Genomic DNA, 57,671 nt, shown 5'->3' with positions numbered 1-57,671 from the left:
ACAACCCGAAGGCCGAGACCCCGGCCCGCCGCGGGCGACCGGTCTCCGGCCACGCGGTGGTGTCCTGCACCAGCTCCAGCGGCCCGCCCGCCCAGTCCACGTGCGGGGACGGGGTGGCGGCGTGCAGGGTCCGCGGGAGGACGCCGTGCCGCATCGCCAGCACCATCTTGATCACACCGGCCATCCCGGCCGCGGCCTGGGTGTGGCCCAGGTTGGACTTCACCGAGCCGATCAGCAGCGGGTGGTCACGCCGCCCCGCGAAGGTGCCGGCCAGCGCGCGGGCCTCGATCGGGTCGCCGAGGACGGTGCCGGTGCCGTGCGCCTCGACGGCGTCGACGTGTGCGGCGGGCAGCCCCGCGTCGGCCAGTGCGGCGGCGATGGCCCGCTGCTGCGACGGCCCGTTGGGGGCGGTGAGCCCGTTGGAGGCACCGTCGGAGTTCACCGCGGAGCCGCGGACCAGGCCCCACACGGTGTGCCCGTTGCGGCGGGCGTCGGAGAGCCGCTCCAGCACCAGCATCCCGGCCCCCTCGGACCAGCCGGTGCCGTCGGCGCCGTCGGCGAAGGCCTTGCAGCGCCCGTCCGGTGCCAGCCCGCCCTGCGCGCTGAACTCCACGAAGGCGTCCGGTGTGGACATGACCGAGACGCCGCCGGCGAGTGCGAGGCCGACCTCTCCGGAGCGCAGCGCCCGGGTCGCCCAGTGCAGCGCGACCAGCGACGACGAACAGGCGGTGTCGACGGTGACGGCCGGTCCCTCGGTGCCGAGCACGTAGGCCAGCCGGCCGGACAGCACCGACGCGGTGGTGCCGGTCGCGGCGTGGCCGAGCACCTCGGCGTCGCCGGCGCGGCGCAGCACCTCCCCGTAGTCCTGGCCGTTGGTGCCGACGAACACACCGGTGCCGGTGCCGCGCAGCGTGGACGGGTCGATGCCGGCCCGCTCCAGCGCGGTCCACGCGGTCTCCAGCACCAGGCGCTGCTGCGGGTCCATCGCCAGCGCCTCGCGCGGGGAGATCCCGAAGAACGCGGCGTCGAAGTCGGCGACCCCGGTCAGGAACCCGGCGCGGGTGGTCGCGGTGTGTCCGGCCAGTGCGTCCAGGTCCCAGCCGCGGTCGGTGGGGAACCCGGTGATGGCGTCGCCGCCGTTCTCCAGCAGCGTCCACAGGTCCTCCGGCGAGGCGACCCCGCCGGGGAAGCGGCAGCCGAGGCCGACGACGGCGATCGGGTCGTCGTCGGCCGCGGCGGTGACGGGCCCGGTCGGGACCGCGCCGTCGGATGCCGCCGGCCCGCCCAGCTCGGCAAGCAGGAACGCGGTGAGCTCGCGCGGGGTCGGGAAGTCGAACACCAGCGACGCGGGCAGGGTGAGCCCGGTCGCGGCGGCGAGCCGGTTGCGCAGCTCCAGGGTGGTCAGCGAGTCGAACCCGAGGTCGCGGAACGCGCGGTCGTCGTCCACGGCGGCGGCGTCGGCGTGCCCGAGCACCGCGGCGGCCTCACCGCGGACCAGGGCGGCGAGCGCCGCCCGGTCCCCCGGCCGGGGCCGCACGTCCGGTGCGGGGGCACCCGTGGACCGGGCCCGGGACTCGGCCAGGTCCGAGAGCAGCGGCAGCGGGCGCAGCGCGGTGAAGGCCGGCAGGAACCGGTCCCAGTCGATGTCGGCCAGCACGGTCGTGGTGTCGCCGCGGTCGAGCGCCCGGCCGAGCGCGGCGACCGCGCGTTCCGGTGCCAGCGGGACCAGGCCGCCGCGGCGCACCCGGTCGGCGACCACGCCGCTGTCGGCCATGCCGGCGCCGGCCCACGGTCCCCAGGCGAGTGCGGTCGCGGGGAGACCGGCGGCGCGACGGTGCTCGGCGAGTGCGTCGAGGTAGGCGTTGGCACCGGCGTAGGCGCCCTGTCCCGGGGCACCCACGACGCCGGCGGTCGAGGTGAACAGCACGAAGGCCCGCAGGTCGAGGCCGCGTTCGACAGTGAGCTCGTGCAGGTTGCGGGCCCCGGTGACCTTCGGCCCGAGGACCGCGTCGACCGAGCCGGTGGTCACGGTGTCGAGCACGGCGTCGTCGACGACGCCGGCGGCGTGCACCACGGCGCGCAGCGGGCGGTCGGCGGGCACGGCGTCGAGGACGGCGGCCAGCGCCTCGCGGTCGGTGACGTCGCAGGCGACGGCGTCGGCGCCGGTACCGGCCTCACGGAGCGCGGCGACCAGCTCGGCGGCACCGGGCGCGTCCACGCCGCGACGGCCGAGGAGCAGCACGTGCGTGGCCCCGCGGGCGGCGAGCCAGCGGGCCACGTGCCCTCCGACGCCACCGGTACCGCCGGTGACCAGCGCGGTCCCGCCGGACAGGTCGACGGACCCGCCCGCCGTGCCGACGGCGCCACGGTCGGTGCCGCGCACCAGACGGCGGGCGTACACCCCGGACGCGCGCACCGCGACCTGGTCCTCGTCACCACCGGTGGCGAGCACCGCGGGCAGCCGGCGCAGTGCCGCCGTGTCGGTGCCCGCCGGGAGGTCGACGAGGCCGCCCCACCGCTGCGGGACCTCCATCGCGGCGACCCGGCCGACGCCCCAGACGACCGCCCCGACCGGGGCGGCGACCGTCTCCGAGCGGCCGATCGCGACGGCGCCGCGGGTCAGGCACCACAGCGGCGCGTCGACGCCGGCGTCACCGAGCGCCCCGACCGCTGCCGCCACCCGGGCGGTCAGGTCGGCGGCGGTGGCGCCGGTGTCGGTGTCGGTGTCGCCGAGCAGCAGGAGGACGCCCCGGGGTGGTGTGTCCGCCTCCCCGGTGACCACCCCGGCGACCGCCCCGGCCAGTGCGGCGCGGTCGGCCAGGATGCCGGGGCCGCCCGGTACCGCCGTGGCGGGGGCGCCGAGCGCGTCGAGCACGGCGGCGGCCCAGGTGCCGCCGTCGTGCGGCAGCACCAGCCAGTCCCCGCCCGCCGGGGACGCGTCCGGGACGGGTCCGACCGGCTTCCAGGTGACGGTGTAGCGGCAGCGGTCGACGTCGGCGCGCTCGCGGATGTCGTGACGGCGGGCGGCCAGCGCCGGGACGAGGTCGGCCACCGCGGCGGGCTCGAGGTCGAGCGCGGCGGCGACGGCGTCGGTGTCGCCGCGCTCGACGGCGTCCCAGAACGCGGCGTCGGCCGGGTCGGCCGTGGCACCGGTGTCGGCGGTCGCGGGGGCGGCCTCCGGCCAGAACCGGGTGCGCCGGAACGGGTAGGTCGGCAGGGCGACCGTGCGCGCACCGGTGCCGTCGAACACTGCGGCGGGGTCCGTCGTGGTGCCGTGCACGGCGAGGGTGGCGAGCGCGACGGCGACGCTCGCGGTCTCCGTACGGTCCCGGCGCAGCAGCGGGACCAGGACGGAGTCGTCGCCGTCCGGGCCGGGGCAAGCACGGGCCGCGGCGCACAGCACACCGTCCGGGCCGAGCTCGACGAAGCTGCGGGCGCCGTCGGCGTGCGCCCGGGTCACCGCCGCGGCGAACCGGACCGGCTCGCGGACCTGACGCACCCAGTACTCGGCGGTGAGCGGCTCCGCGGCGGTCAGCGGGGCGCCGGTCAGGGTGGACACGACCGCGATCTCGGGTGCGACGGCCGGGATCCCGGCGGCGACGGCCTGGAACGCCTCGAGCATGCCGTCCATCCGCGGCGAGTGGAAGGCGTGGCTCACCCGCAGCGCGGTGGTGCGGCGACCCCGCGCGGCCAGTGCCTCGGCCACCGCGCGGACCTCGTCGGCCTCACCGGAGAGCACCAGCGACCGCGGCCCGTTGACGGCGGCGACGCCGACCCCGGCGGTCAGCAGCGCGGCGACCTCCTCCTCGGTGGCCTCGACGGCGACCATCGCGCCGCCGTCGGGCAGTGCCTCCATCAGGCCGGCGCGGGCGGCGACCAGGCGGCAGGCGTCGGGCAGGGTCAGCGCGCCGGCGCAGTGCGCGGCGGCGATCTCGCCGACCGAGTGTCCGACGAGCACGTCCGGGCGCAGCCCCCAGGACACCGCGAGCCGGTACAGGGCGACCTGCAGGGCGAACAGCGCGGGCTGCGCGGCGCCGGTGCGGTCGATCCGCTCGGCGGCGGCCGGTGTCTCGTCGAGCAGCAGCGGACGGACCGGGGCGGCCAGCAGCGTGTCCAGGTGTGCCAGCACCTCGTCGAGGGCCTCGGCGAACACCGTGAAGTGCCGGTACAGCCCGGCGCCGGCACCCGCCCGCAGGCTGCCCTGGCCGCTGAACAGGAACGCCGTCCGTCCGCGGCCACCGGGCCCTGGGCGGACCAGAGCGGGGTCGGGCCGGTCGTCGCGCAGGGCCCCGAGCGCACGGGTGAGCTCGCCGGTGTCGGCCGCGACGACCGCGGCCCGGTGCTCGAACGACGTGCGGGTCGTGGCGACCGAGTGGGCGAGGTCGGCCGGTCGGACCGACGGCTCGTCGCCGAGCAGCTCCAGGAGTGCGGCGGCCTGGGCGCGCAGCGCGCCGGGGTCGCGGGCCGAGAGCACCAGCGGGACCTCGCGCCCGTCGGTCTCGGGGCCGTCGGTCTCGGGTCCGTCGAGCGGGGTGGCGGCGAGCAGGCCCGGTCCCTGCTCCAGCACGGTGTGCGCGTTGGTGCCGGACAGCCCGAACGACAAGACCGCGGCTCGGCGCGGGCCGGTGGTCTCCGGCCACTCCTGGGGCCGCTGCGGCAGCGTGATCGTCCCGGACGACCAGTCGACGTGGGTGGTCGGAGTGGCCGCGTGCAGGGTCGGCGGCACGATGCCGTGTTGCATCGCCAGCACCATCTTGATCACGCCGGCGACGCCGGAGGCCATCTGGGTGTGGCCGATGTTGGACTTCACCGAGCCGAGCACCAGCGGGGCCCGCCCGGCGCGCTCGCCGTAGGTGCTCTGCAGGGCCCGCATCTCGATCGGGTCGCCGAGCGCCGTTCCGGTGCCGTGCCCCTCGACGACGTCGACGTCGGCGGGGATCAGACCCGCCTCGCCCAGCGCGGCGGTGATCACCCGCTGCTGCGCGGGACCGCTGGGGGCGGTGAGCCCGTTGGAGGCGCCGTCCTGGTTGATCGCGCTGCCGCGGACCACCGCGAGGATCGGGTGCCCGTGGCGTTCCGCCTCCGAACGGCGGGTCAGCAGGAGCATTCCGACCCCCTCGGCGAGCGTCATGCCGTCGGCGTCGTCGGAGTAGGCCTTGCAGCGGCCGTCGGCGGCGAGTGCGCGCTGTCTGCTGAACCCGACGAACGCGCCGGGGGTGGCCATCACGCTGACACCGCCGGCGAGGGCCATCGTGGACTCCCCGTCGCGCAGCGAGCGGCAGGCCAGGTGCAGCGCCACCAGCGAGGAGGAGCAGGCCGTGTCCAGGGTGACCGCCGGGCCCTCCAGGCCGAGCAGGTAGCTCACCCGCCCGGACAGGATCGACGACAGCGTGCCGGTGACGAGGTGGCCCTCGGCGCCGTCGGACGGGTCACCGCCGGATGCACCGGCGCGGACGTTGTCGTAGTCCTGGTAGCTGGCCCCGACGAAGGTGCCGACCCGGGTCCCGCGCAGGCTGGACGGGTCGATCCCGGCGCGTTCGACGGTCTCCCACACGGTCTCCAGGACCAGGCGCTGCTGCGGGTCCATCGCGAGTGCCTCGCGCGGGGAGATCCCGAAGAACGCGGCGTCGAAGTCGGCGACCCCGGAGAGGAAACCGCCCCGCACCGAATAGGTGCTGCCCACGGCGTCGGGGTCGTCGTCGAACAGGGCCGCGGCGTCCCAGCCGCGGTCGGCGGGGAAGGTGTCGATCGCGTCGCCGCCGTCCACCATGAGCTGCCAGAGGTCGTCGGGCGAGGTGACCCCGCCCGGATAGCGGCACCCCATCCCGACGACGACGATCGGGTCGTCGGCCAGGTCGGCACGCGCCGCGGGGGGCGGCACGACGGGCCCGGCGGCCCCGCCGCCGCCGAGCTCGCCGTCGAGGAAGCGGGCCAGCGCGACCGGATCCGGGTGGTCGAACACCATCGTGGTCGGCAGGGTGAGTCCGGTGGCGGCGACGAGCCGGTTGCGCAGGTCGACGGCGGTGAGCGAGTCGAACCCGACGTCGCGGAACGCCCGGCCCTCGGCGAGCTCGTCCGGTCCGCCGAGGCCGAGCACGGCGGCGGCGGTGGTCCGGACCAGGTCCAACAGGGCGCGGTCGCGGTCGGCGGGGGTGAGCTCGCGCAGCCTGCGGGCCAGCCCGGCGTCGCCGCCCGCGGCGGGGTCGGCGGCGGCCAGCGCGGCGACCTCGGGGACCTCGTCGAACAGCGTCGTCGGCCGCGCCGCGGTGAACACCGGGTGGTAGCGGCGCCAGTCGATGTCGGCCAGCGTCAGATCGGCCTCGCCGGTCTCGACGGCCCGCTGCATCGCGTCCAGCGACAGGCGGGCGTCCATGAACACCAGGCCGCTGCCGGTGATCTGCTCGGGGTCGATCCGGCCGAGTCCGAGGTCGTCGGACCAGATGCCCCAGGACAGCGCCGTCGCGGCCAGGCCGCGGGCCCGGCGGTGGCGGGCGAGCGCGGACAGGTAGGCGTTGGCCCCCACGTAGGCGGCGTGGTGGCCGCTGCCCCAGGCACCGGAGATCGAGGAGAACAAGACCAGCTCGGCGACGTCGTCGCCGAGCAGCCGGTCCAGGTTCGCCGCGCCGGTGACCTTGGCGTGCAGCACCCGCTCCACCTGTGCGGGATCGGTCTCGGCGATGCTGCCGAGCTCGATGACCGCGGCGGTGTGCAGCACGGTGCGCACGGTGCGCCCGGCCGCGGCCAGGTCGTCGAGGACGGCGGCCAGCGCGTCGACGTCGGTGATGTCGCAGGACCGGATCTCGACGTCGGCGCCCAGCCCGGTCAGGTCCGCGGCGAGCTCGGCGGCACCGGGTGCATCGGGTCCGCGCCTGCTGAGCAGCACCAGGTGCTCGGCGCCCTGGTGTGCCGCCCACCGGGCGACGTGCGGGCCGAGCGTGCCGGTGCCGCCGGTGATCACGGTGGTGCCGTCGAACGACCACGGGCGCGGCCGGTCGTCGCGGGCGGCGGCGCGCTCGATCCGTCGGGCCAGCGCCCCGGACGCGCGGATCGCGAGCTGGTCCTCGCCGGTGCCCCCGGCCAGGACCGAGACCAGCCGCTGGGCGGCGCGGCGGTCGAGCTCCGGAGGCAGGTCGACCGTGCCGCCCCAGCTGCGCGGGTGCTCCAGGGCCGCGGTCCAGCCGATCCCGGTCGCGATCGCCCGGACCGGGTGCGAGGGCGGGTCGGCCGGGCCGGTGCCGACCGCGCCCCGGGTGAGGGACCAGACCGGGGCCGTGAGCGGGCCGCCGTCCCGGTCGGGGTCGGTCAGCGCCTGGACGAGCGCGAGGGTCCAGGCCGCGCCGAGCGGCAGCGCCGGGTGGCCGGGGGTGGGGGCCTCGACATCGCCGAGCAGCGACACCACACCCCGGACGCCGGTGCCGTCGGTGGCGGTGCCGTCCTGGGCGCCGTCCTGGGTGCCGTCCTGGGTGCGGTCGTGGGCGGACAGGCCGGCCAGCCGGCCGGCGAGCACCTCCCGGTCGGCGCAGGCCGCGTCGAGGGCGATGCGGTGCGCCGTGGCGCCGTGCCCGCGCAGCGTGTCGGCGACGGCGTCGGCGTGCGCGGGGTCGGCGTGCTCCGACACCGGGTCCGGTTCGACCAGCACCCAGGTGCCGTGCAGCGCCGCGAGCGGGAGCCGCCCGAGCGGGGTCCAGGTGGTGCGGTAGCGCCAGGAGTCGGTGGTGGAACGGTCCCGGCGCCTGCGCCGCCACTCCCCCCGAGCGGGCAGGACCGGTGCGAGCACGGCCTCGTCGACGCCGAGGTCGGCGGTGAGGGCCGGCAGGTCGGCGGCCTCTACGGCGTCCCAGAACGTGTCGTCGGGTGCCCCGTCCCCGCCCGGGCGGGGCGGGAGCACCGGGTCGCTCCAGTACCGCGCGTTCTGGAACGGGTAGGTGGGCAGCCCGATGCGTCGGCCCGTGGCGGCACAGCGACCCCAGTCGACCGACACACCGCGCACGGCGAGCGCCGCGGCGGAGGTGTAGAGCCGGTCCAGGCCGCCGCCATCGCGGCGGAGCGTGCCGGTGACCACGGCGCGCGCGCCCGCGGCGGCGACGGTGTCCTCCAGTCCGGCGACGAGGACGGGATGCGCACCGACCTCCACCAGGGCCCGGTGGCCGGCGGTGAGCAGGGTACGGACGGCCTCCTCCAGCCGGACCGTGCCGCGCAGGTTGCGGTACCAGTAGCCGGAGTCGAGCTCGGCGCCGGTGATCCAGTCGCCGGTGACGGTGGACAGGAACGGCACCTGCGGTGCGACCGGTGTGATCCCGGCCAGCTCGTCGGCGAGCTCGGACCGGATGTCCTCGACGTGCGCCGAGTGCGAGGCGTAGTCCACGGCGATCCGGCGGACCCGGACGCCGTCGGACGCGAGGGCCTCGAGGAGCTCGTCGAGGGCGGCCGAGTCACCGGACACCGCGACCGCGCCGGGCCCGTTCACCGCGGCCAGCGAGAGCCGCTCACCCCACGGCTCGATCCGGGCCGCGACCTGCTCGGCGGGCAGCGCGATCGAAGCGATGCCGCCGCGGCCGGACAGCCGCCGCGCGATCGCGAGGCTGCGCCGGGCGACGACCGCGGCGCCGTCGGCCAGGCTCAGTGCCCCGGCCACGCACGCCGCGGCGATCTCGCCCTGGGAGTGTCCGACGACCGCGTCCGGCTCGACGCCGAGAGAGCGCCAGAGGGCCGCCAGCGAGACCATCACCGCCCAGGACGCGGGCTGCACGACGTCGACCCGGTCCAGGGTCGGGGCACCGTCGGCCTCGCGGAGCACGTCGAGCAGCGACCAGTCGACGTGCGGGGCCAGCGCGGCCGCGCACTCGGCGAGGCGCTCGGCGAAGACCGGGGACTGCTCGGCCAGCCGGGCCCCCATGCCGGCCCACTGGGCGCCCTGGCCGGGGAAGACGAACGCGACCGGACCCGCCAGGTCGGCGACCCCGGTCACGACGTCCGCGGCCGCCGGGTCCGCCAGCGCCGCAGCCATCGCGTCGGTGTCGCGACCGACCACCACGGCGCGGTGTTCGAAGGCCGTTCGTGTGGTGGCCAGCGAGAAAGCGACGTCCGCTGCGGGCGCGGGGACGGCCTCGAGGTGGGCACGCAGCCGCGCCGTCTGGTCGGCGAGCGCCTCCGCGGTCCGCGCCGAGAGGGGCCAGGCGACGACGGGGCTGTCGGTGGCCGGCGGCTCGGTCGCGGTGGGCTCGGTCGCCGTGGGCTCGGTGGCCGGCTCCTCGGGCGCCTCCTCCAGGACCAGGTGCGCGTTGGTGCCGCTGATGCCGAACGCCGAGACCGCGCAGCGGCGGGGGCGCTCGCCGCGCGGCCAGGGCCGCGCCGTGGTGAGCAGCTCCACGGCACCGGCGTCCCAGTCGATGTGCGACGAGGGCGTGCCGGCGTGCAGGGTCCGCGGCAGCAGGCCGGCCCGCAGCGCGAGCACCATCTTCAGCACGCTCGCGACGCCCGCCGCGGACTGGGTGTGCCCGATGTTGGACTTCACCGAGCCCAGCCACAGCGGCCGCTCCGCGTCGCGGTCGCGGCCGTAGGTGGCGAGCAGCGCCTGGGCCTCCACCGGGTCGCCGAGCGCGGTGCCGGTGCCGTGCGCGTCGACCGCGTCGATCTCGTGGGCGGCGAGACCGGACGCGGCCAGCGCGGCCCGGATGACCCGCTGCTGCGACGGCCCGTTCGGGGCGGTGAGCCCGTTGGAGGCACCGTCCTGGTTGACCGCGGAGCCACGGACGACCGCGAGCACCTCGTGGCCGTGGCGGCGGGCGTCGGAGAGCCGTTCGACCAGCACCACGCCGACGCCCTCGGACACGGTCATGCCGTCGGCGTCGTCGGAGAACGCCTTGCACCGGCCGTCGCGGGCCAGCGCGCGCTGCCTGCTGAACGCGATCAGCGGCTTCGGGTTCGGCATGACCGTGACACCGGCGGCGACCGCGAGGTCGGACTCGCCCGACCGCAGCGATGCCACGGCCAGGTGCAGCGCGACCAGCGACGACGAGCAGGCCGTGTCCACCGTGACCGCCGGGCCCTCCAGCCCGAGCACGTAGGACAGCCGCCCGGACAGCACGCTGGGCAGGGTGCCGGTGACCTGGTAGCCCTCCGAGCCCTCCTCGCTGCCGCCGTACTCGGCGTAGCTGGCACCGACGAAGGCGCCGGTGCGGGTGCCGCGCAACCCGGCCGGGTCGATCCCGGCCCGCTCGATCGACTCCCAGGTCGTCTGCAGCAGCAGCCGCTGCTGCGGGTCCATCCCGAGCGCCTCGCGCGGGCTGATCCCGAAGAAGCCGGGATCGAAGTCGCCCGCCTCCGGCAGGAATCCCCCGGCCAGCGAGTAGGTCGCGCCGGGGGCGTCCGGGTCGGCGTCGAGCAGGGCGGCCACGTCCCACCCGCGGTCGGCCGGGAACTCGGTGATGGCGTCGACACCGTCGTCGAGCAGGGCCCAGAACTCCTCGGGGGTGCCGGCGCCGCCGGGGAACCGGCAGCTCATCCCGACGATCGCGATCGGCTCGTCGGCCGGGCCAGCGGTGTGGACGGGGGTGTGCGGGGAGCCGTCGACCGCGGGGTCGGTGGCCCCGCCGAGCTCCCCGTCCAGGAACGCGGCGAGCACGGCCGGGGTGGGGTGGTCGAAGACCAGGGTGACGGGCAGCTCGAGACCGGTGGCGTCGCCCACCGCGCGGCGCAGCTCCACCGCGGTCAGCGAGTCGACGCCCAGGTCGCGGAACGGCAGGTCGAGGTCGATGGCCTCCGGGGAGTCGTGTCCGAGCACCGCCGCGGCGGCGGCGCGGACCAGGGTGACGATCCTGCGGCGGCGCTCGGCGGGTGCCAGGCCGCGCAGCTCGCCGGCACCGGCACCGGCCGGGGCGGCCGCGGTCACCGGTGCCGTCCGCTCGGCGAGGTCGGCGAGCAGCGGGCTGGGGCGCACCGAGGTGAACACGGGCAGGTAGCGGGCCCAGTCGACGTCGGCGACCGTGACGGTGGTGTCCCCGTCGGCCAGCGCCCGGACGAGCTCGTCGAGGGCCGCGTCCGGCGCGAGCAGGGCCAGTCCGCGACGGGTGAGGTCGTCGGCGGTGTACTCGGCGGCCATCCCGATCTCGCCCCACGGTCCCCACGCCACCGAGGTGGCGGTCAGGCCGCGGGCCCGGCGGGACTCGGCGAGGGCGTCGAGGTGTGCGTTGGCGGCCGCGTAGGCCGTCTGCCCGCCACTGCCCCACACTCCGGCGATCGAGCCGACCAGCAGGAACAGGTCGAGGTCGCGGTCGCCGAGCAGCTCGTCGAGCAGCTCGGCGCCGGTGGCCTTGGCGGCGAGGACGGCGGCGAGCTCGTCGTCGGAGGTCTCGGCCAGTGCCGTGCGCTGGCCGAGACCGGCGGCGTGCACGACCCCGGTGAGCGGCAGCTCGTCGTCGCCCGCGGAATCCAGGACGGCGGCGAGCGCGTCGCGGTCGGCCGCGTCGCAGGCGACGAAGCGGACCTCGGCCCCACGGGCCTCCAGGTCGGCGCGCAGCTCCTCGGCGCCGGGGGCGTCGGGGCCGCGGCGCCCGGTGAGCACCAGCCGCCCGGCACCGAGGTCGGCGAGCCGCCCGGCGATGGCGGCGCCCAGGCCACCGGTGCCACCGGTGACCAGGACGGTGCCGTGCACCCGGTACTGCTCGGGCAGCGGACGTCCGGGGCGCCGCGCCAGCCGACGGGCGAGCAGACCGGTGTCGCGGACGGCGAGCTGGTCCTCCCCCAGCCCGGACAGTGCCGACAGCACTCCCGCCGGCACCTCGGCCGGGTCGCCGCCTGCGGGCAGGTCGACGGTGCCGCCCCAGCGGTGCGGCAGTTCCAGGGCGACGGCGCAGCCGAACCCGGCGACGGCCGCCTGGTGCGGCGACCGGGCCAGGTCACCGCCGCCGGTGCCCACGGCCCCGCGGGTGATCGCCCACAGCGGGGCGTCGACCGCGCGGACGGCGGCGACGGTGAGTGCGAGCCCGCCCGAGAGCAGCGGGTGCGCCGACCCGTCGGCGGCGAGCAGCGACACCGCGCCGCTCCAGCGGCCCGACGGTGCGGCGCCGACCCGCTCGGCGAGCACGGCGTGGTCGGTGCAGGTGACGTCGACCTCGACGAGGTGGACCCGGGCGCCGTGCACGCTCATCGCGTCGCGCAGGGCGGACGGGTCGAGCACACCGGGGTCCGGCGCGCCGGCGGCCGGGGCGAGCAGCAGCCAGTCGCCGTCGAGCACCGGGCTGTCGGTGACCCGCACCGGGCTCCAGGTGACCCGGTAGCGCCAGCCGTCGAGCTGCGTGCGACGACGGCTGCCCGAGCGCCACGACGACAGGGCGGGGAGTACCGCGTCGAGCGCGGCGCGGTCGCCGGCGGGCAGCCGCAGCAGGGCGCCGAGGTCCTCGGCGTCGCCGCGGTCGACGGCGTCCCACAGTGCCCCGTCCGCAGCCCCGCCCGCGGCGGTGCCCCGGGCGGGGCCGAGGTCGGCGACCGGCCAGAAGTGGGTGTGCTGGAAGGCGTAGGTGGGCAGCGTGACCCGTCGGGCTCCCGGGTACGGCGCGGCCGGTTCGGTGGCGACGCCGTCGACGTGCAACCGGGCCAGCGCGGCCAGCGCGCAGAGGTCCTCCTCGCGGCCGGCGCGCAGGACCCCGGTGACGGTGGCCGTGTCGCCGAGCACCGCCCGGACGGCGGGGGCGAGCACGGTGTCCGGTCCCACCTCGACGACGGCGCCGGTGCCGGCGTCGCGCAACGCCGCGACCGCGTCGGCGAACCGCACGGTGGAGCGGACGTGGGCGACCCAGTAGTCCGGCGAGGCCAGGTCGCCCGCCACGGCCGGTGCCCCGGTGACGGTCGAGACCATCTCCAGTGCGGGCTCGGCGAACGTCAGACCCTCGACGACCCGGCGGAACTCGTCCAGGACGGGCTCCATCAGGGGCGAGTGGAAGGCGTGGCTGACGTCGAGCCGGGTGGTGCGGCGGCCCTGCGCGGCGAACGTGGCGGCGACCCGCTCGGTGGCGTCGGCGACGCCGGAGAGCACGACCGAGGTCGGCCCGTTGACCGCCGCGACCGCGACGCCGTCGGTGAGCGCGGCGCGTGCCTGCTCCTCCGAGGTCTCGACGGCGATCATGGCCCCGCCGTCGGGCAGGGCGTCCATCAGGCGGCCGCGGGCGGCGACGAGCGCGGCGGCGTCGGCGAGGTCGAGGACCCCGGCGACGTGCGCGGCGGCGATCTCGCCGACCGAGTGCCCGCCGACCCGCGCCGGGCGCACGCCCCAGGAGGTGAGCAGGCGGTAGAGGGCGACCTCGACGGCGAACAGCGCGGGCTGGGCGTAGCGGGTCCGTCCGAGCAGCTCGGCCTCGGCGCTGCCCTCGGCGGCGTGCAGCACCTCGTACAGCGGGCGGTCCAGGTGCGGGTCGAGCGCGGCGACGACCTCGTCGAGGGCGGTGGCGAACGCGGGGAACCGCTCGCGCAGCCGCGCCCCGGCGCCGGCCCGCTGGCTGCCCTGTCCGCCGAACAGCACGGCGACCGGTCCCGCGGCCACGGCCCGTCCGGTGAGGACGCCGGGGTCCGGCTCGCCCGCGGCGAGTGCGGCGAGCCCGCGCAGCGCCCCGTCCCGGTCGTCGGCGACGACCGCGGCCCGGTGCTCGAACGCCGACCGGGTGGTGGCCAGCGAGAACGCGACGTCGGCGAGGTCGTCGCCGGGCTGCTGCTCCAGCCGGGCGCGCAGCCGTGCGGCCTGGTCGCGGACGGCGCCCTCGGTGCGCCCGGACACGTGCAGCGCCACGGCGCCGGTGCCGGGGTCGATCACGGTGGGCGCCGCGGTGGGGGCCGGCGGCGCCTGCTCCAGCACCACGTGGGCGTTGGTGCCGCTGATCCCGAAGGAGGACACCGCGGCCCGGCGGAGGCGGCCGGCCTGCGGCCAGTCCGTGGGCTCGGTGACCAGGTCGACGGCGCCGGACTCCCAGTCGACGTGCCGCGACGGCGTGCCGACGTGCAGGGTGCGCGGCACCCGGCCGTGCCGCATCGCCTGCACCATCTTGATCACCCCGGCGACACCGGCCGCGGCCTGCGTGTGCCCCAGGTTCGACTTCACCGAGCCGAGCAGCAGCGGGGTGTCGCGGTCCTGCCCGTAGGTGGCCAGCAGGGCCTGGGCCTCGATCGGGTCACCGAGCACCGTGCCGGTGCCGTGGGCCTCGACCACGTCGACGTCGGCGGTCGTCAGCCCGGCCGAACGCAGGGCCTGCCGGATGACGCGCTGCTGCGCCGGGCCGTTCGGCGCCATCAGGCCGTTCGAGGCGCCGTCGGAGTTGACCGCGCTGCCCCGGACCACGGCGAGCACCTCGTGCCCGTTGCGGCGCGCGTCGGACAGCCGCTCCAGGACGACGACGCCGACCCCCTCCGCCCAGCTGACGCCGTCGGCGGCGTCGGAGAACGCCTTGGACCGTCCGTCCGGTGCGAGCCCGCGCTGCCGGGAGAACTCGATCAGCGCGACGGGGGTGGACATGACGGTGACGCCGCCGGCCAGTGCGAGCGAGCACTCCCCCGCCCGCAGTGCCTGCATCGCCCAGTGCATCGCGACCAGCGACGACGAGCAGGCGGTGTCGAGGGTGACGGCCGGGCCCTCCAGCCCGAGGGTGTAGGCGACGCGACCGGAGACGATGCTCGGCGAGGTGCCGCTGCCCTGCATCCCCTCGGACGGGGCCGTGCCCGCGCCGTAGTCGCTGTACATGACCCCGGCGAACACCCCGGTCCGGGTGCCCCGCAGGGTCCCGGGGTCGATGCCGGCGTGCTCGACGGCCTCCCAGGAGGCCTCGAGGAGCAGCCGCTGCTGGGCGTCGGTGGCGAGCGCCTCGCGCGGGCTCATGCCGAAGAACGCGGCGTCGAACTCGCCGGCGTCGTGCAGGAACCCGCCGGAACGGGTGTAGGACGTGCCGGGGTGGTCGGGGTCGGGGTGGTAGAGCGCGTCGAGGTCCCAGCCGCGGTCGACCGGCAGCCCGGACACCGCGTCACGGCCCTCGTCGACCAGCCGCCACAGCTCGTCCGGGCCGCCGACGCCGCCCGGGTACCGGCAGCCCATGCCGACGACGACGATCGGGTCGTCCGCGGTCCGGGCCGCGGTGGTCGCCGGCGTCGGGGTCACCGCGGTGACGGCGGCGCCGGCGAGCTCGGTGGTGACGTGCCCGGCCAGCACCCGTGGTGTGGGGTGGTCGAAGACCAGGGTGGCGGGCAGCCGCAGTCCGGTCGCGGCACCCAGGGAGTTGCGCAGGTCGACCGCGGTCAGCGAGTCGAATCCGAGCTCGGCGAACGGGCGGTCGGGGTCGATCTCGTCGCCGCCGGTGTGCCCGAGCACTGCAGCCACCCGGCCGCGGACGAGCTCCAGCACCGCGGCGGCACGCTCGTCGCCGGACAGGGCCGCGAGCCGGCGGGCCAGCGAGCGGGAACGTTCGGTGCCCGCGGCGGAGCGGCGGGCCCCGCGGACGAGGCCGCGCAGCAGCGGCGGGACCTCGGGCAGCCCGCGCAGCACCGACAGGTCGAGCGGGAGCGGCAGGACCAGCGGGGCCGGCCCGGGGACGGCGGCGTCGAGCAGGGCCAGCCCCTCGTCGACGGCGACGGCCGGCATCCCGGCCCGGCGCAGCCGCTCGGGCTCGGCTCCGGCGAGCATGCCGGGGCCGTCCCAGGCGCCCCACGCCAGCGATGTCGCGACGAGCCCGGCGGCGCGCCGGTGCGCGGCGAGTCCGTCGAGGAACGCGTTCGCCGCCGCGTAGCCGGCCTGGCCGGGGGTGCCGAGGACACCGGCGGCCGAGGAGAACAGCACGAACGCGGTGAGCTCCCGGTCGGCGGTGAGCTCGTGCAGGTACCAGGCGGCGTCGGCCTTCGGGGCGAGCACCCCGCTGACACGCCCGGCGGTCAGTCCGTCGACGACGCCGTCGTCGAGGACACCCGCGGCGTGCACGACCGCGGTGACCGGGTGCGCGTCGAGCAGCGCGGCGACGGCGTCGCGGTCGGTCACGTCGCAGGCCACGACGGCCACGTCCGTGCCGAGGCCGGTCAGCTCGGCGGTGAGCTCCGCCGCACCGGGGGCGTCCGGGCCGCGGCGCCCGGCGAGCACGAGGCCGCCGACGCCGTGCTCGGTGACCAGGTGCCGGGCGACGAGCGCGCCGAGCCCGCCCGTGCCGCCGGTGACCAGGACGGTGTCGGCAGGACCCCAGCCGGGGGTGTGGTCCTCGGCCGGGGCGGGCAGCCGGACGAGCCTGCGGGCGTGCACCTCGCCGTCGCGGCAGACGATCTCCGGCTCGTCGACGGCGAGCGCGGCGGGCACCAGGTCGGCGCGCCCGTCGGCGGGGCCGGGGTCGAGCAGGGCGAACCGGCCGGGGTGCTCGGCCTGGGCCGAGCGGACGAGGCCGCGCACCGCGTCGGCGGCGGGCCCGTCCCCGTCCGGGACGACGACGAGCCGGGCGTCGGTGACCGCGTCGCAGGCCAGCCAGTCCTGCAGCAGTGCCAGCACCGCCGCGGTGGCGGCGTGCGCCCCGGTGACCGGGTCGTGGACGTCCCCGGTGGCCACCGGGGCGACGACGACCGGCACCCCGGCGGCCTCGGCGGCGGTCGCGACGACCGGGGTCCGCGGGTCCAGTCCGAGCTCCGCGACCGCGGTGGCCGGGCCGAGCAGCACGGTCTCGGGGACCGGGGTGCCCGCGGCCGGGGTGACGACCGTGCTGCCGACGCCGTACAGCGCGCGGGGGCGGGCACCCGGCTCGGGCACGGCGGCGTCGGCGAGCGGGCGCAGCGCCAGGGACTCGACGGTCGCGACCGGCTCGCCGTCGGGGTCGCGGACGTCGATCGCGACCCCGCCCGCGACGGGCGTGAGCCGGGCCCGGACCGCGGTGGCGCCGGAGGCGTGCAGGCTGACGCCCTGCCAGGAGAACGGCAGGCCACCGGTGTGCTCCCCGGGTCCGGCCTCGCCGAGCAGCGCGGTGGCGTGCAGCACGGCGTCGAGCAGCGCGGGGTGGATGCCGAACCCGTCGTGTTCGGTACCGGCCGGCAGCTCCACCACGACGTCGACGCCGGATCCGGCGCCCGCAGCGGGGTCGACGGGCGTCGCGGTGCGCAGTCCGCGGAAGACCGGGCCGTAGCCGAAGCCGTGCCCGGCCAGGCGTTCGTAGAGCTCGGCGCCGTCGACGACGTCCCCGTCCGCCGCGCTCCGGTCGGGTCGCGGACCGGGCCCGGAGGCACCGGTCGCGAGCAGACCGGTGGCGTGGGTGATCCACGGGTGCTCGTCGTCGGCCGGGCGCGAGTGGATCCGCACCTCGCGGACCCCGTCCGGGTCGGCGTCACCGACCCACATCTGCACCTGGACGGCACCGCGCTCGGGCAGCACCAGCGGGGTGGAGAGGGTGAGCTCCTCGACGCGGTCGCACCCCGCCTCGTCGGCGGCCCGGACGGCGAGCTCCAGGAACGCGGTGCCCGGCAGCAGGACGGTGCCGTGCACGACGTGGTCGGCGAGCCACGGGTGGCTGTCGACCGACAGCCGCCCAGTGAGCAGGGTACCGCCGGCGCCGGCGAGCGACACGACGGCGGACAGCAGCGGGTGCCCGCTGGCCCCCTGCCCGGCGGCGCGTAGGTCACCCGCGCCGGACGGACGGCGCGGCCAGTAGCGCCGGCGCCGGAAGGCGTAGGTCGGCAGCGGGGTGCGGCGCGCACCGGTGCCGGCGAACCAGGCGGCCCAGTCGACGCCGACGCCGCGCAGGTGCAGCCCGGCGGCGGCCGCCGCGGCGGTGACGGTCTCGTCGTGCCCGGCGCGGAGCACCGGCAGCGCGGTGACGGCCGCGCCGCTGTCGGCGGCGCGGTCGCGGACCATGGGCGTGAGCGCGGCGTCCGGGCCGAGCTCGACGACGACGCCGGTGCCGTGCTCGATCAGCCAGCCGACGGTGTCGGCGAACCGCACCGTGTCGCGGACCTGGCGGACCCAGTGCTCCGGCGAGCCGAGCTCGTCGAGGGTGGCCTGGGCGCCGGTCACCGACGACACGACGGGGACGAGCGGCTCGCGGACGGTCAGACCGGCGACGACCTCGCGGAACTCGGCCAGCACCGGGTCGGCGTGGTGGGAGTGGAAGGCGTGCGAGACGCGCAGCCGGGTCGTGCGGTGGCCGTCGCCGGCGAGCCGCGCGGCGGCATTTGCGACCGCGTCGGCGTCGCCGGACAGCACGACCGACCGGGTGCCGTTGACCGCGGCCAGCGCCACCTGCTCGCCGAGCAGGCCGGCGACCTCCTCCTCGCCCGCGTCGACGGCGACCATCGCCCCGCCGGCGGGCATGCCTGCCATGAGCCTGCCGCGCGCCGTGACCAGCGCGGCGGCGTCGGGCAGGTCGAGGACACCGGCGACGTGTGCGGCGGCGATCTCGCCGACCGAGTAGCCGGCGACGGCGTCGGGGACGACCCCCCAGGACCGGACCAGCCGGTACAGCGCGACCTCGACCGCGAACAGCGCGGGCTGGGCGTAGGCGGTGGCGTCGAGCGCGTCGGGGTCCTCGCCCCACAGCACCTCGGTCAGCGGGCGGTCCAGGTGCCGGTCGAGCTCGGCGACGACCTCGGAGAGCGCCTCGGCGAAGACCGGGAAGCGGGCGGCGAGGCGGCGCCCGGCGCCGATCCGCTGGGCGCCCTGGCCGGTGAACACGAACGCGGTGCGGGTGCGCGGCCCGGCGGTGCCGAGCAGCACCGCGGGGTGCGGCTCGCCCGTGGCGATCGCCCGCAGCCCGGCGCGCAGCCGGTCGGGATCCTCGGCGACGACCGCGGCCCGGTGGTCGAGCGCGGCGCGGGTGGTGGCGGCGGAGAGCCCCAGGTCGAGCAGCGGGGCGGGCGCGTCCCCGTCGAGTGTGTCGAGCAGCCGCTGCGCCTGGGCCCGCAGCGCCTCGGCGCCGCGCCCGGACAGCAGCACCGGCACCGCGGCGGCGGTGTCGGCCACGACCGGGGCGGGTGTCTCCGGAGCGGGGGTCCCGCCGTCGTCTCCCGCGGGGTCGGTGTCGGTGGCGGGGGCCGGGTCCGGTGCCTGCTCCACGATCACGTGCGCGTTGGTGCCGGAGAGCCCGAACGACGACACCCCGGCCCGCCGCGGCCGTCCCCGGTCCGGCCAGGCGACCTGCTCGCGGACCAGCTCGACGGCGCCGCTCGACCAGTCCACCTTCGTCGACGGCGTCCGCACGTGCAGTGTCGCGGGGACGACGCCGTGCTGCAGGGCCAGCACCATCTTGATGACACCGGCGACGCCCGCGGCGGCCTGGGTGTGCCCGAGGTTGGACTTGACCGAGCCGAGCAGCAGCGGCTGTTCGCGGCCGCGGCCGTAGGTCGCGAGCAGCGCCTGGGCCTCGATCGGGTCGCCGAGCGCGGTGCCGGTGCCGTGGGCGTCGACGACGTCGACGTCGTCGACACCCAGCCGCGACTGCGCCAGCGCCTGCGTCAGCACCCGCTGCTGGGACGGACCGTTCGGCGCCGTCAACCCGTTCGAGGCCCCGTCGGAGTTCACCGCCGAGCCGCGCAGCACCGCGAGCACGTCGTGGCCGTGCCGCTGGGCGTCGGAGAGGCGTTCCAGGACCAGCACCCCGACGCCCTCGGACCAGCCGGTGCCGTTCGCGTCGTCGTCGAAGGCGCGGCAGAAACCGTCCGCGGCGAGCCCGCCCTGGCGCCCCATCTCGGCGAAGGTGACCGGCCCCGACATCACGGTGACCCCGCCCGCCAGGGCCAGCGAGCACTCCCCCGCCCGCAGTGCCTGCGCCGCGAGGTGCAGCGTGACCAGCGACGACGAGCAGGCGGTGTCCACCGTGACGGTCGGCCCGACCAGGCCGAGGACGTAGGAGACCCGTCCGGACAGCACACTGCTCGCCGTCCCGGTCAGCTGGAAGCCTTCGGCCTCCTCCGGGCCGATCGGGTACTGCTGGCCCATCGCGCCGGCGAAGACACCCGTGTCGCTCCCGCGCAGGGTGCCGGGGTCGATCCCGGCCCGCTCCAGCGCCTCCCAGGTCACCTCCAGCAGCAGCCGCTGCTGCGGGTCGGTGGCGACGGCCTCGCGCGGGGAGATGCCGAAGAAGTCGGCGTCGAAGTCGGGGGCGTCGTAGAGGAAGCCGCCGACGTTCGCGTCCGGGTCGGCCCCCAGGGCGGCCAGGTCCCAGCCGCGGTCGTCGGGGAAACGGGCCGATCCCGTGCCCGCCGTCGGACAGCATCCGCCACAGCGCCTCGGGACCGTCCACCCCGCCGGGGTAGCGGCAGCCGATGCCGACGACCGCGATCGGCTCGTGCGCGGCTGCCTCGACGTCCTGCAGCCGCTTGCGGGTGCGTCGCAGATCCGCGCTCGCCCGCTTCAGGTAGTCCCGGAGCTTCTGTTCGTTGTCCATCGCGAGGCACACCCATCTCGAGGTACGGCGGACTCACGCCTGCGCGGCGGTGCCGTGGTCGTCTGTGGACTGCGGGGCGCTCGCCGGCCGCGTTCGGGGGGCGGGGGCGGCGGCCGCGGGCCTGCGCGGATCACCAGGACATGGCGGGTACCAGGTCGCCGTAGCTGTCCTCGCGCCGGAGCTGCGCCAGGTCGGAGTCGACCATCATCCGCATCAGCTCGGGGAACGACGTCACGGGCGTCCAGCCGAGCGCCGCCGTGGCGCGGGTGGTGTCTGCGCACAGCACCTCGACCTCGGCCGGACGCACCAGCGCGGGGTCGACCACGACGTGGTCGCGCCAGTCCAGCCCGACGTGCTCGAAGGCGATGCGCACCGCGTCCCGGACCGAGTGCATGACCCCGGTGCCGATCACCCAGTCGCCCGGCTCGTCCTGCTGCAGCATCGCGTGCATGGCCTGCACGTAGTCCCCGGCGAAGCCCCAGTCGCGGACCGCGTCGAGGTTGCCCAGGTGCAGCTTCTCCTGCCGGCCCGAGGCGATCCTGGCCGTCGCGAGCGAGATCTTGCGGGTCACGAACTCCGTGCCGCGGCGCGGGGACTCGTGGTTGAACAGCATCCCGGACACCGCGTACATGCCGAAGGACTCGCGGTAGTTGCGGGTGATGCAGTGGCCGTACACCTTCGCGACGCCGTACGGGCTGCGTGGGTGGAACACCGTCGACTCCGACTGCGGGGTCTCGGCGGCCTTGCCGAACATCTCCGACGACGAGGCCTGGTAGAACCGGATCCCGCCGCCGTCCGAGCCCCGCGACCCGGACAGGCCGCCCACCATCCGGATGGCCTCGAGCATCCGCAGCACGCCCATGCCGTTCACCTCGGTGACCAGCTCGGCCTGCTGCCAGGACATCGGCACGAACGAGATCGCGCCGAGGTTGTAGACCTCGTCGGGCTGCACCCGGTCGACCACCGACACCAGGCTGGCCTGGTCCAGCAGGTCGCCGTACTCGAAGGACAGGTCGGCGGCGAGACGACTGATGCGGGACTGGCGCGGGTTCGACTGCCCGCGGACCAGACCCCACACGTCGTAGCCCAGCGACAACAGGTACTCGGCGAGGTAGGAACCGTCCTGCCCGGTGATCCCGGTGATCAACGCGCGCCTCGGCATGGGGTCGTCTCCCTCCGACGTGTGGTGGGTGTCCCCCACTCCGGCGGCGACGGTAGGTTCGCGCCGACTAGTGATTCGTCGAGACATGACCGGTGCGCCGCACCGTGCTCTGGGGATTTCCGGGCCGCCGCCGTGGTCGGGTGCACGCGTCCGTTCCCCGCGACTCGCTCGCCGGGCCCGCCGTGCCGGAGAGGGACACCCGTGGTCCGAGATCTCGTCCTGTTCCTGCGCACCGGCCTGCGGCCGTACCGGCTCACCGTCGCCGGGATCGTGCTGCTGCAGCTGGTGCAGACCGCCGCCGTGCTGACGCTGCCCACCCTCGCCGCCGCGGTCATCGACATCGGCATCGTGCGTGGCGACGTCGGGTTCGTCGGCCGCATCGCGGTCGTGATGGCCGCGGTGGCGGTGCTGCAGGTCGTGTCGTCGGTCGCGGCCCAGTGGCTCGCCGCCCGGGTCGCCGCGCAGCTCGGCTACGACCTGCGCACCGCCGTGGTCTCGCGGGTGCTGTCGCTGTCGGTCCAGCAGGTCGGCCGGTTCGGTGTCCCGTCGCTGATCACCCGCTCGGTGAACGACGTCCGGCAGGTGCAGCAGCTGTGTCTGGCCCTGTTCGACGTCGCGGTGACGGCCGTGGTGATGTCCCTGGGCGGGCTGGCGCTGGCGACGGCCCTGGACCCGTGGATCGGGCTGGTGCTGGTCGGGCTCTTCGTGGTGGTGGCGGTGACGATCGGGCGGCTGCTGGTGCAGATGTTCCCGCTCTACGACCGGCTGCAGACCGCGACCGACCGGGTCAACCGGATCCTGCGTGAGCAGATCGCCGGGGTGCGGGTGGTCCGGGCGTTCGTGCAGGACCGCCGCGAGCACGCGCGGTTCGCCGGGGCGAACCGTGAGCTCCACGACCCGGGGCTGCGGCTGGGCTACCAGATGGCGACCTTCCCGGCGCTGGTCACCCTGGTGATGAACGTGTTCGCGGTCGGCCTGGTGTGGCTGGGGGCGGGCCGGGTCGACGCCGGGCTCATGCCGCTGGGTGTGCTGACGGCGGTCCTGGGCTACCTGGCGCTGATCGTGCTGTCGATGGTCATGACGATCGTCGTCATCACCGGCGCGGCCCGGGCCCGCACCTCGGTCGCCCGGCTGACCGAGGTGCTCGACGCCCCCGTCCCCGAGCAGCCCCGCGTCCCGTCGTTCCCGACGGTCGGGCCGGCCGCCGGCGGCCGGGTGGAGCTGCGCGGGGTCGGGCACGTCGCCCCGGGCGCCGAACGTCCGATGCTCGACGGTGTCGACCTGACCGTCGCCCCCGGCGAGACGGTCGCGGTGCTCGGCGGGACCGGCAGCGGGAAGAGCACCCTGTTGTCGCTGGTCGTGCGGCTGCTCGATCCGACGTCGGGCAGCGTCCGGGTGGACGACGTCGACGTCCGGGAGATGGACCCCGACGAGCTGGCCCGCCGGGTCGGCCTCGTGCCGCAGACCGCGCAGCTGTTCGCGGGCACCGTCGCCACGAACCTGCGGTTCGGCGCCCCCGCCGCCACCGACGAGCAGCTGTGGGACGCGCTGGCCGCCGTCCGCGCGGACGAGCTGGTGCGCGGCCTCCCGGACGGGCTGGAGTCCGCGGTCTCGCCGGACGGCCGCAACCTCTCCGGTGGACAGCGACAACGGCTCGCGCTGGCCCGCACGCTGCTGCGCAGGCCACGCGTCTACCTGCTCGACGACTGCTTCTCCGCCCTCGACACCACCACCGAACGCGAGGTGCGTGCCGGGCTGGCGGCACGGACCGGCGGCGCGCCGGTGCTGCTGGTCACCCAGCGGGTCGCCACCGCGGCCACGGCGGACCGCATCGTCGTCCTCGACGGAGGCCGGATGGTGGCCTGCGGTGACCACGACACGTTGCTGCGCGAGGACCCGGTCTTCGCCGAGATCGTGCGGTCCCAGCAGGCCGTGGCCGAGCCGGTCGTCGGGGGCCTGCGATGAGCGACGGCACGACGGAGGTCACCGCGCAGGACACCGCGGAGGACACCGCAAACGGCACCGCGGACGGCACCGCGGACGGCACGACGCGGTCCGGGGGCCCCCGCGCGACGGCGAGGCGGGTCGCGGGACTGTTCGCCGCGCACCGCGCCGCGGCCGCACTGATCGTCGGACTCGGGCTGGTGGCGACGGCGACGAACCTGCTGGGGCCCGTGCTCCTGGGGCGGGCGACCGACCTCGTCGCGGCCGGGCTGATCGGTCGCTCGGTGGGTCCGGACACCACCAAGGAGCAGGTCGTCGCGGGGCTGCGGGCGTCCGGGGACGAGACTCTCGCCCAGGTCGCCGGGACCGTCGACTTCACCCCCGGAGCGGGCGTCGACATGGCCGCCCTCGCCGCGGTCCTGACCCTCGCCGCGGTGCTGTTCGTGGGCTCGGCGCTGCTGGCCCGCTGGCAGGGCCGGGTCGTCGCGCGGGTCGTCCAGCGGATCCTGTTGGACCTGCGCGAACGTCTCGCCCGCAAGATCAGCCGGATGCCGCTGGCCGAGCTCGACCGCACCCCGCGCGGTGATCTGCTCAGCCGGGTCACCAACGACGTCGACAACCTGCAGCAGTCGCTGCAGCTGGCCGTCGGCCAGCTCTTCGTGACGGTGGCGAACGTCGTCGGGGTGGTCGTGGTGATGGCGGTGCTGTCCCCGACGCTGGCCGCGGTGGTCGTGGTCGCGGTGCCGGTCGCCGCGGTGCTGGCCGCACGGGCGGCGCGTCGCGCGCAGCCCCGGTTCGCCGAGCTGTGGCAGGCGACCGGCGCGGTCACCACGCACGTGGAGCAGGCCTACGGCGGGCACGCCCTGGTCAGCTCGATGCGCCGCCAGCAGGCCGTCGCCGAGGAGTTCGACCGCCACAACCGGGCGCTGCGCGAGGCGGAGCGACGCGCCCAGGCCGTGACCGGCACGATCGAGCCCAGCACCCGCTTCGTGACCGACCTCGCCTACGTCCTGGTCGTCGTCGTGGGCGCCCTGCAGGTCACCGCGGGTGCGATGACGATCGGCGGCGTCCAGGCGTTCACCCAGCTCGTGATGATCTTCAGCAGGCCGGTGGTGAGCCTGGCCGGGTTCTCCGCGCAGATCCAGTCCGGACTGGCCTCGGCCGAGCGGGTGTTCGCGCTGCTCGACGCCCCCGAGCAGTCCGCCGACCCGGTCGACCCGGCCCGGCCGGCGACGGTGCGCGGGCTCGTCGAGTTCGACCGGGTGGGCTTCCGCTACCGCCCCGACACGCCGCTGATCGAGGACCTGTCCCTGCGGGTGGAGCCCGGCTGCACGGTGGCGGTCGTCGGTGCGACCGGTGCCGGGAAGACGACACTGGGCAACCTGCTGCTGCGCTTCCACGAACCGCACGCCGGGCGGGTGCTGCTCGACGGCGTCGACGTCGCGACGATGGCCCGCGACGAGCTGCGGCGCATGATCGGCGTCGTGCCGCAGGAGCCGTGGCTGTTCGGCGGCACGATCGCCGAGAACATCGCCTACGGCCGTCCGGACGCGAGCCGGGAGGAGGTCGTGGCGGCGGCGCGGGCCACCTGCGTCGACGAGATGGTGCGCCGGCTCCCCGACGGCTACGACACCGTCGTCGACGTCGACCGGCCCGGGGTCAGCGCCGGTGAGCGCCAGCTGATCACGCTGGCCCGGGCGTACCTGAGCGACCCGGCGGTGCTGCTGCTCGACGAGGCGACCAGCTCCATCGACACCCGCACCGAGGTGCTGGTGCAGGAGGCGATGGCGGCGGTGCGGCGCGGCCGTACCGGGTTCGTCATCGCGCACCGGCTGTCCACCGTGCGCGCCGCGGACCTGATCGTCGTCATGGACGCCGGACGGATCCTCGAGCGCGGCTCGCACGCCGAGCTCCTCGCCCGGGGCGGGGCCTACGCCCGGCTGCACGCCGCCGGGACGACCGCCGACGACGCATCTGGGGTTTTGCCCGGAGCCACCGGGGTTGACTCCGGGCAGGGGGACGGCGCGCAGATCCGGACCCCGTGAGGCGGTACCCGCACCCGCGAAGGGACGAGATGACCACGAGCACCGAGAGCCGACCGGCCGGCGACCCGATCCCGGACGACGGCACGACGCCCTGGATCCGCCGCTACCACCCGACCCGGTCCGCGACACGGCGGCTCGTGTGCTTCCCGCACGCCGGCGGGTCGGCCAGCTACTTCCACCCGGTCTCCGCCCGGTTCCCCGACGACGACGTGGTCGCGCTGCAGTACCCGGGGCGGCAGGACCGCCGGCACGAGCCGTGTGTCACCGACATCGAGGAGCTCGCCGACCTGATCGCCGCCGAGCTGTCGCGGCTCTCGTCGCTGCCCACCGTGTTCTTCGGGCACAGCATGGGGGCGACGCTGGCCTTCGAGACCGCCTGGCGGCTCGAGCGCGACGGAGCGGGCCCCGGCTCGGTGGTGGTCTCCGGCCGCCGTGGACCGACCACGAGCCGTGACGAGGCCGTGCACGAGCTCGACGACGACGGCGTCCTCGCCGAGATCACGCTGCTCGACGGCACCGACTCCGCGGTGCTCGCCGACGACGAGGTCCTCCGGATGTCGCTGCCCGCGATCCGGGGCGACTACACCGCGATCGAGGGGTACCGCTGGACCCCCGGCCGGACGCTGTCCTGCCCGCTGGTGTCGCTCACCGGGGACGCCGACCCGCGCACCACCGTCGAGGAGGCCGCGGCGTGGTCGGAGGTGGCCACCGGGGGCTTCCGCTCCCGGGTGTTCCCCGGCGGGCACTTCTTCATCGCCGCGCAGGCGGCCGCGGTCCAGGCCGAGCTCGCCCGCGAGCTGGACGGCGTGGCCCGGTGAGCCGGCCGGCCGCCGTCGCGCTGTGGGTGCTGCAGGTGGTGCTCGCGCTGGTGTTCGTGGGCTCGGCGGTCGGGAAGCTCACCGGCGACCCGGCGATCGTGGCGGTCTTCGACGCGCTCGGTCCCCTGGCCTGGCTCCGCTACCCGGTCGCGGTGGCGGAGATCGTCGGCGCGGTCGGGCTGCTCGTCCCGGCGACGACGGCACTCGCCGCCGCCGCGCTCACCCTGCTGATGCTCGGCGCGGTGTCGGTGCACCTGTTCGTCGCGGGTGGGTCCGTGGTCCCCGCACTGGTCGTGCTGGTGCTGTGCGCGGTGACACTCGTCGGCCGCCGGAAGGATCTCCTGCGTCCGGTGACCGCCGGGCGGACGGGACCCGCCGGCGGGGACGCACAGTCCGGAGGCCCCCTCCGCCGTTGACGCGGTGCCACCGGGTCGACCGGGAGGACGCTGGTCGCCCCGCGCCCGGAGGACCGGCCCGCCGTGCCGGTGGACCGCACCGGCCTCGTACGCGGCCCGCCGTGCTCTCCGACCGCACGGTTCCGTCCCGTGCGGCGGCCCCGGCACCCGTGCGGCGCCCGCGGGTACCCGACAGCCGGGGTGTGACGACGGCGCCGGGCCGGGCGGGGCGCAGCGGTGGCGGACTAGGGTCGGTCCCGACCACTCCACCCCGTCGCACCAGGAGGAACCCCGTGGCTCTCGCCGCCGGTGACCAGATCCCCGACGTCACCCTGATGACCCCGTCCGCCGAGGGCCCGAAGCCCGTGCAGAGCGCCTCGGTGCTCGGCACCGGAACCGTCGTGCTGTTCGGTGTGCCCGGCGCGTTCACCCCGGCCTGCTCCGACACCCACCTGCCCGGCTTCGTCCTGCGCCGCGACGAGCTCAAGGCCAAGGGCGTCGACACCGTGGCCTGCACCTCGGTCAACGACGCGTTCGTCCTGGAGGCCTGGGCCGAGTCCCGCGGCGCCGGCGACGCGGTACTCATGCTCGCCGACGGGAACGGCGACTTCGCCAAGGCCGCCGGCCTGGACATGGACGGCTCGTCGTTCGGGCTCGGCACCCGCTCGAAGCGCTACGCCGCGATCGTCACCGACGGCGTCGTGCGCTGGATCGGTGTCGAGGACGTCCCGTCCTCGGTGGACGTCTCCGGCGTCGAGTCGGTGCTCGCGCAGCTCTGAGGTTCCGGGCCGACCGGCACGCGGGCCTACACTGGCCCGCGTGCCGAAGGTCCTGGGCTCGCTCGCCACGCACCGCGAGCAGGTCCGTGAGCGCGTGTTCGACGCGCTGCGTGTGCAGCTCTACGAGCGCGGCTTCGACACGGTGACCCTGTCCGGGGTCGCCTCGGCCGCCGGTGTGGGGCGTTCGGCGCTCTACAACCACTTCCCCGACCGCCAGGCCCTGCTCGTCGCCTTCGTCGAGCACGAGGCGCAGCGCTACGTCGCCGACCTCGACGCCGCGCTGGCCGATGCGCCGGGCCCGCGCGAACGACTCGCCACCTTCGCCCGGCTGCAGCTGCGCCGCCTCGCCGAGTTCCACCTCCCGCCCGGCCAGGCACTGGCCGGCGCGCTCGACCCGGCCGCCTACCGCCGGATCGCCGCGCACGCCGACCCCATCGGGGACCGGCTGGTCGCGGTGCTGCGCGAGGGCGCGGCCGCGGGCTACATGGTCGACGACGACCCCCGGGTGCTCGCCGCCGTCGTCGCCGGGGCGCTGTCGAGCAGGCGGATCGTCGACGTCGACCCGGCCGAGCTCGACGCCACGGTGGAGACCGCGGTCGCGGCCGTGCTGCGAGCGGTCTCGACGGTTGCGCGCGACTGAGGCTAGCCTTACTCGTGTTCGCGCCCTAGCATCGTGATCTGACACGGTGTCAGATCCGGCGCCGTGCCGTCGCACCAGACGTCACGTCACGGGAGGGCCGATGGCCGCCACGACCCCCATCGCGGGCACGCTGTCCGCCGATCTCCGCCAGGCCACACGGGCGGTGCACGAGCAGGCACACCACTCGTCCTACTTCGCGGCCCTGTTCGACGGCGGGCTACCGCTGGATGCCTACACCCTGCTCGCCGAGCAGTACGTCGCGATCTACACCGCGCTGGAGGCGGCCGGGGACGTCCTGGCCGCCGACCCGCTCGCGGGCCCGTTCCTGATCGACGAGCTGCGCCGGGTACCCGCGCTGCACGCCGATCTCGACGCCCTGGGCGGCGGGGTCCCGCGTGTCCTGCCGGCGACCGCGGCCTACGTGGCGCGGCTGCGTGAGACCGCGGCGGACCCGGCGCTGTTCGTCGCGCACCACTACGTCCGCTATCTCGGCGACCTCACCGGCGGCCAGGTCGTGGGCAAGCTCCTGCAGCGCACCTACGGCATCGACGGGCCGGGGCGGCTGTTCTACGACTTCACCGCCCTGGGCAATCCCTCGACGTTCCGGGCCCGTTACCGCACCCTGCTCGACGAGGCCCCCTGGACCCCGGCGCAGCGCGAGCGCCTGCTCGCCGAGGCGGTGCACGCCTTCGAACTGAACATCGCCGTCTTCACCGAGATGGCGCAGGAGGTCGGGCTCGGTCAGCCGCTGGCGTCCTGAGCCGGAATCGGGGGAACTAGGATCGACGCCCGTCCCCCGACCACGATCCCAGGAGTGTCCCGGTGTCCAGCCCCGGCATCGACCCGGACGAGCTCGCGACCGCGCTGAAGGTACTGGCCCAGGTCGACGAGCTGCCACCCGAACACCCCGACGCCGTGGCCGTCCGACGGGCGACCGCCGGGATCTGGAAGTCGGTGCGGCTGCGGCGTCGCGCGGAGAAGCGCCAGGCCGAGAAGTCCTCCGACGAGGCCGTCACCGCCGCCACCGCGACCGGCGCGGCCGGACGCATCGACGACGAGACCGCCGGGATCCCGCTGGTGTCGACCACCCCCGGCGCGACGGCGGGGACGCTGCACCGCGCCCGCGGCTGCTACGTGTGCAAGACGCGCTACACCGTCGTCGACGCCTTCTACCACCAGCTGTGCCAGGACTGCGCCGCCGCGCACCGCGCCCACCGCGAGGCCCGCACCGACCTGACCGGGCGCCGCGCACTGCTCACCGGCGGCCGCGCCAAGATCGGGATGTACATCGCGCTGCGGCTGCTGCGCGACGGTGCGCACCTCACGATCACCACCCGCTTCCCGCGTGACGCCGCCCGGCGCTTCGCGGCGCTGCCCGACTCCGAGCAGTGGCTGCACCGGCTGCGGGTGATCGGGGTGGACCTGCGCGACCCGGCCCAGGTCGTCGCCGTCGCCGACGAGGTCGCCGCCGCCGGCCCGCTCGACATCCTGGTGAACAACGCCGCACAGACGGTGCGCCGCTCCCCCGGTTCGTACTCCGCGCTGGAGGCGGCCGAGCAGGAGGAGCTGCCCGCGGGCGAGCTGCCGGAGATCGTGTCGTTCACCAGCGCCTCGCGCGAGCACCCGGTCCTGCTCGCCGGGGCGGTCCCGGGCGGACGGGACCTGGCCGCGCTGGCGACGACGGCCCGTTCGGCCTCGCCGGAGCGAATGGCCGACGGCACCGCGGTCGACGCGGGCGGGCTGCTCCCCGACACCGCGGCGGTCAACAGCTGGGTCGACCACGTCCAGCACGTGGACCCGCTCGAGCTGCTCGAGGTGCAGCTGTGCAACCAGACGGCGCCGTTCGTGCTGGTCTCGCGGCTGCGCCCGGCGATGGCGGCGTCGAGCGCACGCAACAAGTACGTCGTGAACGTCTCGGCGATGGAGGGGGTGTTCGGCCGCGGCTACAAGGGGCCCGGGCACCCGCACACCAACATGGCCAAGGCCGCGCTGAACATGCTGACCCGCACCAGCGCCGGGGAGATGTTCGCGACCGACCGGATCCTGATGACCGCGGTGGACACCGGCTGGATCACCGACGAGCGCCCGCACCCGATGAAGCTGCGCCTGGCCGAGGAGGGGTTCCACGCCCCGCTCGACCTCGCCGACGGTGCCGCCCGGGTCTACCACCCGATCGTCGCCGGGGAGGCCGGCGAGGACCTGCACGGAGTGTTCCTGAAGAACTACCGCGTGTCGTCCTGGTAGAGGGGTCCGGCCGTCCCTGTCGGGGGTCGCCGCTACCGTGCGGTCCGTGCTGGAGATCCATCGGGCCGAACGCGCCGACACCCTCGTGGAGGCGCTCGCCGACGTGCTGGCGGTCGGCTCGGGTGACCCGTTCGCGGCCGAGACCGTCGCGGTCCCCGAGCGCGGGGTGGAGCGCTGGCTCGCCCAGCGGCTGGCACACCGGCTCGGTGCGGGGCCGGGCAGCGGCGGGGTCTGCGCGAACGTCCGGTTCCCGGCCCCGGCCGCGCTGCTCGGCGGGGTCGTCGCGCACGTCACCGGCACCGACCCGGTGACCGACCCGTGGTCGCCCGGCCGGTCGGTGTGGCCGCTGCTGGAGCTGATCGACGAGGCCGTCGCCACGTCCGGGGACGACCGGTTCACCGCCCTGGCCGCGCACCTGGAGCGTGGCGGGCACGGCCGCCGCTACGCGCTCGCCCGCACGCTGGCCGGGCTGTTCGGCTCCTACGCCACCCACCGCCCCGAGCTGCTGCGCCGCTGGCGCGCCGGGGAGGACGCGGTGCCCGCCGACCTGCGGTGGCAGCCCGAGCTGTGGCGGCGCCTGCGCGCGGCACTCGGGGTCTCCGGTCCCGCCGAACGGCTCGACGAGGCGGTGGCCCTGCTGCGCGAGGGCGCCGACCCGGGGCCCGAGGTGGGGCCGCGGCTGTCGTTGTTCGGCCCGACCCGGCTGGCCGCCGAGCACCTGGCCGTCCTGGAGTCCCTCGCGGCGCACCGGGAGGTCCACCTGTGGCTGCCGCACCCGTCGCCGGTGATGTGGGACGCGGTGCGCGCCGGGCGTTCGCCGGGGGTGCCGTCGCGTGCCACCGACACCAGCGCCGAGGCGGTCCGTCACCCGCTGCTGCGCTCGCTCGGCCGCGACACCCGGGAGCTGGCGTTGCGGCTGCCCCCGGCCGGGCCCGCGGTGGCCGACACCCACCACCCGGCCCCCGCCGACACCGGCCCGCCGACGCTGCTGCGCCGCCTGCAGGCCGCGCTGCGCGACGACGCCGTGCCGCCCGCCCCCGCGGACCGTCCGCTGCTCGATCCGGCCGACCGCAGCGTCGCGCTGCACTCCTGCCACGGCCCGGACCGGCAGGTGGAGGTGCTGCGTGAGGTGCTGCTCGGGCTGCTCGCCGCGGACCCGGACCTGGAGCCGCGCGACATCATCGTCATGTGCCCGGACATCGAGGTGTTCGCGCCGCTGATCACCGCCTCCTTCGGTCTCGCCCCGGACGCGGACGCCCCGGACGGCGCGGGCCCGTCCCGGGAGGAGCTGCACCCCGGGCACCGGCTGCGGGTGCGCCTGGCCGACCGTGCGCTGCGCCAGGCGAACCCGCTGCTGGGCACCGTGTCGTCGCTGCTGGAGCTCGCCGGGTCCCGGGTCAGCGCCTCCCAGGTGCTCGACCTGGTCGCCTCCGCCCCGGTGCGGCGCCGCTTCCGCTTCGACGACGACGCGCTGGAGCGGCTGTCCGAGCTGGTCACCGCGGCCGGGGTGCGGTGGGGGCTCGACGCCGCGCACCGCCGGCCCTACCGGCTCGAGGGGGTCGGGCAGAACACCTGGCGGGCCGGGCTGGACCGGATGCTCGTCGGCGTCGCGATGGCCGAGACACCGGGCGCCCCGGCCTGGCTGGGCACCGCGCTGCCGCTGGACGAGGTCGACTCCTCCGACGTGGACCTGGTCGGGCGGCTCGCCGAGTTCGTCGACCGGCTCGCGACCGTGCTCGGTGCGCTGCGCGGCCCGCAGCCGCTGTCGGCGTGGGTGGACGCGCTGGTCGAGGGACTGTCGGCGCTGACCGACACCACCCCGACCGACGCCTGGCAGGCCGGGCAGGCGCGCGCGGAGCTGGCCGACGTCGTCGCCTCCGCGGGGCCGCAGGCCGCCACCGTCGACCTCGACCTGCCCGACGTGCGCGGTCTGCTCGCCGAGCGGCTGCGCGGTCGGCCCAGTCGGGCGAACTTCCGGACCGGCACGCTGACCGTCGCGACGCTGGTCCCGATGCGGGCCGTCCCGCACAAGGTGGTGTGCCTGCTGGGCTGCGACGACGGGGTGTTCCCCCGCGCGGGCGCCCCCGACGGGGACGACGTGCTGGCCCGGGATCCCGTCGTCGGCGAGCGCGACCCGCGCGGGGAGGACCGCCAGCTGCTGCTCGACGCGATCTGCTCGGCCACCCGGCATCTGGTCGTGGTGTCCTCCGGCGCCGACGAGCGCACCGGGGCCGACCGACCGCCGTCGGTACCGGTCGGGGAGCTGTGCGACGCGATCGACACCTGCGTGCGGACCACCTCCGGCACCCCCGCCTCACGGGCGCTGCGGGCCCGGCACCCGCTGCAGCCCTTCGACCGGCGCAACTTCACCCCCGGCGCGCTGCTGGCCGACGGGCCGTTCAGCTTCGACCGGGCGGCTCTGCGCGGCGCCGAGGCCGCGGCCGGGCCGCGCACCGTGACCCCGCTGTTCGGTGCGGACCCGCTGCCCCCGCCGGAGGACCCGCCGGACGGGGTGGTCGAGCTCAACGAGCTGGTCGCGTTCGTCGAGCACCCGGTGCGGGCGTTCCTGCGCCAGCGGGTGCGGGTGCTGCCGCCGGAGGAGAACGTCGAGCCCGACGACGCGCTGCCGGTCGAGCTCGACGGCCTGGCCACCTGGAAGATCGGTGACCGGCTGCTGACCGACCGGCTCGCCGGGGCCGCACCGCAGGCCGTGGCGCGGGCCGAGACGCTGCGGGGGGACCTCCCGCCCGGCGGGATCGGCCACCGGGTCCTCACCGAGGTCGGCGGGCAGGTCGAGCCGCTGGTCGCCGTCGCCGCGACGGTCGCGACCGGCGAGGCGGGCTCGCAGGACCTCGTCGCGCAGCTCACCGGCACACCCGAGGACGGCCGCGCCGTCGCCGGGACGGTGCCGGGCCTGCACGGCGACGTCGTGGTGCGTGTCGAGTACTCGCGGCTCAAGGCCAAGCACCGGCTGCGGGCCTGGGTGCAGCTGCTCGCGCTCACCGCCGCACACCCCGGCCGGTCCTGGACGGCGGTGACCGTCGGCCGCGGCCCCGGCGGCGCCGCCCGCTCGATGCTCGGCCCGGTCGACCCCGGCCTGGCCCGTCGCACCCTGGCCGACCTGGTCGCGCTGCGCCGCGAGGGACTGCGGGCGCCGCTGCCGCTGCCGACCGACGCCGCCGCCGTCTACGCCCGCAACCGCGCCCGCGGGGTGGTCCCCGCCAACGCGTTCGCCGCGGCGGAGAGCGAGTGGTCGCGCTTCGAGCACGCCGAGGCCCCGCACGTCTTCGTCCGGGGCGGCGCGGGCGGCCCGCTGGTCGTCCGTCCCGAGCCCGGCTCCGGCGACGAGCCCACCCGGTTCGGGGAGCTCGCCGTCCGGTTGTGGGCACCGCTGCTCGACCACGAGAGGCAGGACGCGCCGTGAGCACCACGAGCCTGCTGTCGGCACCGACCTTCGACGTCGACGGCCCGCTGCCGACCGGCACCGTCGTGCTGGAGGCGAGTGCGGGGACGGGCAAGACCTACACGATCGCCGCGCTCGCGACCCGCTACGTCGCCGAGGGCGTCGCGGACCTGGACCGGCTGATGCTGGTCACCTTCGGCCGCGACGCGACCCAGGAGCTGCGCGAGCGGGTCCGGGAGCGGCTGGTGGGCACCGAGCGGGCGCTGGCCGCGGTGCTCGCCGGCGCCGCCCCGCCGACCCGCGACGCCGACCCGGTGGTCGCGCACCTGGCCGCCACCGACCCGGCCGAGCTGGAGCGGCGCCGGGCCCGGCTGGCCGTGGCCTCGGCGTCGTTCGACGCGGCCACGATCGCGACCACCCACCAGTTCTGCATGCAGATGCTGGCGGGGCTGGGCGTGGCCGGTGACAACGACCCGGACGCGGAGTTCGTCGACCACGTCGACGACGTCGTCACCGAGGTCGTCGACGACTTCTACGTGCGCAAGTACGCCGCGCCGAACGCGGGCCGCCCGGCGTTCGACCGGGCCGCGGCGCTGGCGTTGGCCCGCCGCGCCGTCGGCGACCCGCAGGCCGAGCTGGAGCCCCGCGACGCCGACCCGACCACCCCGGCCGCCACCCGGTACGGCTTCGCCTCCGCGGTGCGCCGCGAGGTCGACGCCCGCAAGCGGCGCGCCCGCATCTACAGCTACGACGACATGCTCACCCGCCTCGCGACGGCGCTGCGCGACCCGGTCCGCGGCCCGGCCGCCCGGGAACGGCTCCGGTCGCGGTTCTCGGTGGTGCTCGTCGACGAGTTCCAGGACACCGACCCGCTGCAGTGGGAGATCCTCTCCCTGGCCTTCCACTCCGCCCCGGGCACCACCCTGGTGCTGATCGGCGACCCGAAGCAGGCGATCTACGCCTTCCGCGGCGCCGACGTGCACAGCTACCTGCGGGCCGCCGACGCGGCGGCGACGAAGCGCACCCTGTCGACGAACCGCCGCAGCGACGCGGCGCTGCTCACCGCGCTGGACGGGGTGTTCGGCGAGGCCACCCTCGGCGACCCGGGGATCGTCGTCCACCCGGTCCGGGCCCACCACACCGGGCGGCGGCTGACCGCCCGGCACGACGCCCCGCTGCGGCTGCGGCTGGTCGACCGGGACCGGCTCGACCTGACCGGGCGCGGCCTGGCCCGGGCCAAGGGCGCCCGCGCGGTCGTGGCCCGCGACGTCGCCGTCGACCTGTCGCAGCTGCTCGACGGCACCGCCCGCTTCGCGGGGGACCAGCTGCGCCCCGGCCAGGTCGCGGTGCTGGTGCGGACCAACGCCCAGGGCCTGCTGGTGCGGGACGCCTGCGCCGAGGCCGGGGTGCCCGCCGTGCTCACCGGCACCAGCAGCGTGTTCACCACGCCGGTCGCCGCGGAGTGGCTGACGCTGTTGGAGGCCGTCGAGCAGCCGCAACGCTCGATGCGGCTGCGCGCCGCCGCGCTGACCCGGTTCGTCGGGCACACCGTCGCCGACCTGTGCGGGCCCGACGCCGAGGGACTGGTCGACCAGCTCGGCGCGGACCTGCGGGCCTGGCACCAGGTGCTCGCCGAGCGCGGGGTCGCCGCGTTGCAGGAGGCGGTGTTCGCCCGCTACGCCCCCGCCGAACGTCTGCTGCGCAGTCCCGACGGCGAGCGCGACCTCACCGACGTGCGCCACGTCGGCCAGGTGCTGCACTCCGCGGCGCTGGAACGACACCTGGGCCCGACGGCCCTCACCGAGTGGCTGCGGCACCGGATCGGCGAGGCCGCCCGCGACACCTCGGCCGAGCGGAGCCGGCGGTTGGAGTCCGACGCCGACGCCGTCCAGATCGTGACGGTGCACCGGTCGAAGGGGCTCGAGTTCCCGGTGGTGTACCTGCCGTTCGCGTGGGACCGCTGGGTCGACGACCGGCCCGAGACGCTGCTCTACCACGACACCCCGCCCGGCTCCGACGGTCCGCGACGGCTGCTCGACGTCGGCGGGTCCACCGGCCCGGACCGCACCCGGCGCACCGCGCTGCACCAGGCCGAGGAGGCCGGCGAGGACCTCCGCCTGCTGTACGTGGCGCTCACCCGCGCCTGCAGCCAGGTCGTCGCCTGGTGGGTCCCCGGGACCACGACGGCGGCGTCGTCGCTGCACCGGGTGCTGTTCGGGCACGCCGGGCCCGGCGCGGATCCGGAGCCGACCGCGAAGGTCCCCGGCGACGCGAACGCGCTGGCGTTCCTGCGGGAACGGCTCGCCCCGGCCGGTGCGTCGGTGGAGACCGTGAGCGACCGCGACCCCGTCGAGCGCACACCGGTCCCGCCGGACGCCGAGCCGGCCGTCGCGACGTTCTCCCGCACCCTCGACACCGCGTGGCGGCGCACCTCCTACACCGCGCTGACCGCGGCGGCGCACGCCGCGCACCACCCGCACCCGGCCGTCGACGCCGAGGCGGAGCCGGTCGCGACCGCACCCGGGGTGCTGACCGAGCCCGAGGACGAGGGCATCGTCGACGAGCCCGACGCCACTCCGCTCACCGGTGCCGGCGGGGGCACCGCGCCGGACGCCGCCGACCCGGCCGCGTTCCCCTCCCCCATGGCCGACCTGCCATCGGGCACCGGGTTCGGCACCCTGGTGCACGCCGTGCTGGAGCACCTCGACACCACCACCGCGGCCGGGGGCGACACCGCACTGCGCGCCGAGGTCGTCGCGCACGTCACCGAGGAGCTGCGCCACCAGCCGGCCGACCTCGATCCCGACGAGCTCGCCGACGCACTCGTCCCGGTGCTGCGGACCCCGCTCGGGCCGATCGCGTCCGGGCTCGCGCTGGCCGACGTCGCCCCGGGTGACCGGCTGTCCGAGCTGGACTTCGAGCTGCCGTTGTGCGGCGGGGACACCCCGACCGGGCGGCTCACCCTGTCCGGGCTGGCCGCCGCGGTCCGCAGGCACCTCGGGCCCGATGACCCGCTGCACGGCTACGCCGACCTGCTCGACTCCCCCGACCTCGCCGGGCAGCCGCTGCGCGGCTACCTGACCGGCAGCATCGACTCGGTGCTGCGGATCCGCGACGGGGCCGGGCAGCGGTTCCTCGTCGTGGACTACAAGACGAACTGGCTGGGCCCGACCGGCCCGTCCGGGCGCGACCCGCTGACCGCGGCGCACTACACCGCCGACCGGCTGGCCACGGCGATGGCCGACGCGCACTACCCGCTGCAGGCACTGCTCTACGCCGTCGCGCTGCACCGCTACCTGCGCTGGCGGCTGCCCGGCTACGCCCCGGACACCCACCTCGGTGGCGTCGGCTACCTGTTCCTGCGTGGCATGTGCGGGCCGGACACCCCGGTCACCGGGTCCGGGCCGCTGGCCGCGCCCTGCGGTGTCTTCGCCTGGCGGCCACCCGCCGCCCTGGTCGAGGAGCTGTCGGACCTGCTGGACGGAGGCACCCCGTGACGACGACCGCACCCTCCACCCCGGCACCGACGGCAGCACCGGCCCCCGAACGGGACCCGTTCGGCCCACGCGCCGCCCGCACCGCGACGGGGGTGCTCGCCGCGTTCAACGAGGCCGAGATCCTCGCACCGGGAGACATCCACGTCGCCCGGCGGCTCGCCGCCCTCGGCGGGCGCGGTGACCCGACCGCCGCCGACGACCCGGCCACCGCCGAACCCGAACCCGTGGTGCTGGCCGCCGCGCTCGCCGTCCGCGCGATCCGCAACGGCTCGGTGTGCGTGGACCTGGCGAGCGCCGCGGACACGACCGCCGGCGAGGGCGAGGTCGCCGTCGACGTGTCCGGGCTGCCCTGGCCGGAACCCATGGCGTGGCGCGCGGCGTGCGCGGCGAGCCCGCTGGTCGCCGTCGGCGAGGACGGTCCCGCCGCACGGCCGCTGCGCCTGCTCGGGGACCTGCTCTACCTGGAGCGCTACTGGCAGGAGGAGGAGCTGGTCCGGCGCGAGTTCACCGCACGCGCCGGACCGGTGGCGGCCGTCGACCCCGACCGGCTGTGCGCGGCGCTGGACCGGCTGCTGGGCGACCCCGGCGCCGAACGGCAGCGCCTCGCCGCCGCGGTCGCCGCGCTGCGACCGGTCGCCGTGATCGCCGGTGGCCCCGGCACGGGCAAGACGACGACGGTCGCGGCGCTGCTCGCCGTCCTGCACGACCTGCACCGCGCGACCGCCCCACCGGGGGCGCCGGCTCTGCGGGTGGCGCTCGCCGCGCCGACCGGGAAGGCCGCGGCCCGGCTGACCCAGTCCGTCGCCGAGGCCCACGGGCGGCTGCCGGAGACCGACCGGGCCGCCGTCGCGGGGGCGACCGCGTCGACACTGCACCGGCTGCTCGGCTCGCGGGGCACCTCGGGCCGGTTCCGCCACCACCGCGGCAACCGGCTGCCGCACGACCTCGTGGTCGTCGACGAGACGTCGATGGTGTCGCTGACGATGATGGCGCGGCTGCTGGAGGCCGTCCGCCCGGACGCCCGGCTGGTGCTGGTCGGGGACCCGGACCAGCTCGCCTCGGTGGAGGCCGGCGCGGTGCTCGGCGACCTCGCCGCCGCGGGCGGCCGGGCCGAGCCCGCGCTGCAGGACGCACTGGCCGCCTGCGGCGCGTTCCGCGTGGACCGGCCCGTCCCGGCATCCGGTACCGCGGGCACGCCGGCACCCGCCGAGCCCGGACCGCCCGTCGTGGTCCGCAACGGGGTGGTGCGGCTGGAGCGCAACTGGCGCTTCGGCGGCACGATCGCGGACTTCGCGGCCGCCGTGCAGGACGACGACGCCGACACCGCCGTCGCCCTGCTGCGACGCGGCGCGGCCGACCTGTCCTTCGTCGACGGCGACGCGGCCGAGATCGAGCCGTCCCGGCTGGACACCTTCCGCCAGGACGTGGTCCGGGCCGCGGTGGACGTGATCGGTGCGGCCGATGCCGGGGACTCCGCACGGGCGCTGCGGGTGCTCGACGACCACCGCGTCCTCTGCGCGCACCGCCGCGGCCCGCACGGGGTGACCCGCTGGACCGCGGAGATCGAGCGGTGGATCGAGACCGAGCGTCCCGGCTTCGCCGCCGAGGCCCCCTGGTACCCGGGTCGTCCGTTGCTGGTCACCACGAACGACTACGACCTGGGGCTGTTCAACGGCGACACCGGGGTCGTGGTCCGGACCGCGTCCGGGCGGCGCGCGGTGTTCGCCCGGGACAACTCCTCGGTCGCGTTCGAACCGGCCCGGCTCGGTGGTGTCGGTACCGTCCACGCGATGACGGTGCACCGCAGCCAGGGCAGCCAGTTCCGGCGGATCACCGTCGTGCTGCCGCCCGCGGACTCACCGTTGATGACCCGCGAGCTGCTCTACACCGCCGTCACCCGGGCGAAGGAGTCCGTGCGGATCATCGGCACCGAGGAGGCGGTGCGCGCCGCGATCGGCCGCCCGGCCGGGCGTGCGAGCGGCCTGCAGCAGCGGCTCGGGACCTGAGGTCCCGGGCCACGCCGGCCGGCTCACGCGGCGGGCGGGGCCTGCTGCTTCTGCTTGCGGCCCGCCTGCACCGAGACGACCACCACGAGTGCCAGGCTGATCCACAGCGCGTACTTGTCGATGGCGAGCACCACGTCGACGGCGTGCTGCCCGAGCCCGGCGACGAGTCCGGTGATCAGCGCGGCGCCGATCGCGTCGAACAGCAGGAACGTCGCGAGCCGCATCCTCCCCAGCCCGGCGACGGCGAACACCGCCGCGGCCGGGATACCGGGCAGCGCGGACGCCACCACGGCGATCGGCATCGCCCAGCGCGGCCAGCTGCGGATCCGGCCGACGAACCGCTTCGCGAGGTCACCGGGTGCCCACAACGCGACGATCTTCTCGCCCCACCGGCGCCCGGCCAGCCAGAACAACCAGTCGAACTTGATCATCCCGAACACGCCGGCGGCGATCACGACCCACAGGTCCGCCTCCCCGATCCGGGCGAACGCCGCGCCCGCGCCGATCGCGCAGAGGCTGCCGGTGACCGCGGCGAGCCACACCGGGTGCGACGCCAGCAGGAACGGCCGCAGCGGCATCGTCGCCAGCATGAACACGAGCAGGCCGAGGGTGGAGAAGACGAGCACCTTGTCGCCGCGCGACATCGGGTGGTCCCACGGCATCGCGTCGCGCCAGGCCTGCTTGCCCGCCTCGATCTCCTCCGGGCTGTAGTCACGCCGCCACCACCGCGTCCGTGCGGGGGCCTCGCCGTACCCGCCCGGGGCCGCCCCGTCCGCGGCGGACGCGAGCCGCTCCCCGGCGGGCGCGCCCGGCACCGCGGTCGCCACGCCGTCCGTGCCGTCGATGCCGGTAGTGCCGGTAGTGCCGGCAGTGCCGCCAGCGCCGTCGGTGACCGGCCCGCCCGGGTGCGCGGCCCGCCCGGTGTGGTCGTTCGTCATCGTCGTCCCCTCGTCCGATGGCGTTCCCTCGGCACACGACCCTAGGCCGGACGGGGTCCTGTCCGAATCCACAGGGAGGACGACATGCCCACCGCTCCGTCCTCGTCCGGGCGGAGGAGGAAACCGCGCGGCTACGCTCCCGCCCTGTGCCGCCGCCCGCCACACCGACCGACGGGCCTCCCCTCGACGCACCCGTCACCCTGCGTCCGCTGGTGCGCACGGACCTGCCCCTGCTGCAACGCTGGCCGGCCTCGCCGCACGTGCACCGGTGGTGGTTCCACGAGACCACCGACGAGGCCCTCGAACGCGACGTCGGGGCGGGGTTGCGCGAGGAGGAACCGGGCGAGGACCTCGTCGCCGAGCTCGGCGGTGTCCCGGTCGGGCTGGTCCAACGCGCCCGCTGGGCGGACCACCCCGACGACGTCGCACAGGTCCGTGGGCTGATCGACCTCCCGCCGGACGCGCTCGAGATCGACCACCTCATCGGCCCGGTGGAGCTGATCGGACACGGGCTGGGCCCGCGGATCATCGCCGCGGCCGTGGCCGAGGGCCGGGAGCGCTACCCGGACGCGACGGCGGTGGTCGTCCCGGTCGCCCGTCCGGGATGATCGCCGGATGACTCCCGTGACCAGCGCCGGCCTCCTGCTGCACCGGTCCGGCCCGAACGGCCCGCAGGTACTGCTCGGCCACATGGGCGGACCGTTCTGGGCCCGCAAGGACGACCACGCCTGGTCGCTGCCCAAGGGCGAGCACGGTCCCGACGAGAGCCCGCTCGACGCGGCCCGCCGCGAGTTCACCGAGGAGATCGGCGCCCCGCCACCCGACGGCGACCCGGTCCCGCTCGGCACGGTCCGCCAGTCCCGCAAGACCGTCACCGCCTTCGCGCTGGACGGGTCCGGCTTCACCGGCGCCGACGCCGTCGCCGATCGTCCCGACGACGGCAGCTGGGTCGAGATGGAGTGGCCGCCCCGCTCCGGGCACACCCTGCGCTTCCCCGAGCTGGACCGCGCCGCGTGGTTCGACCTCGCGACCGCCCGGGAGAAGATCGTGAAGGGGCAGGTGCCGCTGCTGGACAGGTTGGCGGAGCTGCTCGGCGGGTAGTCGACCGCCATGGCGAACAGCATCAAGGACGACGAGATGTACGAGCGCCTCCGCGAGGAGGGCAACTCCAAGGAGAAGTCCGCACGGATCGCGAACGCCGCGGCGGCGCAGGGACGCGACACCGTCGGCCGGCGCGGCGGCGAGCACGGCGACTACGAGAACCAGACCCGCGACGAGCTCTACGCCCAGGCGCAGAAGGTCGGCATCGAGGGCCGCTCGGACATGACCAAGGATGAGCTGATCGAGGCCCTGCGGAAGCACTGACCGGCGGCCTGGCAGTGTCGCGGGCATGAGCCGCCGTCACGACCACGACGCCGGGGGCGACCCCGAGACCCTCGCCCGCAAGGCGGAGCTGCGCGAGGAGGTCTGGACCGCGCTGACCGAGCAGAAGGCCTCCCGGTTCCCGGGTGCGCGGAACCGGATCTCGAACTTCGTCGGCGCGGAGGCCGCGGCCCGGCGGCTGCGCGAGCTGGACGTCTGGCGCGCCGCGCGAACCGTGAAGTCCAATCCGGACTCCGCACAGCTCCCGGTGCGGCAGTACGCGCTGGAGGACGGCAAGACCGTCTACATGGCCGTCCCCAGGCTGGCCGAGGACGACCCGTTCTTCCTCCTCGACCCCGACCACCTGGCCGACCCGCCCCGCCGGGCCGTGTCGATCAAGAATGCCACCCGGTCGGCCCGCCGCGTCGCCGTCGACGAGCTGGAGCCGGTGGACATCGTGGTCACCGGCTGTGTGGCGGTCGGCGCGGACGGAGCGCGGCTGGGCAAGGGCGGCGGGTTCGCCGACCTCGAGTTCGCGCTGGCCCGGGCGGCCGGGCTGATCTCCGACGACACCCTCGTCGTCACCACCGTGCACGAGCTCCAGCTCCGCGACGCCGGGGTGGTCCCGTGGGCCGACCACGACGCGCCGGTCGACCTCGTCGTCACCCCGGACCGCGTCGTCGACTGCCGGCAGCACCGACGCCGGCGCCCCGAGGGCGGCATCGTGTGGAGCTCCCTGACCGAGGACAAGATCGCGGCCATTCCGCTGCTGGGACGGCTGCGCGAGGAGGCACGCGCATGAGGATCGTCTGCGAGCGCGGGGACATCACCGAGGCCCGCGTCGACGCCGTCGTCAACGCCGCCAACTCCGGCCTCCGCGGCGGGGGCGGGGTCGACGGCGCCATCCACCGTCGCGGCGGGCCCGCGATCCTGGCCGAGTGCGAGCGGCTGCGCGCCACGGAGCTGCCCGACGGGCTCCCCACCGGCCAGGCCGTCGCGACGACCGCCGGGAACCTGCCCGCCCGCTGGGTGATCCACACGGTCGGCCCGGTGTACACGAAGCGCGAGGACCGGTCGGCGCTGCTGGCGAGCGCCTACCGCGAGTCGCTGCGGGTCGCCGACGAGCTCGGCGCCCGGACGGTCGCGTTCCCCGCCGTCTCGGCCGGGATCTACGGGTGGCCGCTCGACGACGCCGCCCGAATCGCCGTCGCCACCGTCCGGGAGGTCGCCGACGCGGGCATCGCGGTGACCGAGGTCCGGTTCGTCCTGTTCAGCGACGACGTCCTCGCCGCGTTCGAGACCGCCCTAGGCTGACCCCATGATCACCGTGAACGGCCACACCCCGCAGGTCCACGAGCAGGCCTGGGTGGCGCCCGGCGCCGTGCTGGCCGGCGAGGTGAGCGTCGGCGCGGAGACCGGGATCTGGTACACCTGCGTGGTCCGGGCCGACCTCGCCCCGATCACCCTCGGCGCCCGCACCAACGTCCAGGACGGCTCGGTCCTGCACGCCGACCCCGGCTTCCCGGCGACCATCGGCGACGGCGTCACCATCGGCCACCGCGCCGTCGTGCACGGCTGCACGGTGGCCGACGACGTGCTGATCGGCATGGGCGCGGTGCTCATGAACGGAGTGCACGTCGGCGCCGGGTCGCTGATCGCCGCGGGGGCGGTGCTCACCCAGGGCACGGTCGTGCCGCCCGGGTCGCTCGTCGCCGGGGTCCCGGGGAAGGTGCGTCGTGAACTGGGCGAGGCCGAACGGGACTCGATCCCGCTGTCGGCCGCCGCCTACGTCCACCTGCTGGGGCTGCACCGCGACGCGAACACCTGACGCACCGACCGGACCCGGCGGCCGGGTCCGGGCACGGGGCGTAGGCGGGGTCAGCGGCCGGTCGGGCGTCCGGCGAGGGTCGCGACGCCGTCCCCGGTCAGCCGGTCCAGCACGGCGGGGCGCCCGCACACGGCCAGCAGCACGTCGATCGCGCGTCCCCGCACCTGCGCGCCCTGCCCCGCGTCGAATCCGGCGTCGTCGGCGACGAACCGCAGCCCTGCCACCCGGCGCCGCGTGGTGAACGCGAGCGGAACCGTCCCGACCACGAAGTCGAGCGCGACGCGCACGTCGGCGGGGTCGGGATCGAACGGCAGCCCGAGCGGGACCGCGACGTCGCCGGTGTGCACGATCGCGTCGGTCATCGGGCCCCGCGCCCCGATGCCGGGCGGGGCGAAGGAGCTGTCGGCCCGCTCGCGCAGGACCGCGACCAGCTCCTCGACCGGGCGGGTCGCCTCCCGCCGCGCGGCCCGGTCGACCGCCCGGTCCAGGTTCCCCCGTGCCCGCAGCACCTGGACCAGGAACGACGGGATCGTCGTGGTCAACGCGGACACCAGGTGCCCGGCGACGGTCCGCACGTCCCACCCGGCGCACAGGCTCGGCGCCGCGCGCTGCGCCGCGTCGAGCGAGGACACCAGGTCGGCGAACGCACGACGATGGCGTGCGGAGATCTCGACGACGGCGGTGTCGGGCAGGTCGGAGGTGGTCACCGCGGCGAGCGTAGGGCAGATCAGACCCGGCCGTGGAAGGCACGGATGTGCGCCTCGATCCGGTCCGCCGCCAGCGTCGGGTCGCCGTCGGCGAGGGCCGCGTGGATCTCCCGGTGCTCGACCCGCAGCCGCTCGCGCAGTGCGGGCCAGTCCCCCTGGGACTGCATCGCCTCGAGCAGCATCCCGCGCACCGACTCCCGGATCGCCCGGGTCAGCTCCCCCACCAGCCGGTTCCCGGCGGCCGCGGCGATGGCGACGTGGAAGGCGATGTCGGCGTCGCTGAAGGCGGCCGGGTCGAGATCGGCGTCCATGACGTCCAGCGCGGCCGTCCATTCCAGCAGGTCCGACGCCGAGCGCCGGCGCGCGGCGAGCCCGGCGGAGAACCGTTCGAGCATGACCCTGGCCTCGGTGACGTCGTCGACCGGGAACGAGTCGACCGCCAGGTGCAGGGCCAGGACCCGGCCGAGCGCCCGCGCCGGGGCCGGGACGACGACCGTCCCGGAGTCGGCGCCGGTGCCCACCTGCGAGCGGATCACGCCCTGGGCCTGCAGCACCCGTAGCGCCTCGCGGACCGCCTGGCGGGAGGCGCCCAGCGTCGCGGCGAGCTCGCGCTCCGGCGGGAGCCGGTCCCCCGGGCGCCACTCGCCGCTCGTCAGGCGCTCCTCGACGTGGGCGAGCACCATCTCGTAGGCGGCGGGAACAGGCACGTCGTCCTCCTGCTTGTGTGTGGTCCGACCATACCGTTACCTTGGTCGGACCACACCCTCCGTCCCACCACGTCACCGGAGGCGCCATGCCGATCCCACCGCCCCGCGTCGGCCTCATGGTCACGTGTCTGAACGACGCCCTGTTCCCCGACACCGGCCGGGCCGTCGTGTCCCTGCTGCGCCGGCTCGGCGTCGATGTCGAGTTCCCGGCCGCCCAGACCTGCTGCGGCCAGCCGATGGTCAACACCGGCTACCTCGACGAGGCCGTCCCGCTCGTCCGCAACCACCTCGACGCCTTCGCCGGCTACGACGCCGTCCTCGCGCCGTCCGGCTCCTGCGCGGGTTCGGTGCGCCACCAGCACGGCCTGGTCGCGCGCCGCTCCGGCGATCCCGGCCTGGTCCGCGGCGTGGAGGCGGCACCGCCGGTCTACGAGCTGAGCGAGTACCTGGTCGACGTGCTCGGCGTCGTCGACGTCGGGGCCTACTTCCCGCACCGTGTCACCTACCACCCGACCTGCCACTCGCTGCGGATGCTCGGGGTCGGCGACCGGCCGACCCGGCTGCTGCGCGCGGTCCGCGGGCTGACCCTGCTCGACCTGCCGGGCGCGGCCGAGTGCTGCGGGTTCGGCGGGACGTTCGCGGTGAAGAACTCCGAGACCTCGATCGCGATGGGCAACGACAAGGCCCGCCACGTCCGGTCGACCGGCGCCGAAGTGCTCGTCGCCGGGGACAACTCCTGCCTGATGCACGTCGGTGGCCTGCTGTCGCGGCAGCGGTCGGGGATGCGGGTCATGCACCTGGCCGAGGTGCTGGCGCAGACCGAGCCGGTGGTCGACGGCGACGACCGGGCGGGCGACGAGCGCTCCGTCGGCAGCCGTGTCGATGCGCGTTCCGCGGAGCTGCGCGCCGGAGGGGTGGCCCGATGAGCGGCACGTTCCTCGGCACACCGGCGTTCCCGACGGCCGCGCGCGCCGCGCTGGAGGACTCGCAGCTGCGTCGCAACCTCGCGCACGCAACCGGGGTCATCCGCACCAAGCGGGCCGGCGTCGTCGGTGAGGTCGACGAGTGGGAGCAGCTGCGGCTGGCCGGTGAGGCGATCAAGAACCGGGTGCTGCGGCACCTGCCCGACTACCTGGAGCAGCTGGAACGCTCGCTGACCGCGGCCGGGGCCACCGTGCACTGGGCGCGCGACGCCGCCGAGGCCAACGCCGTCGTCGTCGACATCGCGCGGCGCCACGGCACCGACGAGGTCGTCAAGGTCAAGTCGATGGCCACCCAGGAGATCGACCTCAACTCGGCGCTGGAGGCCGCGGGCATCCACGCCTGGGAGACCGACCTCGCCGAGCTGATCGTGCAGCTGGGCGACGACCTGCCCAGCCACATCCTGGTCCCGGCGATCCACCGCAACCGTGCGGAGATCCGGGAGATCTTCCTGCGCGAGATGGGCCGCGCCGGACGCGCCGCGCCCGCGGACCTGACCGACGAGCCGAAGCGTCTCGCCGCCGCCGCCCGGGAGCACCTGCGGGAGAAGTTCCTGCGGGCGAAGGTGGCGGTGTCGGGGGCGAACTTCGCCGTCGCCGAGACCGGGACGCTCACCGTCGTCGAGTCCGAGGGCAACGGCCGGATGTGCCTGACCCTGCCCGAGGTGCTGGTGTCGGTGGTCGGGATCGAGAAGGTCCTGCCCACCTTCCAGGACCTGGACGTGATGCTGCAGCTGCTCCCCCGGTCCTCGACCGGCGAGCGGATGAACCCCTACACCTCCACCTGGACCGGGGTCACTCCCGGCGACGGGCCGCAGGAGGTGCACGTGGTGCTGCTGGACAACGGCCGCACCGACGTGCTCGCCGACCCGACCGGGCGGCAGGCGCTGCGCTGCATCCGCTGCTCGGCCTGCCTGAACGTGTGCCCGGTCTACGAGCGCACCGGTGGGCACGCCTACGGCTCGGTCTACCCGGGCCCGATCGGCGCGATCCTCACCCCGCAGCTGCGGGGGGTGGGCAGCGACCCCCAGACCGACTCGCTGCCCTACGCCTCCAGCCTGTGCGGGGCGTGCTTCGAGGTCTGCCCGGTGCGCATCGACATCCCGGAGGTGCTGGTGCACCTGCGCGCCGAGGTCGTCGACGCGCACAAGCGGGCGAGCCGGGTGCCGTCGGTGCAGGACGTCGCGATGCGGGCGGCGTCGTGGACGCTGTCCTCGGCGACGCGGACCGGTGCCGCGGAGAAGGCGGCCGGGCTCGGCGGTCGCCTGGTCGCGCGGCTGGGACGCACCGTCCCCGGCGGGCGGACCGTGCTGGGTGCGGTCCCCGGTCCGGCGAGCCCGTGGGCGGACTCGCGCGACGTCCCGGTGCCTGCGGAGGAGTCGTTCCGGGAGTGGTGGAAACGGACGGACGGCGGCCGAAGGGGCATCCGATGAGCGCGCGTGAGGCGATCCTGGCGAAGGCCCGGCGGGCCCTGGCCGACGTGCCCGACGTCGAGCCGGTGCTCGACGTCGAGGTGGTCCGCCCGGTGCCCGACCGGTCACTGTCGCACGCTCAGGTCGTGGACCTGTTCGACGAGCGGGTCGCGGACTACCGCGCCGTCGTCGAGCGGGCGGCCCCGGACACCGCGGCGGCGCGGGTCGCCGGCGCGCTGGCGGGCCGGACCCCGCTCGCGGGCTCCGGCGCGCTGCGGATCCTGGTGCCACCGGGCTTCCCTGCCGGGCTGGTGCCCGCCGACGTCGAGGTCGTCACCGACGGGCCCGGCGTCGCGGTGTCCGAGCTGGACCGGTGTGACGGGGTGCTGTCGACGGCCGCGATCGGCATCGCCGAGACCGGCACGATCATCCTCGACCACGGACCGGGCCAGGGCCGTCGCGCCGCGACCCTGGTACCGGACCTGCACGTCTGTGTGATCCGCGCCGACCAGATCGTGGCCGGGGTGCCGGAGGCGGTGGCGGCGTTGGACCCGGTGCGGCCGCAGACCTGGATCAGCGGGCCGAGTGCGACCAGCGACATCGAGCTGGACCGGGTCGAGGGCGTGCACGGGCCGCGGACGCTGCACGTGGTGATCGTCGGGGGCTGACCCCTCGTCGGGTCCACCGGCCAGGTGGCCCGACGTCGGGGTGGGGATCCGGAAACGTGATCGTGACACCGGAAGGGCTATCGCGACCGTCCGGACGGCCGTACGGTCGCCGGCAATGTATACAACGGTGCGACTCGCGGTGGTGCTGCTCGGTGCCCTGCTGCTGACCGGCTGCATCGCGGTGCAGCCGGTGCTGCCGGCACCTCCGCGCCCGGTGGTCCCCGGCGCGGCCGCCTCCCGGCACCCCGGTCCGCGACGGCGGCGACCTGGTCATGGGGCTGTCCAGCGAACCCGACCGCCTGGACCCGACCACGTCGTCGTCGCTCTACACGCGCTACGTCATGAGCTCGATCTGCGAGAAGCTCTACGACATCGACGCCGAGGGCACGGTGCTCCCCCAGCTCGCGACGGCGCTGCCGAAGGTCAGCGCCGACGGCCGCTCGGTGGAGATCACCGTGCGTGACGGGGTCCGGTTCGCCGACGGCGCCCCGCTCGACGCCGCCGCGGTCGTCACCACGCTGCGCCGCCACCTCACGCTGCCGGACTCGAGCCGCCGTTCCGAGCTCGGTCCCGTCGCGGGCATCGACGCGACCGGACCGCGCACGGTGCGGATCCGCTACGAGCGACCGTTCGCGCCGCTGACGGCGTCGTTGGCCGACCGCGCGGGCATGATCATGTCCCCGACCGCGCTGGCCCGGCCCGGCTTCGAGTTCTCCGCCGACCCGGTCTGCGTCGGACCGTTCCGCTTCGCCGAGCGCATCCCGCAGACCTCGATCACCGTCGTGCGGGCCCCGCTCTACTACGCCGCCGACGAGGTCCACCTGGACTCGATCACCTACCGGATCATGAACGACGCCAACATCCGGGCGGCGAACCTGCGCAGCGGGGACGTCGACGTGGCCGACACGATCTCCCCGCAGGACGTCGACGCGCTGTCCCGCGAGACCGACGTGCGTGTCCTGCAGATCCCCTCGCTCGGGTACCAGGCGATGACGGTCAACATCGGCAACACCGCCGGCACCGGGAACCCGCCGGGGCGCATCGACACCCCCCTGGCGCGCGACCCGCGCGTGCGACGGGCGCTCGCCCTGTCCGTGGACCGGACCGTGCTGGTCAACGCGGTGTTCAACAACTGGTACGAACCCGCCTGCTCGCCGATCCCGCCGGGGAGCACCTACGCGAGCCCGGCGAGCGACGCCTGCCCGCCCTACGACCCGGAGGAGTCCCGCAGGCTGTTGGCCAGTGCCGGTGCCCCGGTGCCGTACCCGGTGACGATGAAGGTCTCCAACTCCCCGGACACGCTGCGGCTGGCCCAGGCGCTGCAGGCCGCGGTCGCCCAGGGCGGGTTCGCGATCACCGTGGAGCCGGTGGAGTACTCCACTCTGCTCGACGTCCAGGACCGTGGTGACTTCGACCTGCTGCAGCTGGGCTGGTCGGGCCGGGTGGACCCGCACGGCAACATCGCCTCGTTCCTCACCACCGGGGCGGGCAGCAACTACTCCGGCTACTCCGACGCAGGCGTCGACGAGCTGATCCGCCGGGCCGCGGCGACGATCGACCCGGCCGCCCGGGCGGCCCTCTACGGACAGGTGGTGGAACGGGTGCAGCGCGACAACCCGATCATCTACCTGTACCGCCTGCGGAACCTCACGGCGCACTCCGCGGACGTCGTCGGCGTGCAGACCTTCGCCGACGGCGTCGTGCGGCTGGGCCGGGCCGCGTTCGTCGACGGCGAGGTGGGCTGATGCTGCGCTACCTGGCGGTGCGGGCCGGGCAGGGCCTGGTCACCCTGCTGCTGGCCTCGGTGGTCGTGTTCGCCGGCGTCCGGGCGCTGCCCGGCGACCCGGCGCTGGCCCTGGCCGGGGAGGAGGCGACACCGGAGACCGTCGCCGCGATCCGCGACCGGCTCGGCCTGGACGGGTCGCTGGTCGAGCAGTACCTGCGGTTCCTGGGCAGCGCGCTGACCGGAGACCTGGGCGAGTCGACCCGGACCGGGACCCCGGTGACCGAGCTGATCGCGGCGACACTGCCGGTCACGGCGTGGCTGTCGCTGTACGCGATCATCGTCGCCGTCGTCGCCGGGATGGCCGCCGGGACGCTGGCCGCGGTGTACCGCGGACGCGGGGTGGACGCGGCCGTCAGCGGCCTGTCGCTGGTCTCGCTGTCGGTGCCGAACTTCTGGCTCGGACTGCTGGCGATCCTCTACCTCGCGGTCGGGCTCGGGCTGTTCCCCGCCTCGGGCTACGTCGCCGTCACCGACGACCCGCTGCGCGCGGTGTGGCACCTCACCCTGCCCGCGCTGATCCTCGGGACGGGGCTCGCCGCCATCGTCATGCGCCAGACCCGTGCGGCCATGGTGGACACCCTGACCGCCGACTTCGTGCGCACCGCACGAGCGAAGGGGGTCTCCCGTGGCGCCGTGGTGCTGCGGCACGCCCTGCGCAACAGCCTGCTCGTGGTCCTGACGATCGTCGGCCTGCAGCTGGGCGGGCTCGTGTCCGGCGCCGTCGTGACCGAGCGGATCTTCGGGCTGCCCGGCTTCGGGAAGCTCACGCTCGACTCGGTCTTCACCCGGGACTACCCGGTGATCCAGGGAGTGGTGCTCGTCGTGACGCTCGCCTACATCGTCATCAACCTGGCGGTCGATGTCCTCTACTCGGTCGTGGACCCGCGGGTCAGGGTCGAGGGGAGGTCGCGATGACCGCCGTCGAACCCGTCGGGCCCCAGCCGACCGCGCCGTCCGGCGGCCGGGTGCTCGCCGCGTTCCTGCGGAGCCGCTCCGGGCTCGTCGGCGGGGTGCTGCTCGTCCTGGTCGTGCTGGCCGCGCTGCTCGCCCCGGTCCTCGCGCCCCACTCCCCCGGCGCGGTGCACTTCGAGACCCCGTTCCAGCTGCCGCGCACCGTCGGGTTCCCGCTGGGCACCGACGACCTGGGCCGCGACGTGCTGTCCCGGATCCTGTACGGCACCCGGGCGTCGTTGCAGGTGGGACTGCTCGCCGTGGCGCTGGCCGTGCTGGTGGGCACGCCGCTGGGGCTCGCCGCCGGATGGTGGCGGGCGGCCGACGTCGTGGTGTCGCGGCTGACCGACCTGACCCTGGCGTTCCCGTTCCTGATCGTCGCGGTGGGACTGGCCGCGATCCACGGCGCGAGCCTGAGCGGCGCGGCGATCGCGCTCGGTGTGGCGCAGGTGCCGACGATGATCCGCGTCGTGCGCGCGGAGACGCTGAGGCTGCGGGAACGGGAGTTCGTGCTGGCGGCGAAGACGATGAACGCCTCGGGACCCCGGGTGCTGCTGACCCACGTCCTGCCCAACGCGGCGTCCTCGGTGATCGTGCAGGCGACCGTGATCATGCCGGTGGCGGTGATCGGCGAGGCGCTGCTGTCGTTCCTCGGCCTCGGGATCCAACCACCGGACCCGAGCCTGGGCATCATGCTGTCCGACGCCCAGCAGTACCTCTACCGGGCTCCGTGGTCGGCGGTGTTCCCCGGCCTCGCGATCCTGCTGATCTGCCTGGCGTTCAACCTCGTCGGCGACGCGCTGCGCGACGCCCTGTCCCCGGGGGCACGACAGTGAGCACGCTGCTGGAGCTGCGCGGTCTGCGGGTGGGGTACGCCGACTCCCGCGGCACCGTCACCGACGTGCTGCACGGGGTCGACCTCGCGGTCGGCCGCGGGGAGAAGGTCGCCGTGGTCGGCGGGTCCGGGTCCGGGAAGTCGACGGCCGCGGCGGCCGCGCTCGGCCTGCTGCCGGGCACCGGGCGGGTGACCGGCGGGCGCATCCTCTTCGACGGCGAGGACCTCACCACCGCCGGGGAAGCCCGGCTGCGGGCGCTGCGCGGGGCGCGGATCGGTCTCGTCCCGCAGGACCCCATGTCCAACCTGAACCCGGTGCACCGGGTCGGCGCGCAGATCGCCGAGGCCCTGACGACCCACCGGCTGGCGCGCGGCCGGGCGGCGCGGGACCGGGCCGTGGAGCTGATGGCCGAGGCCGGGATCCCGGACCCCGCGCGCCGGGCGCGGCAGTACCCGCACGAGTTCTCGGGAGGCATGCGGCAGCGGGTGCTGATCGCGATGGCGCTCGCCGCCGAGCCGGACCTGCTGCTGGCCGACGAGCCGACCTCGGCCCTCGACGTCACGGTGCAGCGGCGGATCCTCGACCACCTCGCCGGGCTGACCGACGCCCGCGGCACGGCGATGCTGCTCATCACCCACGACCTCGCGCTGGCCGCCGAGCGCGCCGACCGGGTGGTGGTCATGCACGAGGGCCACGTCGTCGAGACCGGGCCGGCCGAGCGCATCCTGACCCGGCCCGACGACGACTACACCCGCCGCCTGGTCGCCGCGGCACCCGCGATCGGCGGCGGGACCCGCGCCGCCGAGCCCCCCGCGCCGCCGCGACCGGTGCTCGAGGTGACCGGCCTGGTCCGCGAGTTCCGGGTGCGTGGCTCCCGTGAACGGGTCCGCGCCGTCGACGACGTGTCGTTCACCGTCGACGCCGGCACCACCACCGCCCTCGTCGGGGAGTCCGGGTCGGGCAAGACGACGACCGCGCGCATCGTCCTCGGGCTGGACCGGCCGACGGCGGGCACCGTGACCGTGTCGGGGACCGATCCGTTCCGCTCGTCACGACGGGAACGGGCGATGGTGCGCCGCACCATGCAGCCGGTGTTCCAGGACCCCTACGGCTCGCTGGACCCCACGTCCACGGTCGCGCGGATCGTCGACGAGCCGTTGCGGGTGCTGCGGATCGGGGACACCGCGTCGCGGCGCGACCGGGTCGCCGAGCTCCTGGACCAGGTGGCCCTGCCATCGGGGGTGGCACCACGTCGCCCGGACGAGCTGTCCGGCGGCCAGCGGCAGCGGGTCGCGATCGCCAGGGCGCTGGCCGCCCGGCCGCAGCTCGTCGTGTGCGACGAGGCCGTCTCCGCCCTGGACGTGCTGGTGCAGGAGCAGATCCTGGAGCTGCTGACCGGCCTGCAGCGCGACCTGGGGGTGTCGTTGCTGTTCATCACCCACGATCTCGCGGTCGTGCGCCAGGTCGCCCACCGCGTCGTGGTGCTGCGCGCGGGCGCTGTGGTCGAGCAGGGCGCGACCGCACGCGTGGTCGACGCCCCCGCGCAGGACTACACCCGCGAGCTGCTCGCCGCGATCCCCGGGCGCGACGTCGGCGCCACCCCCTGACGACCGGACGGGCACGTGCGTCCACACTGCACCGGCGGCGTGGAGGAGGGTCCGGGTGGACGGGCAGGACGGCGGTAACCGGTACGGCTCGGCCGACGGCAAGGCGCGGCGGGTGCTCGCGGCGCTGCGGTCGGACATCGTGACCGGGGTGCTCGCCCAGGGCGAGCGGCTGACCGAGGCCCGGCTGTGCGAGCGCTACCGGGTCTCGCGTGTCCCGGTGCGCGAGGCGCTGCGCACGCTCGCCGTCCAGGGTTTCGTCGAGGTCCGTCCGAACCAGGGTGCCACCGTCGCCACCATCGACGATGCCGACGCCGAGGACCTGTTCGCCGTGCGCGGCACCATCGAGGAGATCGCCGCGGCCCGCTGCGCGGCGCGGGTGGCCGGGGGCGAGGACGCGGTGGTGGACCTGCTCGGGCGGCTCGTCGCCGAGGGCGAGGCCGAGCTGGCGTCCGGCCGGACCGAACGGCTGCCGGAGCTCAACACCCGCTTCCACCTCGCCATCGCCGAGCACAGCGGGTCGGCGTCGCTGCCGTCGCTGCTGCGGCACGTCTCCGACCGGATCGAATGGATCTACGCGATGGGGGTGTCCGTTGCCGGTCCGCGGTCGTGGGCCGAGCACCGGGCCATCCTCGCGGCGATCGCGGCGGGTGATCCGGCGTCGGCGGGGGCCCTGGCCCGGGCACACGTCGAACGCGCCGAGCGCCATCACCGCGGGGTGGGCTGATCGCGCCGTCGGACCGTCGACCTCCCCGGCACCGGACAGTGCCGATCGGCCTCGCCGGCGTGGGCCGGCATGCGGACCTGCCGCGGGCCGTCGGGCCGGGCGGCGCTGTTCGAGCGGACCACCCGCCGGGTCGCGCTCGCCGACGCGGGCCCGGCCCTGGTCGCGCCCGCCCGCACCACGCTGGCCGCGGCCGCCTCCGCCCGCGACGCCGTCGAGGAGGTGACCGGGGGGATCCGCGGCACCGTCACCGTCGGGATCATGCACGCCCTGCCCGGTGTCGACCCGGCGGCGCTGCTCCAGCGGTTCCACCAGCAGTGGCCCCGGTGACGATCGCCCCGGCACCGCCCCCGACGGGACCGCCGGGCTCGTGCGTGGTGTGCGTGAGCACCGCCTCGACCTCGCCCTCGCCGCGGTCGATCCCTCCGCGTGCCCACCGGCGATCGAGGCGCACGAGCTGTTCCGGGAACCGATCCGGCTCGCCTGCCCGCCCGGGCACCGGCTCTCCGGTCGTGAGCGTGTGTCCCTCACCGAGCTCCGCGGCGAACCGTTCATCGACGTGCCGCCCGGCTGGGGCAGCCGGGAGAGCGTCGACCGGGTCCTCGCCGCCCACGGTGTCGCGCGCGAGGTGGCCATCGAGGTGGGAGACGTCGCCACCGTCGCCGAGCTGGTCCGCGCGGGGCTCGGACTGGCGCTGATAGCGCCGTCCTCGGCGCCCGAGCCGGTCCGCCATCGGCTCGTCGACCTCTCACCACATCCCGAGTTCGTCGTCTCCCTGATCACCGCACGCGACCGGATCCCGTCCGTCGCCGCCGGCCGGCTGATCGGTCTGGTCCGGCACGCCGCCGGGGAGGCCGGCGGCACGCCTGCCACGCCGTGACCGGGGCGGGACGACCTCCCACGAGCTCACACCCCGTCGTCGCCGAGCGTCCGCACCACCACGGTCGCGATGTCCTCCGCCGAGCGCGACGCCGGGCCCACGGGGAGCACCAGGTGGCTGACCGTGAGCCGGGCAGCGGTCTCCGCGGCGAGCCGCACGTCGCGCTCGCGGGCCCCGGGCCGGACCCGGCGCAGGTAACCCGCGGACCGCTCGGCCGCGGCCGCGATGATCGGGCCGGAGTCGGTGCCGAACGCGGACGGGACCGCCGCGTCGCCGCTGAGCAGGGCCTTGAGCAGCGGGTTCTCGGCCCCCTCGGTGAGGGCGGCGCCGACGGCGGCGACCCAGGCCGCGTGCAGGTCGGTCTCGCCGTCGAGGGCGGCCTCGATCCGGTCGAGGAACCGGTCGGTGGCCCGCAGCACCAGGGCGGCGGCGAGCCCGTCGCGGTCGCCGAACTCGCTGTAGAGGGTCTGCCGGCTGACCCCGACCCGGCGGGCGAGCTCGGGCATCGACGGGCGTTCCCCCGCGACCGCGAGGCGTTCGGCGACGTCGAGCACCTCGCCGCGCAGCTCGTCGCGGGCCCGCCGCGCCATCGTCCGCCGCTCGCTCATGGCCGACATCATGCCACGACCCGTCCATCGTCTGGACAGTTTTACAAGAAGTGTCTAACTTCGGCCGGGACACCGCCGTCGACGTCCGAGGAGCAAGCCCGTGAAGCTGGTGCAGCAGGCGCGTGAGCGCTGGTCGTCCGTCCTCACCCTGCCCGCACCCGAGGCGGTCGACCGGTCGCTGCTGACCGGCGCCGTGCGGGGCCGGCGCCCCGCGGCGTTCGGCCCGGTGCCCGAGGGGCTGCGCGAGGTGCCCGGCGACGACGGGCTCCCCGTTCTCGGTCACGCCCTGACCTACGTCCGGTTCGGGCACCGGTTCACCCGCGCCCGCTCCGAGGCACTCGGTCCGGTCTGGTGGATGCGCACCCCCAACGGCCGGGCGATCGTCGTGACCGGCCCGGCCGCGACCCGGGAGGTGCTCACCAACCGCGACAAGGCGTTCTCCCAGGAGGGGTGGCGCGCGACGGTCGACGCGTTCTTCCACCGCGGCCTGATGCTGCTCGACTTCGACGAGCACCGCGCGCACCGGCGGATCATGCAGGAGGCGTTCACCGCGGACCGGATCTCCCGCTACGTCGCCGCGACCACCCCCGTCGTGCGCGAGGTGCTGCCGACCTGGCCGGAGCGGCTGCGGCTCTACCCGGCGCTCAAGCGGCTCACCCTGGACGTGGCGCAGGCGGTGTTCATGGACGCCCGCTCCGGAGCCGCCGAGAGCAGCGCAGGCGGAACGAGCATGCACACTGCCGAGGCGGTGAACCGGGCGTTCGTCGACTGCGTCCGGGCGGCGAACTCCTTCGTCCGCAAGGACCTGCCCGGGACCCGCTGGCGGCGCGGGCTGCGCGGACGGGTCGTGCTGGAGAACTGGTTCCGGGAGAACCTGGCGGCCAAGCGCGCGGGTGAGGGCACCGACCTGTTCTCGGCGCTGTGCCACGCCCGCACCGACGACGGCGAGGTGTTCTCCGACGACGACGTCGTCAACCACATGATCTTCCTGATGATGGCCGCCCACGACACGTCCACCACCACCACGGCCTCGGCGGCGCACCACCTCGCCCGCAACCCGGTCTGGCAGGAACGCTGCCGCGCCGAGTCCGACGCGCTCGCCGAGCGGATCGGGGGCCGCGTCCCGACCGTGGCCGAGCTGCGCGAGCTGACGTCGCTGGACCTGGTGATCCGGGAGGCGCTGCGGCTCGACGCACCGGTTCCGCTGGTCATGCGGACGGCGGTGAAGGACACCGCGGTGGCCGGGCACCACGTCCCGGCCGGGACACGGGTCGTCGTCGCGCAGGCGGTGAACCACTACGACCGCTCCTGCTGGACCGACCCGGAGCGCTTCGATCCCGAGCGGTTCGGGCCCGGCCGCCGCGAGGACCGCTCCGACCGCGACGCGTGGATCCCGTTCGGCGGCGGCGTGCACAAGTGCATCGGACTGCACTTCGGGACCCTCGAGGTCACCGCCATCCTGCACGAGATGCTGCGCAGGTACCGGTGGACCGTCGAGCCGTCCTACCGGTTGCGCTGGGACAACACCTCGCTGCCGGTGCCGGTGGGCGGGATCCCGGTGCGGCTCACCCCGCGCTGAGTCCCCACTCGTCGCGGGCGATCCGCACGGCCAGCTCCAGCAGCGCGACGGCCGCGGCGTGCAGCCGCTCCCCCACCGCGCGCTCCGCCTCGCCCGCGGCGACCCGTGCCCAGGTGCCCTCCAGCACGACGCCCAGCTTGAACGCGGCCAGCCCCGCGTACCAGGTGTTGCCGGTGGTGTCGCGGCCGCCCGCATCGGTGTAGGCGGCGACGAGCTCGGCCCGGGTGGGGAGACCGCCGTGCCCGGCGAGCTCGGTCCCCGCGCCGAACCCGACCGGGTCGACCGGCCAGGTGACCAGCAGCCAGCCGAGGTCGAGCAGCGGGTCGCCGACGGTGCACATCTCCCAGTCGACGAGTGCCGCCGGGTCTGTAACGAGAACGGTGGTTCCGGCGATGTTGTCAGTAGTGCTCGGCGCCCGGCCAGCGGTCACCGAAAGTGATGGCGAAGGCGTTGAGGACTGGCTTCCAGCGCATCATCCATCGGGTGTGGCCTCGTCCGGTCGGGTCGAGGCTGCGGGTGACAAGGTACAGACATTTCATCGCGGCCTGCTCGCTGGGGAAATGCCCTCGCGCTCGGACCGCTCGCCGGTAGCGGGCGTTCAACGATTCGATCACGTTCGTCGTACAGATCACCCTCCGGACCTCGATGTCGTAGTCGAGGAACGGCACGAACTCGGTCCAGGCGTTACGCCACAAACGTATCATCGCCGGATAGGCTCGCCCCCACTCGTCATCGAGATCATCCAGCGCGGCTGCAGCGGCATCGGCGGTGGACGCGGTGTAAATAGCTC

36 protein-coding genes and 1 pseudogene (1 of these 37 running past the window's edge) are annotated in these 57,671 nt (G+C 75.8%); 28 read left to right on the top strand and 9 right to left on the bottom strand.

The window, feature by feature from the left end; all coding sequences use genetic code 11:
* The 3 genes and pseudogenes from FVA95_RS12695 to FVA95_RS12690 form a co-directional block, all read right to left on the bottom strand.
* On the bottom strand, positions 1–20,140 hold the 5' portion of the coding sequence (locus tag FVA95_RS12695; RefSeq protein ID WP_255474645.1) for a type I polyketide synthase. Its footprint begins 416 nt before the window's first position; the window shows 20,140 of its 20,556 coding nt (coding positions 1–20,140); it begins with the start codon at positions 20,138–20,140; its stop codon lies beyond the left edge, outside the window.
* An 88-nt stretch (positions 20,141–20,228) separates the two neighbouring features.
* Positions 20,229–20,378, bottom strand: a pseudogene (locus tag FVA95_RS34320) (polyketide synthase docking domain-containing protein); the annotation flags it as partial.
* Between the two features lie 130 nt (positions 20,379–20,508).
* Positions 20,509–21,540: a GDP-mannose 4,6-dehydratase gene (locus tag FVA95_RS12690; protein ID WP_020627527.1), complete on the bottom strand. Its 1,032-nt coding sequence runs from the start codon at positions 21,538–21,540 to the stop codon at positions 20,509–20,511.
* 201 nt (positions 21,541–21,741) lie between these two features.
* Here FVA95_RS12690 and FVA95_RS12685 point away from each other — a divergent pair, with 201 nt between their 5' ends.
* From FVA95_RS12685 to recD, 11 genes are all read left to right on the top strand, one after another.
* A complete protein-coding gene (locus FVA95_RS12685) occupies positions 21,742–23,505 on the top strand; it encodes an ABC transporter ATP-binding protein (RefSeq protein ID WP_193564343.1) in 1,764 nt (587 codons plus the stop codon).
* Positions 23,502–25,529 (top strand): ABC transporter ATP-binding protein, encoded by a 2,028-nt coding sequence (locus FVA95_RS12680; RefSeq protein WP_149664394.1) that lies wholly within the window; start codon positions 23,502–23,504, stop codon positions 25,527–25,529. Before FVA95_RS12685 ends, FVA95_RS12680 begins: the two co-directional genes overlap by 4 nt.
* 29 nt (positions 25,530–25,558) lie before the next feature.
* Positions 25,559–26,347: a thioesterase II family protein gene (locus FVA95_RS12675; RefSeq protein WP_149664393.1), complete on the top strand. Its 789-nt coding sequence runs from the start codon at positions 25,559–25,561 to the stop codon at positions 26,345–26,347.
* The gene (locus tag FVA95_RS12670) at positions 26,344–26,763 is read left to right on the top strand and encodes a DoxX family protein (RefSeq protein ID WP_149664392.1); all 420 of its coding nucleotides are present in this window, start codon (positions 26,344–26,346) and stop codon (positions 26,761–26,763) included. Before FVA95_RS12675 ends, FVA95_RS12670 begins: the two co-directional genes overlap by 4 nt.
* 272 nt (positions 26,764–27,035) lie before the next feature.
* Entirely contained in the window at positions 27,036–27,521 is a 486-nt protein-coding gene (locus tag FVA95_RS12665) for a peroxiredoxin (protein ID WP_149664391.1), read from the top strand.
* 40 nt (positions 27,522–27,561) lie between these two features.
* Positions 27,562–28,161, top strand: a complete 600-nt coding sequence (locus FVA95_RS12660) for a TetR/AcrR family transcriptional regulator (protein WP_149664390.1) — start codon at positions 27,562–27,564, stop codon at positions 28,159–28,161.
* A 100-nt stretch (positions 28,162–28,261) separates the two neighbouring features.
* Positions 28,262–28,921: a heme oxygenase (biliverdin-producing) gene (locus tag FVA95_RS12655; protein ID WP_149664389.1), complete on the top strand. Its 660-nt coding sequence runs from the start codon at positions 28,262–28,264 to the stop codon at positions 28,919–28,921.
* 62 nt (positions 28,922–28,983) lie between these two features.
* On the top strand, positions 28,984–30,405 hold the full coding sequence (locus tag FVA95_RS12650) for an SDR family NAD(P)-dependent oxidoreductase (RefSeq protein ID WP_193564342.1): 1,422 nt from the start codon (positions 28,984–28,986) through the stop codon (positions 30,403–30,405).
* A gap of 46 nt (positions 30,406–30,451) precedes the next feature.
* On the top strand, positions 30,452–33,829 hold the full coding sequence (gene recC, locus FVA95_RS12645; RefSeq protein ID WP_164514857.1) for an exodeoxyribonuclease V subunit gamma: 3,378 nt from the start codon (positions 30,452–30,454) through the stop codon (positions 33,827–33,829).
* Positions 33,826–37,305 (top strand): UvrD-helicase domain-containing protein, encoded by a 3,480-nt coding sequence (locus tag FVA95_RS12640; protein ID WP_205015837.1) that lies wholly within the window; start codon positions 33,826–33,828, stop codon positions 37,303–37,305. The genes recC and FVA95_RS12640 overlap by 4 nt, the downstream gene beginning before the upstream one ends.
* Positions 37,302–39,311, top strand: coding sequence for an exodeoxyribonuclease V subunit alpha (gene recD / locus FVA95_RS12635; protein WP_193564341.1), 2,010 nt, complete (start codon positions 37,302–37,304; stop codon positions 39,309–39,311). The genes FVA95_RS12640 and recD overlap by 4 nt, the downstream gene beginning before the upstream one ends.
* A 23-nt stretch (positions 39,312–39,334) precedes the next feature.
* On the opposite strand, the gene FVA95_RS12630 is transcribed toward recD, so the two are convergent.
* Complete coding sequence (locus FVA95_RS12630; RefSeq protein WP_149664386.1) at positions 39,335–40,249, bottom strand: DedA family protein; 915 nt, start codon at positions 40,247–40,249, stop codon at positions 39,335–39,337.
* Positions 40,250–40,395: 146 nt separating this feature from the next.
* Here FVA95_RS12630 and FVA95_RS12625 point away from each other — a divergent pair, with 146 nt between their 5' ends.
* Genes FVA95_RS12625 through FVA95_RS12600 form a run of 6 tightly spaced genes read left to right on the top strand, consistent with a single transcriptional unit; the run spans position 40,396 to position 43,439 of the window.
* Positions 40,396–40,857 (top strand): GNAT family N-acetyltransferase, encoded by a 462-nt coding sequence (locus tag FVA95_RS12625; protein ID WP_161992291.1) that lies wholly within the window; start codon positions 40,396–40,398, stop codon positions 40,855–40,857.
* A 7-nt stretch (positions 40,858–40,864) separates the two neighbouring features.
* Positions 40,865–41,350, top strand: a complete 486-nt coding sequence (locus FVA95_RS12620; protein WP_149664384.1) for an NUDIX domain-containing protein — start codon at positions 40,865–40,867, stop codon at positions 41,348–41,350.
* A gap of 9 nt (positions 41,351–41,359) precedes the next feature.
* Complete coding sequence (locus FVA95_RS12615) at positions 41,360–41,614, top strand: Rho termination factor N-terminal domain-containing protein (protein WP_149664383.1); 255 nt, start codon at positions 41,360–41,362, stop codon at positions 41,612–41,614.
* A gap of 25 nt (positions 41,615–41,639) precedes the next feature.
* On the top strand, positions 41,640–42,413 hold the full coding sequence (locus FVA95_RS12610) for a 5-formyltetrahydrofolate cyclo-ligase (RefSeq protein ID WP_149664382.1): 774 nt from the start codon (positions 41,640–41,642) through the stop codon (positions 42,411–42,413).
* Complete coding sequence (locus tag FVA95_RS12605; protein WP_149664381.1) at positions 42,410–42,925, top strand: O-acetyl-ADP-ribose deacetylase; 516 nt, start codon at positions 42,410–42,412, stop codon at positions 42,923–42,925. The genes FVA95_RS12610 and FVA95_RS12605 overlap by 4 nt, the downstream gene beginning before the upstream one ends.
* A gap of 4 nt (positions 42,926–42,929) precedes the next feature.
* Positions 42,930–43,439 (top strand): gamma carbonic anhydrase family protein, encoded by a 510-nt coding sequence (locus FVA95_RS12600; protein ID WP_149664380.1) that lies wholly within the window; start codon positions 42,930–42,932, stop codon positions 43,437–43,439.
* A gap of 50 nt (positions 43,440–43,489) precedes the next feature.
* On the opposite strand, the gene FVA95_RS12595 is transcribed toward FVA95_RS12600, so the two are convergent.
* Both FVA95_RS12595 and FVA95_RS12590 read right to left on the bottom strand, forming a co-directional pair.
* A complete protein-coding gene (locus FVA95_RS12595) occupies positions 43,490–44,146 on the bottom strand; it encodes a maleylpyruvate isomerase family mycothiol-dependent enzyme (protein ID WP_205015836.1) in 657 nt (218 codons plus the stop codon).
* A gap of 20 nt (positions 44,147–44,166) precedes the next feature.
* On the bottom strand, positions 44,167–44,853 hold the full coding sequence (locus FVA95_RS12590; protein ID WP_240051443.1) for a FadR/GntR family transcriptional regulator: 687 nt from the start codon (positions 44,851–44,853) through the stop codon (positions 44,167–44,169).
* 86 nt (positions 44,854–44,939) lie between these two features.
* On the opposite strand from FVA95_RS12590, the gene FVA95_RS12585 reads away from it, so the two are divergent.
* The 10 genes from FVA95_RS12585 (at position 44,940) to FVA95_RS12540 (ending at position 54,694) form a co-directional block, all read left to right on the top strand.
* Positions 44,940–45,779 carry a (Fe-S)-binding protein gene (locus FVA95_RS12585; protein WP_164514856.1) on the top strand — a complete coding sequence of 280 codons (840 nt, stop codon included), beginning with the start codon at positions 44,940–44,942 and terminating at the stop codon, positions 45,777–45,779.
* Positions 45,776–47,266 (top strand): lactate utilization protein B, encoded by a 1,491-nt coding sequence (locus tag FVA95_RS12580; protein WP_149664379.1) that lies wholly within the window; start codon positions 45,776–45,778, stop codon positions 47,264–47,266. Before FVA95_RS12585 ends, FVA95_RS12580 begins: the two co-directional genes overlap by 4 nt.
* The gene (locus tag FVA95_RS12575; RefSeq protein ID WP_149664378.1) at positions 47,263–47,913 is read left to right on the top strand and encodes an LUD domain-containing protein; all 651 of its coding nucleotides are present in this window, start codon (positions 47,263–47,265) and stop codon (positions 47,911–47,913) included. Before FVA95_RS12580 ends, FVA95_RS12575 begins: the two co-directional genes overlap by 4 nt.
* 272 nt (positions 47,914–48,185) lie before the next feature.
* Positions 48,186–49,658, top strand: a complete 1,473-nt coding sequence (locus FVA95_RS12570) for an ABC transporter substrate-binding protein (protein ID WP_164514855.1) — start codon at positions 48,186–48,188, stop codon at positions 49,656–49,658.
* On the top strand, positions 49,658–50,614 hold the full coding sequence (locus FVA95_RS12565; protein ID WP_149664377.1) for an ABC transporter permease: 957 nt from the start codon (positions 49,658–49,660) through the stop codon (positions 50,612–50,614). The genes FVA95_RS12570 and FVA95_RS12565 overlap by 1 nt, the downstream gene beginning before the upstream one ends.
* Positions 50,611–51,486: an ABC transporter permease gene (locus tag FVA95_RS31715; protein ID WP_149664376.1), complete on the top strand. Its 876-nt coding sequence runs from the start codon at positions 50,611–50,613 to the stop codon at positions 51,484–51,486. The genes FVA95_RS12565 and FVA95_RS31715 overlap by 4 nt, the downstream gene beginning before the upstream one ends.
* On the top strand, positions 51,483–53,093 hold the full coding sequence (locus tag FVA95_RS12555; protein ID WP_149664375.1) for an ABC transporter ATP-binding protein: 1,611 nt from the start codon (positions 51,483–51,485) through the stop codon (positions 53,091–53,093). The genes FVA95_RS31715 and FVA95_RS12555 overlap by 4 nt, the downstream gene beginning before the upstream one ends.
* 55 nt (positions 53,094–53,148) lie before the next feature.
* On the top strand, positions 53,149–53,817 hold the full coding sequence (locus tag FVA95_RS12550) for a GntR family transcriptional regulator (protein WP_149664374.1): 669 nt from the start codon (positions 53,149–53,151) through the stop codon (positions 53,815–53,817).
* Positions 53,818–53,886: 69 nt separating this feature from the next.
* Entirely contained in the window at positions 53,887–54,144 is a 258-nt protein-coding gene (locus FVA95_RS12545) for a LysR family transcriptional regulator (RefSeq protein ID WP_149664373.1), read from the top strand.
* A complete protein-coding gene (locus tag FVA95_RS12540) occupies positions 54,092–54,694 on the top strand; it encodes a LysR substrate-binding domain-containing protein (RefSeq protein ID WP_149664372.1) in 603 nt (200 codons plus the stop codon). Before FVA95_RS12545 ends, FVA95_RS12540 begins: the two co-directional genes overlap by 53 nt.
* Before the next feature lie 26 nt (positions 54,695–54,720).
* Here FVA95_RS12540 and FVA95_RS12535 read toward each other — a convergent pair whose 3' ends face one another.
* The gene (locus FVA95_RS12535) at positions 54,721–55,302 is read right to left on the bottom strand and encodes a TetR family transcriptional regulator (protein ID WP_161992289.1); all 582 of its coding nucleotides are present in this window, start codon (positions 55,300–55,302) and stop codon (positions 54,721–54,723) included.
* A 100-nt stretch (positions 55,303–55,402) separates the two neighbouring features.
* Here FVA95_RS12535 and FVA95_RS12530 point away from each other — a divergent pair, with 100 nt between their 5' ends.
* Positions 55,403–56,881, top strand: a complete 1,479-nt coding sequence (locus FVA95_RS12530; RefSeq protein ID WP_149664370.1) for a cytochrome P450 — start codon at positions 55,403–55,405, stop codon at positions 56,879–56,881.
* Here the strand turns inward: FVA95_RS12530 and FVA95_RS12525 are convergent.
* Positions 56,868–57,311 (bottom strand): phosphotransferase, encoded by a 444-nt coding sequence (locus FVA95_RS12525; protein ID WP_240051442.1) that lies wholly within the window; start codon positions 57,309–57,311, stop codon positions 56,868–56,870. The two genes, FVA95_RS12530 and FVA95_RS12525, sit on opposite strands and share 14 nt — an antisense overlap.
* A partial coding sequence (locus FVA95_RS12520) for a transposase (protein ID WP_193564340.1) occupies positions 57,280–57,671 on the bottom strand: 392 nt, incomplete at its 5' end. The genes FVA95_RS12520 and FVA95_RS12525, both read right to left, overlap by 32 nt.

This window comes from Pseudonocardia sp. EV170527-09 (assembly GCF_008369905.1).
In the GTDB taxonomy this organism is placed as follows: Bacteria; Actinomycetota; Actinomycetes; order Mycobacteriales; family Pseudonocardiaceae; genus Pseudonocardia.
This window is presented reverse-complemented; position numbering and strand designations above follow the sequence as displayed.

Bases quoted from the DNA above. Each gene is read 5' to 3' on its own strand.
- FVA95_RS12690 (WP_020627527.1), bottom strand. From the start codon at position 21,540: ATGCCGAGGCGCGCGTTGATCACCGGGATCACCGGGCAGGACGGTTCC.
- FVA95_RS12680 (WP_149664394.1), top strand. From the start codon at position 23,502: ATGAGCGACGGCACGACGGAGGTCACCGCGCAGGACACCGCGGAGGAC.
- FVA95_RS12675 (WP_149664393.1), top strand. From the start codon at position 25,559: ATGACCACGAGCACCGAGAGCCGACCGGCCGGCGACCCGATCCCGGAC.
- FVA95_RS12655 (WP_149664389.1), top strand. From the start codon at position 28,262: ATGGCCGCCACGACCCCCATCGCGGGCACGCTGTCCGCCGATCTCCGC.
- FVA95_RS12630 (WP_149664386.1), bottom strand. From the start codon at position 40,249: ATGACGAACGACCACACCGGGCGGGCCGCGCACCCGGGCGGGCCGGTC.
- FVA95_RS12620 (WP_149664384.1), top strand. From the start codon at position 40,865: ATGACTCCCGTGACCAGCGCCGGCCTCCTGCTGCACCGGTCCGGCCCG.
- FVA95_RS12615 (WP_149664383.1), top strand. From the start codon at position 41,360: ATGGCGAACAGCATCAAGGACGACGAGATGTACGAGCGCCTCCGCGAG.
- FVA95_RS12610 (WP_149664382.1), top strand. From the start codon at position 41,640: ATGAGCCGCCGTCACGACCACGACGCCGGGGGCGACCCCGAGACCCTC.
- FVA95_RS12605 (WP_149664381.1), top strand. From the start codon at position 42,410: ATGAGGATCGTCTGCGAGCGCGGGGACATCACCGAGGCCCGCGTCGAC.
- FVA95_RS12600 (WP_149664380.1), top strand. From the start codon at position 42,930: ATGATCACCGTGAACGGCCACACCCCGCAGGTCCACGAGCAGGCCTGG.
- FVA95_RS12585 (WP_164514856.1), top strand. From the start codon at position 44,940: ATGCCGATCCCACCGCCCCGCGTCGGCCTCATGGTCACGTGTCTGAAC.
- FVA95_RS12580 (WP_149664379.1), top strand. From the start codon at position 45,776: ATGAGCGGCACGTTCCTCGGCACACCGGCGTTCCCGACGGCCGCGCGC.
- FVA95_RS12575 (WP_149664378.1), top strand. From the start codon at position 47,263: ATGAGCGCGCGTGAGGCGATCCTGGCGAAGGCCCGGCGGGCCCTGGCC.
- FVA95_RS12570 (WP_164514855.1), top strand. From the start codon at position 48,186: ATGGGGCTGTCCAGCGAACCCGACCGCCTGGACCCGACCACGTCGTCG.
- FVA95_RS12565 (WP_149664377.1), top strand. From the start codon at position 49,658: ATGCTGCGCTACCTGGCGGTGCGGGCCGGGCAGGGCCTGGTCACCCTG.
- FVA95_RS31715 (WP_149664376.1), top strand. From the start codon at position 50,611: ATGACCGCCGTCGAACCCGTCGGGCCCCAGCCGACCGCGCCGTCCGGC.
- FVA95_RS12545 (WP_149664373.1), top strand. From the start codon at position 53,887: ATGCGGACCTGCCGCGGGCCGTCGGGCCGGGCGGCGCTGTTCGAGCGG.
- FVA95_RS12535 (WP_161992289.1), bottom strand. From the start codon at position 55,302: ATGAGCGAGCGGCGGACGATGGCGCGGCGGGCCCGCGACGAGCTGCGC.